54 protein-coding genes and 1 pseudogene (2 of these 55 only partly in view) are annotated in these 55,565 nt (G+C 64.4%); 26 read left to right on the top strand and 29 right to left on the bottom strand.

Translation table 11 applies throughout. The features are described 5' to 3' along the window. The 9 genes and pseudogenes from DEA8626_RS06050 to DEA8626_RS06010 all read right to left on the bottom strand — a co-directional run. A protein-coding gene (locus tag DEA8626_RS06050) for a heme lyase CcmF/NrfE family subunit (protein ID WP_108853341.1) crosses the window boundary here: on the bottom strand, window positions 1-1,260 show its 5' portion. 699 nt of this gene lie to the left of the window's left edge; only the first 1,260 of its 1,959 coding nucleotides appear in the window; it begins with the start codon at window positions 1,258-1,260; its stop codon lies off the left edge, out of view. A 148-nt stretch (window positions 1,261-1,408) separates the two neighbouring features. Beyond that, complete coding sequence (locus DEA8626_RS06045) at window positions 1,409-1,897, bottom strand: holin family protein (RefSeq protein WP_108852118.1); 489 nt, start codon at window positions 1,895-1,897, stop codon at window positions 1,409-1,411. Continuing rightward, complete coding sequence (locus tag DEA8626_RS06040) at window positions 1,888-2,499, bottom strand: holin-associated N-acetylmuramidase (RefSeq protein ID WP_108852117.1); 612 nt, start codon at window positions 2,497-2,499, stop codon at window positions 1,888-1,890. Before DEA8626_RS06040 ends, DEA8626_RS06045 begins: the two co-directional genes overlap by 10 nt. A 45-nt stretch (window positions 2,500-2,544) precedes the next feature. Next, the gene (gene ccmE, locus DEA8626_RS06035; protein WP_108852116.1) at window positions 2,545-3,003 is read right to left on the bottom strand and encodes a cytochrome c maturation protein CcmE; all 459 of its coding nucleotides are present in this window, start codon (window positions 3,001-3,003) and stop codon (window positions 2,545-2,547) included. 7 nt (window positions 3,004-3,010) lie between these two features. Further along, window positions 3,011-4,039 (bottom strand): N-acetyl-gamma-glutamyl-phosphate reductase, encoded by a 1,029-nt coding sequence (gene argC, locus DEA8626_RS06030; protein WP_108852115.1) that lies wholly within the window; start codon window positions 4,037-4,039, stop codon window positions 3,011-3,013. Between the two features lie 91 nt (window positions 4,040-4,130). Beyond that, entirely contained in the window at window positions 4,131-4,712 is a 582-nt protein-coding gene (locus DEA8626_RS06025) for a c-type cytochrome (protein WP_108852114.1), read from the bottom strand. A gap of 155 nt (window positions 4,713-4,867) precedes the next feature. Continuing rightward, window positions 4,868-5,683: a glutamate racemase gene (locus DEA8626_RS06020; RefSeq protein WP_108852113.1), complete on the bottom strand. Its 816-nt coding sequence runs from the start codon at window positions 5,681-5,683 to the stop codon at window positions 4,868-4,870. A 50-nt stretch (window positions 5,684-5,733) separates the two neighbouring features. Beyond that, window positions 5,734-5,823, bottom strand: a pseudogene (locus DEA8626_RS21300) (lysophospholipid acyltransferase family protein); the annotation flags it as partial. A 69-nt stretch (window positions 5,824-5,892) separates the two neighbouring features. Then, the gene (locus DEA8626_RS06010) at window positions 5,893-9,306 is read right to left on the bottom strand and encodes an indolepyruvate ferredoxin oxidoreductase family protein (RefSeq protein ID WP_108852112.1); all 3,414 of its coding nucleotides are present in this window, start codon (window positions 9,304-9,306) and stop codon (window positions 5,893-5,895) included. A gap of 172 nt (window positions 9,307-9,478) precedes the next feature. Here DEA8626_RS06010 and DEA8626_RS06005 point away from each other — a divergent pair, with 172 nt between their 5' ends. The 5 genes from DEA8626_RS06005 (at window position 9,479) to grxD (ending at window position 14,705) form a co-directional block, all read left to right on the top strand. Then, window positions 9,479-10,390, top strand: coding sequence for a LysR family transcriptional regulator (locus DEA8626_RS06005; RefSeq protein ID WP_108852111.1), 912 nt, complete (start codon window positions 9,479-9,481; stop codon window positions 10,388-10,390). 478 nt (window positions 10,391-10,868) lie between these two features. Continuing rightward, window positions 10,869-11,666: a hypothetical protein gene (locus DEA8626_RS21000; protein WP_181366369.1), complete on the top strand. Its 798-nt coding sequence runs from the start codon at window positions 10,869-10,871 to the stop codon at window positions 11,664-11,666. 149 nt (window positions 11,667-11,815) lie between these two features. Next, a complete protein-coding gene (purL, locus tag DEA8626_RS05995; RefSeq protein ID WP_108852110.1) occupies window positions 11,816-13,978 on the top strand; it encodes a phosphoribosylformylglycinamidine synthase subunit PurL in 2,163 nt (720 codons plus the stop codon). 110 nt (window positions 13,979-14,088) lie between these two features. Beyond that, complete coding sequence (locus DEA8626_RS05990) at window positions 14,089-14,331, top strand: BolA/IbaG family iron-sulfur metabolism protein (protein ID WP_108852109.1); 243 nt, start codon at window positions 14,089-14,091, stop codon at window positions 14,329-14,331. Window positions 14,332-14,336: 5 nt separating this feature from the next. Further along, window positions 14,337-14,705: a Grx4 family monothiol glutaredoxin gene (grxD, locus tag DEA8626_RS05985; RefSeq protein WP_108852108.1), complete on the top strand. Its 369-nt coding sequence runs from the start codon at window positions 14,337-14,339 to the stop codon at window positions 14,703-14,705. An 87-nt stretch (window positions 14,706-14,792) separates the two neighbouring features. Here grxD and DEA8626_RS05980 read toward each other — a convergent pair whose 3' ends face one another. Further along, entirely contained in the window at window positions 14,793-15,173 is a 381-nt protein-coding gene (locus tag DEA8626_RS05980) for a cell division protein ZapA (RefSeq protein ID WP_108852107.1), read from the bottom strand. Beyond that, entirely contained in the window at window positions 15,173-15,664 is a 492-nt protein-coding gene (locus tag DEA8626_RS05975; protein ID WP_108852106.1) for a hypothetical protein, read from the bottom strand. The genes DEA8626_RS05980 and DEA8626_RS05975 overlap by 1 nt, the downstream gene beginning before the upstream one ends. A gap of 241 nt (window positions 15,665-15,905) precedes the next feature. On the opposite strand from DEA8626_RS05975, the gene tkt reads away from it, so the two are divergent. Further along, a complete protein-coding gene (tkt, locus tag DEA8626_RS05970) occupies window positions 15,906-17,924 on the top strand; it encodes a transketolase (protein ID WP_108852105.1) in 2,019 nt (672 codons plus the stop codon). Window positions 17,925-17,927: 3 nt separating this feature from the next. On the opposite strand, the gene DEA8626_RS05965 is transcribed toward tkt, so the two are convergent. Then, a complete protein-coding gene (locus tag DEA8626_RS05965; protein ID WP_181366368.1) occupies window positions 17,928-18,359 on the bottom strand; it encodes a DUF2267 domain-containing protein in 432 nt (143 codons plus the stop codon). 156 nt (window positions 18,360-18,515) lie between these two features. Between DEA8626_RS05965 and DEA8626_RS05960 the strand changes: the two genes are divergently transcribed. Next, entirely contained in the window at window positions 18,516-19,067 is a 552-nt protein-coding gene (locus DEA8626_RS05960) for an HPF/RaiA family ribosome-associated protein (RefSeq protein WP_108852103.1), read from the top strand. Window positions 19,068-19,115: 48 nt separating this feature from the next. Here DEA8626_RS05960 and DEA8626_RS05955 read toward each other — a convergent pair whose 3' ends face one another. Beyond that, complete coding sequence (locus tag DEA8626_RS05955; RefSeq protein WP_108852102.1) at window positions 19,116-20,090, bottom strand: DUF808 domain-containing protein; 975 nt, start codon at window positions 20,088-20,090, stop codon at window positions 19,116-19,118. 239 nt (window positions 20,091-20,329) lie between these two features. Between DEA8626_RS05955 and gap (DEA8626_RS05950) the strand changes: the two genes are divergently transcribed. From gap (DEA8626_RS05950) to DEA8626_RS05940, 4 genes are all read left to right on the top strand, one after another. After that, window positions 20,330-21,334 carry a type I glyceraldehyde-3-phosphate dehydrogenase gene (gene gap / locus DEA8626_RS05950; RefSeq protein WP_108852101.1) on the top strand — a complete coding sequence of 335 codons (1,005 nt, stop codon included), beginning with the start codon at window positions 20,330-20,332 and terminating at the stop codon, window positions 21,332-21,334. A 28-nt stretch (window positions 21,335-21,362) separates the two neighbouring features. Further along, window positions 21,363-21,506 (top strand): hypothetical protein, encoded by a 144-nt coding sequence (locus DEA8626_RS20995; protein WP_181366367.1) that lies wholly within the window; start codon window positions 21,363-21,365, stop codon window positions 21,504-21,506. 97 nt (window positions 21,507-21,603) lie between these two features. Next, window positions 21,604-22,605, top strand: coding sequence for a type I glyceraldehyde-3-phosphate dehydrogenase (gene gap, locus DEA8626_RS05945; protein ID WP_108852100.1), 1,002 nt, complete (start codon window positions 21,604-21,606; stop codon window positions 22,603-22,605). A gap of 81 nt (window positions 22,606-22,686) precedes the next feature. Further along, the gene (locus tag DEA8626_RS05940) at window positions 22,687-23,598 is read left to right on the top strand and encodes an endonuclease/exonuclease/phosphatase family protein (protein ID WP_108853340.1); all 912 of its coding nucleotides are present in this window, start codon (window positions 22,687-22,689) and stop codon (window positions 23,596-23,598) included. A 25-nt stretch (window positions 23,599-23,623) separates the two neighbouring features. Here the strand turns inward: DEA8626_RS05940 and coaD are convergent, their stop codons facing one another. The 3 genes from coaD to DEA8626_RS05925 form a co-directional block, all read right to left on the bottom strand. Further along, entirely contained in the window at window positions 23,624-24,115 is a 492-nt protein-coding gene (gene coaD, locus DEA8626_RS05935; protein ID WP_108852099.1) for a pantetheine-phosphate adenylyltransferase, read from the bottom strand. 88 nt (window positions 24,116-24,203) lie between these two features. Then, window positions 24,204-24,638, bottom strand: a complete 435-nt coding sequence (locus tag DEA8626_RS05930) for a CBS domain-containing protein (RefSeq protein ID WP_108852098.1) — start codon at window positions 24,636-24,638, stop codon at window positions 24,204-24,206. A gap of 57 nt (window positions 24,639-24,695) precedes the next feature. Next, entirely contained in the window at window positions 24,696-25,589 is an 894-nt protein-coding gene (locus tag DEA8626_RS05925) for a LysR family transcriptional regulator (RefSeq protein ID WP_108852097.1), read from the bottom strand. Window positions 25,590-25,689: 100 nt separating this feature from the next. On the opposite strand from DEA8626_RS05925, the gene DEA8626_RS05920 reads away from it, so the two are divergent. Then, a complete protein-coding gene (locus DEA8626_RS05920) occupies window positions 25,690-27,189 on the top strand; it encodes a CoA-acylating methylmalonate-semialdehyde dehydrogenase (protein WP_108852096.1) in 1,500 nt (499 codons plus the stop codon). A gap of 173 nt (window positions 27,190-27,362) precedes the next feature. Further along, window positions 27,363-28,490 (top strand): carboxylate-amine ligase, encoded by a 1,128-nt coding sequence (locus DEA8626_RS05915; RefSeq protein ID WP_108852095.1) that lies wholly within the window; start codon window positions 27,363-27,365, stop codon window positions 28,488-28,490. A 61-nt stretch (window positions 28,491-28,551) separates the two neighbouring features. On the opposite strand, the gene DEA8626_RS05910 is transcribed toward DEA8626_RS05915, so the two are convergent. Next, window positions 28,552-29,130, bottom strand: coding sequence for a VPLPA-CTERM sorting domain-containing protein (locus DEA8626_RS05910; protein ID WP_146188837.1), 579 nt, complete (start codon window positions 29,128-29,130; stop codon window positions 28,552-28,554). A gap of 232 nt (window positions 29,131-29,362) precedes the next feature. Further along, the gene (locus tag DEA8626_RS05905) at window positions 29,363-29,947 is read right to left on the bottom strand and encodes a VPLPA-CTERM sorting domain-containing protein (protein ID WP_181366366.1); all 585 of its coding nucleotides are present in this window, start codon (window positions 29,945-29,947) and stop codon (window positions 29,363-29,365) included. A gap of 361 nt (window positions 29,948-30,308) precedes the next feature. Between DEA8626_RS05905 and DEA8626_RS05900 the strand changes: the two genes are divergently transcribed. The 6 genes from DEA8626_RS05900 (at window position 30,309) to DEA8626_RS05875 (ending at window position 34,952) form a co-directional block, all read left to right on the top strand. Next, window positions 30,309-31,454: an acyl-CoA dehydrogenase family protein gene (locus tag DEA8626_RS05900; RefSeq protein ID WP_108852092.1), complete on the top strand. Its 1,146-nt coding sequence runs from the start codon at window positions 30,309-30,311 to the stop codon at window positions 31,452-31,454. A gap of 40 nt (window positions 31,455-31,494) precedes the next feature. After that, entirely contained in the window at window positions 31,495-31,863 is a 369-nt protein-coding gene (locus DEA8626_RS05895) for a SpoIIAA family protein (RefSeq protein WP_219929167.1), read from the top strand. Window positions 31,864-31,898: 35 nt separating this feature from the next. Then, on the top strand, window positions 31,899-32,945 hold the full coding sequence (locus DEA8626_RS05890; RefSeq protein WP_108852091.1) for an enoyl-CoA hydratase/isomerase family protein: 1,047 nt from the start codon (window positions 31,899-31,901) through the stop codon (window positions 32,943-32,945). Then, a complete protein-coding gene (gene mmsB / locus DEA8626_RS05885) occupies window positions 32,942-33,814 on the top strand; it encodes a 3-hydroxyisobutyrate dehydrogenase (RefSeq protein WP_108852090.1) in 873 nt (290 codons plus the stop codon). The genes DEA8626_RS05890 and mmsB overlap by 4 nt, the downstream gene beginning before the upstream one ends. Before the next feature lie 418 nt (window positions 33,815-34,232). Next, complete coding sequence (locus DEA8626_RS05880; protein ID WP_108852089.1) at window positions 34,233-34,442, top strand: YgaP family membrane protein; 210 nt, start codon at window positions 34,233-34,235, stop codon at window positions 34,440-34,442. A gap of 189 nt (window positions 34,443-34,631) precedes the next feature. Then, complete coding sequence (locus DEA8626_RS05875) at window positions 34,632-34,952, top strand: hypothetical protein (protein ID WP_108852088.1); 321 nt, start codon at window positions 34,632-34,634, stop codon at window positions 34,950-34,952. Window positions 34,953-34,991: 39 nt separating this feature from the next. On the opposite strand, the gene DEA8626_RS05870 is transcribed toward DEA8626_RS05875, so the two are convergent. Together DEA8626_RS05870 and uvrA are read right to left on the bottom strand one after the other, a co-directional pair. Continuing rightward, a complete protein-coding gene (locus DEA8626_RS05870; RefSeq protein WP_181366365.1) occupies window positions 34,992-35,561 on the bottom strand; it encodes a GNAT family N-acetyltransferase in 570 nt (189 codons plus the stop codon). 98 nt (window positions 35,562-35,659) lie between these two features. Continuing rightward, a complete protein-coding gene (gene uvrA / locus DEA8626_RS05865; RefSeq protein WP_108852086.1) occupies window positions 35,660-38,518 on the bottom strand; it encodes an excinuclease ABC subunit UvrA in 2,859 nt (952 codons plus the stop codon). Window positions 38,519-38,757: 239 nt separating this feature from the next. Here uvrA and DEA8626_RS05860 point away from each other — a divergent pair, with 239 nt between their 5' ends. After that, window positions 38,758-39,123 (top strand): DUF6152 family protein, encoded by a 366-nt coding sequence (locus tag DEA8626_RS05860; protein ID WP_108852085.1) that lies wholly within the window; start codon window positions 38,758-38,760, stop codon window positions 39,121-39,123. Then, window positions 39,120-39,569 (top strand): hypothetical protein, encoded by a 450-nt coding sequence (locus DEA8626_RS05855; RefSeq protein WP_108852084.1) that lies wholly within the window; start codon window positions 39,120-39,122, stop codon window positions 39,567-39,569. Before DEA8626_RS05860 ends, DEA8626_RS05855 begins: the two co-directional genes overlap by 4 nt. Before the next feature lie 4 nt (window positions 39,570-39,573). On the opposite strand, the gene DEA8626_RS05850 is transcribed toward DEA8626_RS05855, so the two are convergent. From DEA8626_RS05850 to DEA8626_RS05825, 6 genes are all read right to left on the bottom strand, one after another. After that, window positions 39,574-40,359, bottom strand: coding sequence for a dioxygenase family protein (locus DEA8626_RS05850; RefSeq protein WP_108852083.1), 786 nt, complete (start codon window positions 40,357-40,359; stop codon window positions 39,574-39,576). Window positions 40,360-40,438: 79 nt separating this feature from the next. Further along, window positions 40,439-41,833 carry a dihydrolipoyl dehydrogenase gene (lpdA, locus tag DEA8626_RS05845; RefSeq protein ID WP_108852082.1) on the bottom strand — a complete coding sequence of 465 codons (1,395 nt, stop codon included), beginning with the start codon at window positions 41,831-41,833 and terminating at the stop codon, window positions 40,439-40,441. Between the two features lie 101 nt (window positions 41,834-41,934). After that, entirely contained in the window at window positions 41,935-42,510 is a 576-nt protein-coding gene (locus tag DEA8626_RS05840) for a DUF924 family protein (RefSeq protein WP_108852081.1), read from the bottom strand. A 75-nt stretch (window positions 42,511-42,585) separates the two neighbouring features. Then, window positions 42,586-43,839, bottom strand: a complete 1,254-nt coding sequence (locus tag DEA8626_RS05835; protein ID WP_108852080.1) for an MFS transporter — start codon at window positions 43,837-43,839, stop codon at window positions 42,586-42,588. A gap of 55 nt (window positions 43,840-43,894) precedes the next feature. Beyond that, window positions 43,895-44,983: a tRNA preQ1(34) S-adenosylmethionine ribosyltransferase-isomerase QueA gene (queA, locus tag DEA8626_RS05830; protein WP_108852079.1), complete on the bottom strand. Its 1,089-nt coding sequence runs from the start codon at window positions 44,981-44,983 to the stop codon at window positions 43,895-43,897. Then, window positions 44,980-48,258, bottom strand: coding sequence for an AsmA-like C-terminal region-containing protein (locus DEA8626_RS05825; protein ID WP_108852078.1), 3,279 nt, complete (start codon window positions 48,256-48,258; stop codon window positions 44,980-44,982). The genes queA and DEA8626_RS05825 overlap by 4 nt, the downstream gene beginning before the upstream one ends. Before the next feature lie 118 nt (window positions 48,259-48,376). Here DEA8626_RS05825 and DEA8626_RS05820 point away from each other — a divergent pair, with 118 nt between their 5' ends. From DEA8626_RS05820 to DEA8626_RS05805, 4 genes are all read left to right on the top strand, one after another. Further along, window positions 48,377-48,838 (top strand): peroxiredoxin, encoded by a 462-nt coding sequence (locus tag DEA8626_RS05820; RefSeq protein WP_108852077.1) that lies wholly within the window; start codon window positions 48,377-48,379, stop codon window positions 48,836-48,838. A gap of 17 nt (window positions 48,839-48,855) precedes the next feature. After that, window positions 48,856-49,677 (top strand): ferritin-like domain-containing protein, encoded by an 822-nt coding sequence (locus tag DEA8626_RS05815; protein ID WP_108853338.1) that lies wholly within the window; start codon window positions 48,856-48,858, stop codon window positions 49,675-49,677. A gap of 202 nt (window positions 49,678-49,879) precedes the next feature. Continuing rightward, on the top strand, window positions 49,880-51,199 hold the full coding sequence (locus DEA8626_RS05810) for a M23 family metallopeptidase (protein ID WP_245890779.1): 1,320 nt from the start codon (window positions 49,880-49,882) through the stop codon (window positions 51,197-51,199). Then, entirely contained in the window at window positions 51,189-51,692 is a 504-nt protein-coding gene (locus tag DEA8626_RS05805; protein WP_108852075.1) for a bactofilin family protein, read from the top strand. Before DEA8626_RS05810 ends, DEA8626_RS05805 begins: the two co-directional genes overlap by 11 nt. 131 nt (window positions 51,693-51,823) lie before the next feature. Here the strand turns inward: DEA8626_RS05805 and DEA8626_RS05800 are convergent, their stop codons facing one another. Further along, the gene (locus DEA8626_RS05800; protein ID WP_108852074.1) at window positions 51,824-53,068 is read right to left on the bottom strand and encodes an N-acetylmuramoyl-L-alanine amidase; all 1,245 of its coding nucleotides are present in this window, start codon (window positions 53,066-53,068) and stop codon (window positions 51,824-51,826) included. Window positions 53,069-53,088: 20 nt separating this feature from the next. After that, the gene (locus tag DEA8626_RS05795) at window positions 53,089-54,264 is read right to left on the bottom strand and encodes a pyridoxal phosphate-dependent aminotransferase (RefSeq protein WP_108852073.1); all 1,176 of its coding nucleotides are present in this window, start codon (window positions 54,262-54,264) and stop codon (window positions 53,089-53,091) included. Window positions 54,265-54,405: 141 nt separating this feature from the next. Between DEA8626_RS05795 and DEA8626_RS05790 the strand changes: the two genes are divergently transcribed. Continuing rightward, window positions 54,406-55,146: a DsbA family protein gene (locus DEA8626_RS05790; protein ID WP_108852072.1), complete on the top strand. Its 741-nt coding sequence runs from the start codon at window positions 54,406-54,408 to the stop codon at window positions 55,144-55,146. 168 nt (window positions 55,147-55,314) lie between these two features. Here DEA8626_RS05790 and DEA8626_RS05785 read toward each other — a convergent pair whose 3' ends face one another. Beyond that, on the bottom strand, window positions 55,315-55,565 hold the 3' end of the coding sequence (locus DEA8626_RS05785; RefSeq protein WP_108852071.1) for a cytochrome P460 family protein. It continues 301 nt past the right edge of the window; 251 of the gene's 552 nt are visible here — the last part of the coding sequence; its start codon lies off the right edge, out of view — the gene reads right to left on this strand; it ends in the stop codon at window positions 55,315-55,317.

Genomic DNA, 55,565 nt, shown 5'->3' with positions numbered 1-55,565 from the left:
CCGCCCGACCCGCGCCCGCTTCCACGGGATGATCGCACCCAAGGGCAGGATCGCCGCGAGGATCACCATGAAGGGGGTGAAGGCCTGGTTGAAGAACGGCGCGCCGACCGAGAGCTTGCGGTCGAGGGCGAGCTCGGCGATCAGCGGCCAGAGCGTGCCCACAAAGACGACGAAGGCCGCGACCGCGAGCAGCACGTTATTCAAGACCAGCGCCGATTCACGGCTGACGACCGCGAAGACCCCCTTGGCCTCCATCGAACCGGCGCGGGCGGCGAAAAGCGTGAGCGCCCCGCCGATGAAAACGCCGAGGATGGCGAGGATGAAGATCCCCCGTTCGGGATCGTTTGCGAAGGCGTGTACAGAGGTGATCACTCCCGAGCGAACAATGAACGTGCCGATGAGCGAGAAACCGAACGCGAGAATCGCCAAGAGGATGGTCCAGCTTTTCAGCGCCTCGCGCTTTTCCACGACAATCGCGGAGTGAAGGAGCGCGGCGGCGATGAGCCAGGGCATAAAGGACGCGTTCTCGACCGGGTCCCAGAACCAGAACCCGCCCCAGCCAAGCTCGTAATAGGCCCACCAGGATCCGAGCGCGATTCCGACGGTCAGGAACATCCAGGCGGCGAGCGTCCAAGGCCGCACCCAGCGCGCCCAGGCGGCGTCGACCCGGCCCTCGATCAGCGCGGCTACGGCGAAAGAGAAGGCCATCGAGAGCCCGACATAGCCGAGATAGAGGAACGGCGGATGGAAGGCGAGACCGGGATCCTGCAGGAGCGGATTGAGATCCTGCCCGTCGAAAGGCGGCACCCCGAGGCGCAGGAACGGGTTCGAGGTGAAGAGGATGAAGGCGAGGAACGCAACGCCGATCATCGCCTGCACGCTCAGCACCCGTGCCCTCAAGCGCTCTGGCAAGCCCTGGCCGAACCAGTGCGCCGAGGCCCCGAAGAGCGCGAGGATCAGCACCCAGAGAAGCATCGACCCCTCGTGGTTCCCCCAAACGCCCGAGATCTTGTACAGCATCGGCTTTGCCGTGTGCGAGTTGAGCGTGACGAGCCTGAGCGAGAAGTCCGAGGTGACGAAGGCGTAGGTCAGCGCGGCGAACGAGGCCGCGACACAGAGGAATTGCGCCGTTGCGGCAGGTCCGGCGAGCGCCATCCAGCCGCGCCAGCCCTTGTGCGCGCCGACAAGCGGAATGACCGCCTGCACGGAGGCGATCATGAGGGCAAGGATCAGGGCGAAGTGGCCAAGCTCGACGATCATGCGCGCGAGCATAGCGGCCCGCGCGGTCGGGGCCAATGGGCTGCGCGCCGATGTCGCGGAGTATTGAGGGGGCGGCCTGCCCCCTCTGCCCCGGATCAGGTCCGGGGCATTCACCCCCGGAGGTATTTCGGAACAGAAGAAGGGAGGGTCAGCGATCCGCGCGCTGCCGCCATTCGGCCAAGGCGGGATTGCCGTATCCTGGCGCGGGCGTCGCGGCGGCCGGCGGCGGCGCGTTGACGGGCCGCGTGCGGAAATGATGCGCCTCTCGCGCGCCGAAATAGAAGCCGACGATGGCGGCGAGCAGCCACCAGAGAGGCTCCGGCACGTAGTTCAGCCCAACCATGCGGCGCGTGAAGCTGTCTGGATCGGCCATCGCGTAGACGAATAGACCGAGAGTGCCGAGCGCCAGCAGCGGCCGCGGCAAACGGTTGAGCCCGTTCACGAACCGGTCGAAAAGGCCCGGGCGCGCATGTTGGAACTCCGCCCCGAATTCCCCGAGCGCGGCGAGATAGGCGTCATGTGCCGCCTGCATCTTCTTCGTGGCGTTCGGGGTGAAGACCTCGGCCACCTCGGTCGCGGCGCGGCCGAGGGCCTCGGTGGCGGCGGGCGCGCCGAGAATGCGTCCGATCATGCCCATGCGGCGGTCCTTTCGCGGTGCTGCCCCTCGGTCAGATGGAAGCGGGGCGAGATGAACTCCTCGGCCCGCGCGATCCAGCCGCCCTTGCCGCCGTCGCGGCGGCGGGCGTACTTGCGGGAGGCGGGGCGGGCGTCGGCGAGCGCGTAGTAGTAGTTCCGCCGCGCGATGCCGTAGGCGTCGGCGACCAGGTCGGCGGCACCTCCAGCGGCGCGATGGGCCGCGGCGATGGTCATCGGGCCTATCGCGCCATCCGCGACAAGGTCGTGGCCCATCTCGTTCAGGAGCCGCTGGAGGATCTTCACCGCGTTCGCGCCGGCATTGACATACATGTCGAAGACCGAGGGCTGAAGTTGATCGGGCAACTCGGCGATCCGCGGACGGCGGAAATAGTGCTCGACGAAAATCTCTACAGCCTGCTCGCGACTGAGCTTGCGTACATCGGCCGCATTCACGCGCCCATCGCCCGTGAGGTCGAGCCCGAGGCGGCGTATCGTGTGGACCGTGACCCCGTATTTCGTCGCGCCCCCGGGATCGTCGGGATCGTTCACGTAGCCGCCCTCGCGGGCGACGATGTCCTTGGCGATGTCGGTGACCGTCTGCATGAGCCTTCCCCCCGTGAAACCGGGAAGAAGGCTCCGCCGAATTGGTTAATTCGTCGCTGGACCAGCGTTCGGATCGACGTAGACGCCCTGTTCCTTCAGGGCGTCGATCACTTCCTTCGGCATGTAGGTCTCGTCGTGCTTGGCGAGAATCTCGGACGCCTCGAAAGTGCCGTCGACGAGCTTTCCGGTCGCGACCACGCCCTCGCCCTCGCCGAAGAGATCGGGCAGGACGCCTTCGTAGCGAACGGGCACCGTCGCGCCCCCGTCGGTAACGCTGAAGGTGATCGCCGCCCCTTGGCCCCGGACGAGGCTCCCCTCCTCCACGAGACCGCCGATGCGGAAGGTCTCGTTCGGGCCCGGCGCCGTCTCGGCTACCTCCGAGGGCGAGCGGAAGAACTGGAGCGCGTCGCCAGAGGCGAAGTAGAAAGCCGCAAAGCTCGCCACCAGAGCGAAGGCGGCGAGTACGATAACCTGGATGCGGCGCTGTTTCTTCAGTCCTTTCATCCGACCCTCACGGGAAGACCGGCGCGAGCATCAGCCCGGCCGTTTCCTCGATGCCCAGCATCAGGTTCGCGTTCTGGATCGCCTGCCCCGACGAGCCCTTGGCGAGATTGTCGAGCGCGGCGACGACGATCGCGCGACCGGCGATCCGGTCCCCTGACACACCGATATGGACGAAATTGGATCCCGCGACGGAGCGTGTCGAGGGGAGTGCGCCAAAAGGTAGCACTTCGAGGAAGACCTCGGCCGCGTAACGGTCAGCGAGCGCCTTGTGAACGGCCTGCGGGTCGCCTTTCACGTAGACGGTGGCGAGGATGCCCCGGTTGAAGGGCATCAGATGCGGCGTGAACTGGATGCGGACCGGCCGGTCGGCGAGCTTCGAGAATTCCTGGTCGAACTCGCCGAGATGCCTGTGGGTGCCGCCCGCCGAATAGGGATGCGTGCCGCCCGATAGCTCGGCGTGCAAGAGGTTCTCCTTCAACGACCGCCCTGCCCCGCTGACGCCCGCCTTGAGGTCGAGAATGATGTCGTCGAGGTCGATCACGCTCGCCTCGATCAAGGGCCTGATCGCGTATTGCCCGGTCGCGGCGTTGCAACCCGTCCCGGCGACAAGCCGGGCGGCGCGGATTTCGTCTCGATAGAACTCGGTCAGGCCGTAGACCGCCTCCTTCTGAAGCTCGACGGCGGCGTGGGGCTTGCCGTACCACTTCTCGTATTCCGCCGGATCCCGGAGCCGGAAATCGGCCGAGAGATCGACGACCTTCAGGTTGCGCGGCAGATCGCGGATCACGGCCTGCGAGGTCGCATGCGGCAGCGCGCAGAAGGCAAGCTCGACTCCCGAGAAATCCATATCCTCGATCTTTTCGAGCGCGGGCAGCGTCAGGTGGCGCAGGTGCGGAAAGACCTCGGCCATTTCCATGCCGGCCTTGCGGTCGCCGGAGAGCCCCACGATCTCCATGGCCGGATGCGTGGCAATGATCCGGACAAGCTCGGCCCCGGTGTAGCCGGACGCACCGAGGATGGCGATCTTGTGAGGCATGGTCTCGCTCCGGTCGTTCGGCGCGATTGATGGGCCAGTCCGGCGACGCTTTCAACCGTTTTCTACCGAGCGGCGTCGCCGCCGGGACCGGCTACCGGACGATCATCGACCGGAAGCGTTCGGGAATGTCCGCAGCGGTCAGTTGCTCTTGGAGCGCCTCGTCGTGAACGAAGGCCACGATATCAGCCAGCTCTTCGCCATTTAGCGCTATCGCCTCGCCGAAGAGCTCCTCCTGCATCTGAACCATCGCAGGGGCGCCACGCCACATACGGGCGGCGAATTCGAAGGCGTTCATCGGGACGGGCATGTCTGTAGCGTTGAGCGGCGGTCCGATCGCGCCGCCGACGCCGTTTATCGAATGGCAAACGATACAGCCCTTTTCCATGAATGCCGTCTTGCCGCGCTCGCTGTCCATCGGCGGCAGGACGAGCCCGATATCGACCATGAAATCCATCGTGCGGTGCATGTCCTCGGGCGAAATGTCTTCCATAGCCTCGAAATCATGGTGATGCGCATGCCCCGCATGCATGTCGCGCATTGCCTCGAGCATCTCGGTGTGCTCATCATCGGCGTGCGTATGGCCGGCATCGGCCCGTGCCGTGCTCTTGCCATCGAAGATGGCCACGGCCGCAAGAACGACCGCGAATACGATGAACTTTGCGTTCGTGCTCAAAGAAGCCTCCCCTCATTTCTCTGTTCCACCGGTTGCGCAAGGCTCGGCACAGCGTCTGCGACGCGTCCGCAGCTTACGGCAATGGGCCGACGGGGGCCACGATTAGTCCGTCCTCGGCCAGCACTGGCGACTATGCAGAAATCAGGGATGGACGCTCAGGCTTGTTCAAACGCGATCCGGCGGCGCAGGAACTGCGTGGCCTTGTTCGAGACGCGCGCAGGGTCACCGGTGGTCAGAAGCTTCGCTTCGGTCCCCGAGCCGACAAAGTTCGGGTGGCGAGCGAGGTAGTCGGCAAGGCTCGCGGCCACGAGATCGGCCTGTGAGTAAACCGTCACGCCGGGCCCCAGCGCAGCCTGGAACGTCGCCGTCATCAGCGGATAATGCGTGCAGCCGAGAACCGCCGCCTCGGGTTTTGGCATGCGCCTCAGCAGCGCCTCGACATGGGACCGTACCAGCGCCTCGGCGAGGATCTCGTCGCCTTCCTCGATCGCGTCGACCACGCCGCCGCAGGGCTGCGCCTCCACGTCCACGCCGATCGCGCGATAGGCAAGCTCGCGCTGAAAGGCACGACTCGCGACGGTCGCGGGTGTGGCAAAGAGCGCCACATGCTTCACCGCGACCTCGCGCGGAGGCGAGTTGTCGCCCCACTGCCGTTCGGTCAACGCCTCGATCATCGGCACGAAGACGCCAAGCACCCGCTTCGTCTCGACCGGCACCCAGCTCTCCTGCATCCGCTTCAGCGCGACGGCCGAAGCCGTGTTGCAGGCCAGGATGACGAGGTCGCAGCCCTCCTCCCACAGCCGCTCGACACCTCGGCAGGTCAGGTCAAAGACGTCTTCCGCGTCGCGCACGCCGTAGGGCGCATGGGCATTGTCGCCAAAGTACGAAAAGGCTGTATCCGGCATCGCCTTCGACACCGCATCGTAGACCGTGAGCCCCCCGAGACCTGAATCGAAAATACCAACCGCCATGCGCCCGCCTTTCAACCGGCCGGGCGCGGAGCGACTCAGACGCGGTATTTCTATTTGAATTCAAAGCCGTAATCGTAGGAGCGCTCGGGCCCCGGTGCCAAGTCATACGTCGCCCGGCGGAGGAAATCCATCATCTGTCGCGGGTTGGCGCGATGCCCCCCGCTATTTGGCCGCGTTCCGAGAAGACGATGCGCGCCCGAGCGAGCGGCCTACTCCGCCGCCTCCTTCAGCGGCGCCCCGCCCGCGCGGATATGCGCCAGAAGCTCCTCGCGGCGCTTGGCCGCCACGCGCTCGGCGGCCTCCTTGACGGGGCCAAAGCCTCTGATCGTCAGCGGCAGACACGCGAGTTCGCGCACCGCGTCCATTGTCTCAGGCGCGGCCTTCGGCAGGATCTCGGCCATGTCAGCCTCATACTGCATGATGAGCGCACGTTCCATCTTGCGTTCGGCCGAGCGTCCAAAGGGGTCGAACGCGGTGCCGCGCAGCCGCTTCATGCCCGCGAGCATGCGGAAGACGGAGACGATCCAGGGTCCGAACGCACGCTTTTCCGGCCGGCCATTCGGGCCGGTCTTCGACAGGATCGGCGGCGCGAGGTGGAAGGTCATCCGCAGGTCGCCGTCGAACTCGGCCGCGGCCTTGTCGGCGGTCTCGAGGTGCAGCCGCGCGACCTCGTATTCGTCCTTGTAGGCGAGGAGCTTGTGATAGCCCTCCGCCACGCCTTCGCGCAGCTCCTCGGGTGCAGAGGCCACGAGGCGGCGGTAGCGTTCAGCGTAGGTCTCGTCCTGGTAGGTCACGAGATGCGCCGCGCGCATGTCAATTTTTTGCTTGAGCGACAAGGGTATGGCCGCCGGGTCTTCGAGCAGTTTCTGAGCCTCGTCCGTATGCGCCATCGCCCAACGACCGATCTCGAACGCGCGCAGGTTGCCTTCGACCGCCGCGCCGTTCATCTCGATCGCCTGCCGGATCGCATCGGCCGACAAGGGCACGAGGCCCTTCTGCCAGGCGGCACCGAGGATGAGCATGTTGGAAAAAATCGAGTCGCCAAGCAGGCGCGTTGCCAGCTTCGACGCGTCGAAGAAGCTCACCCGATCCTTCAGCCGCGCCTCAAGAGACAGCCGCAAGCCCTCAACCGGCAAATGAAAATCCCGGTCGCGGGTGAACTGGCCCGTCATGATCTCATGCGCGTTGACCACCGCGCCGGTGCGCCCCGCCTTCATCAGCCCGAGCGTCTTTGCGCCGCCCGTCACCACCAGATCGCCGCCGATCACGCAGTCGGCCTCGCCGGTCGCCACGCGGATCGCGTTGATGTCCTCGGGTTTCTCGGCGAGCCGAAGATGGATGTTGACCGCGCCGCCCTTCTGCGCGAGGCCGGCCATCTCCATCATCCCCGCGCCCTTGCCGTCGAGATGGGCGGCCTGCGCGAGCACCGCGCCGATGGTCACGACGCCGGTGCCGCCGACCCCGGTGATCAGCACGTTGTAGGTGCCCTTGATCGCCGGCAGCTCCGGCGCGGGCAGGTCCGGCAAGTCGATCTCGGCCGTCGCGCCCTTGCGGATCTTCGCGCCTTCGAGCGTCACGAAGGACGGGCAGAACCCGTCGAGGCAGGAATAGTCCTTGTTGCACGACGACTGGTCGATGGCGCGCTTGCGGCCGAACTCGGTCTCGACCGGCACGATCGAGACGCAGTTCGACTGCACGCCGCAATCGCCGCAGCCCTCGCAGACGTCGGTGTTGATGAAGACCCGGCGGTCGGGATCGGGGAACGTGCCGCGTTTACGGCGACGGCGCTTCTCGGCGGCGCAGGTCTGGACGTAAAGAATGACCGACACGCCCTTAATATCCTTGAACCTTTCCTGAACTTCCGGCATGGCGTGGCGCTCGTGCTTCTCGATGCCCGAGGGGAAGGCCGAGAGGTCGACATCCTCCTTCTCGTCGTAGACGAGCGCGACATGTTCGACGCCCATCGCCAGCACCTCCCGCGCGATCCGCTCGGCACTGAGGTCGCCCTCGTTGGGCTGGCCGCCGGTCATCGCGACCGCGTCGTTGAAGAGGATCTTGAAGGTGATGTTGGTCTTCGCCGCCAAGGCCGCGCGGATGGCGAGGATGCCCGAGTGGTTGTAGGTGCCGTCGCCGAGATTCTGGAAGACGTGGCTCCGGGTCGAGAACGGCGCCTGGCCGACCCAGTTCACGCCCTCGCCGCCCATCTGCGTCGCCCAGCGGGTGTCGCGGTCCATCCAGACCGCCATGAAATGGCAGCCGATGCCGGAATAGGAGACCGAGCCGTCGGGGAGTTTGGTCGAGGTGTTGTGCGGGCAGCCCGAGCAGAAGTAGGGCGTCCGCTGCGCCAGTTCCGGGACGTTGTCGGCGCGCCGCGCCTCGCTCACCTCGCTCAGGCGGGCGCGCATGTGGTCGGTGCCGCGCCCCTCCTCGATCAGGATATTGCCGATCTTCTCTGCGATCATTGCGGGATCGAGCGCGTAGCAGGTCGGGAACAGCTCCTCCCGGTGCATCCCGCCCGCGCCGCCCTTGTACCAGCCGTAGACGCGCCGGCCCTGGCGGTCGTCGAAGATCGCCTCCTTGATCTGGACCTCGATCAGCTTGCGCTTTTCCTCGACGACGACGATCAGGTCGAGCCCTTCGGCCCAGTCGTGGAACCCGACCATGTCCAAGGGGAAGGTCTGGCCGACCTTGTAGGTCGTGATGCCGAGCCGTTCGGCTTCCTTAGCGTCGATGCCGAGCATCTCGAAGGCATGGCAGAGGTCGAGCCAGTTCTTGCCCGCCGAGACGAAGCCGATCTTGGCCCCCGGCTTGCCCCAGACGCGCCGGTCGATCTTGTTCGCCCGCGCGAAGGCTTCCGCCGCATGGCGCTTGTAGTCGATCATTCGGGTTTCCTGGATGACCGGCGTGTCGCCAAGCTGGATGTTGAGCCCGCCCTTCGGCATCTGGAATTCCGGCGCGACGAAGGACATGCGGAACGGGTCGCCATCGACCACGGCGGTCGCTTCGGCCGTGTCCTTCATCGTCTTCAGGCCCACCCAGACGCCCGCGAAGCGCGACAGCGCCCAGCCGTAGACGCCGTAATCCAGCACCTCCTGCACGCCCGCCGGGCTCACCACCGGCATGTAGACATCGACGAGCGCCCAGTCCGACTGGTGCAGCGTGAGGGAGCTTTCGCCGGTATGGTCGTCGCCCATCGCCATCAGGACGCCACCGTGCTTCGACGATCCGGCAAGGTTTGCGTGGCGCATCACGTCGCCGGTGCGGTCGACCCCCGGCCCCTTGCCGTACCAGAGCGAGAACACGCCGTCATACTTGCCCTCGCCGTACATCTCGGCCTGCTGGGTGCCCCAGATCGCGGTCGCGGCGAGGTCCTCGTTCAGCCCCGGCTCGAAACGGATGTCGTTGGCCTCCAGAAGCTTCTTCGCGCGGCTCATGTTCAGATCGACCCCGCCGAGGGGCGATCCGCGATAGCCCGAGACGTATCCGGCCGTGTTCAGCCCCGCCTTCCGGTCGCGCTCCTTCTGCATGAGCATCAGCCGGACGAGCGCCTGCGTGCCATTCAGAAGCACGGGCGACTGCGTCAGGTCGTAGCGATCGTTCAAAGAAATCTTCGTCTTGCTCATCTGGACCTCCCGCTCCGGAGCCCGCCCATTATAGGTCAAAATCGCTGACCTAACAAGCGCATGTTTTTCCGACCGCCCGGTCGGCAGTGGCCGAATGTCTTTTGCGTTTCGTGTTTGTCGCCTATGTAGCATGTCCAAACGCAGCGGCGGAAAAACGACAGAAAGCGGCACGATGGATTGGGACAAGCTAAGAATATTTCACGCGGTCGCCGATGCCGGCTCGCTCACGCATGCGGGCGAGGCGCTGCATCTGTCCCAATCCGCCGTCAGCCGGCAGATCCGGGCGCTCGAGGAAAGCCTCGACACCACACTTTTCCACCGCCATGCGCGGGGCCTGATTCTCACCGAGCAGGGAGAGCTTCTGTTCGAAGCGACCTCGGCCATGAATACGCGGCTGGAGACGGCCACGGCGCGCATCCGCGACAGCGAGGATGAGGTATTCGGCGAGTTGAAGGTCACAACCACCTTCGCGTTCGGCACGCTGTGGCTCGCCCCGCGGCTCGGCACGCTCTATGACAAATATCCCGACCTGAAGATCGATCTGATGCTCGAAGAGCGCGTTCTGGACCTGCCGATGCGCGAGGCCGACGTCGCAATCCGCATGAAGGAGCCGAGTCAGGCCGATCTGATCCGTCGGCGATTGATGAACATCCGAATGCGGCTTTATGCCTCGCCCGACTACCTCGCCCAGTTCGGCAGGCCCGAGACACTCGCCGACCTCGCCTCGCACCGGCTGATCAGTCAAAGCCCCTCGGCACCGCAGGTCCTGGCGGGCGCGTTGCTCATCCAGCAGCTTCTCGCGCAGAATGTCCGGTCGACCCTGACCGTGAACAACTACTACGGTGTTCTGCAGGCGGTGCTATTCAACCTCGGAATCGGCGTGTTGCCAGACTACCTGAGCGAGGACTTTCCCAACATGGAGCGCGTCCTCCCAGAGGTCGAATCCGTCGAGGTTCCCGTCTTTCTCGCCTATCCAGAGGAGCTGCGGCATTCCAAGCGCATCGCCGCGTTCCGCGACTTTGTGTTGGAGGAAGTTATCGCCTATCGCAAGAGGCGCGCCGAGGAACGCACAGCCATAGGTTGAAGTGAGGCTTGATGGCAACGCATAGCGGATATGTCGCAGGTGCGGCGTAAATTCACTTGAACCGTTTGCGTGCTGCTCTTAAATCAAGCGTGAAGGCGGTGTTCGAGGAAACTCTCAACGTCTTCTACCTCCCTGTTGGACTTGGGCCGAGCTTGTCTCGGCCTCTTTTTTTGGGCCCTGTCTTGCAGGCGGGTTGACCCGCATCAAGCCGGGATCGCGCTTGCGCCTGTGAGAAACCCCGACTGCGGCTTACGGCGCATGGGCGGAGGTGACCCGCTCCTCAGGACACCGTGCGGGCATTAAGTGTCGAGGTGCGAACATACGCGAGGCCTCCGAAAGCCGTCTATCACGGCGCAGAGCCCTAGTTTTGCCCTCGTTCGCCCGCTTTTCACCCAATTTAGGGCAATTTATCCGCAACATCTCGCGCAAAGATTGAGTTCCAGGGAGCGCTTTCTCCCACCATTCGATGGAGGCAACCATGAAGCTTACCTCGTTTCTTCGCAGTGCCAGTCCAGTCGTTGCCGCAATCCTATTGAGCAACGCCTCTTACGCAATCGATATTGATGCTGGAGGCGCGTCGGCCGGTATCGGCGGCGGGATCGGTGGAGGCGGCGCAGGCGTCGGTGCGGGCGCCGATGTCGGAGGCACTTCCGCAGGTGCCGGTGCAGGCATAGGCGGCTCAGGCGCGGGCGCCGGGGCGGGCATTGGCGGTGGCGGCGTAGGCGCAGGCGCTGGTGCCGGTATCGGCGGCAGCGGTGCAGGTGCAGGTGCTGGTGTCGGCGGCAGCGGCACGGGCGCAGGCGCGGGAGCGGGCATTGGCGGCGGCAGCACGGGCACAGGTGCCGGTGCTGGTGTCGGCGGCAGCGGCGCGGGCGCCGGCGCCGGAGCAGGAATTGGCGGGATCGGTGCGGGCGCCGGAGCGGGCCTTGGCAGCACGCCGCGCGCATCAGGCGCGCTGGCGACAGGGAAAGCTGCGCCGTCCGCGACATCCGGCGCGGTGGCCACCGCACGCACCCAAGGCGGGCCGGCAGCTGTCATGCTCATGCTCGGCTATGATATCGTCGGCAAAATCCTTATGTCGGCCGACAACCAGCCGATCGGAATCATCAATGACGCCGACCTAGATTCCAAAGGACGAGTTGTCGTCAGCGTGGTCATGGTCGACCCCGAAAACGGTGAGCAACAGACGGTTCGCGTCGCCTTCTCGAAGGCGCCACGGAACGGGAAATTCATACGCTTGGGTATGCGGATGGATCGGTTCGTGAAAAAGTTCTGAGACAGCCGGCCCGGCAGCGAGCGCGATTGCCGGGCCAGCCGTAGAAAACGGCCGACCACCTGCGCCGCGCTGGCAGCGCGCATTCGGCCTTTCCTCTCGCCTGCTTCCCCCCTAAAAGACGCCGCAACTGCGAAAGCCCGGGGGATGGAATGCAGGAACCTGAGATCACAGAGGATCTGATCGCCGCGCACGGGCTGAAGCCTGACGAGTACCAGCGCATCCTCGAGATCATCGGACGCGAACCCACTTTCACCGAACTCGGCATCTTCTCGGCGATGTGGAACGAGCACTGTTCCTACAAGTCGTCGAAGAAATGGCTGCGCACGCTGCCGACGACCGGCCCCCAGGTCATCTGCGGCCCCGGCGAGAATGCGGGCGTCGTCGATATCGGCGACGGCCAGGCGGTGGTCTTCAAGATGGAGAGCCACAACCACCCCTCCTATATCGAGCCGCATCAGGGCGCGGCGACGGGCGTCGGCGGCATCCTGCGCGACGTATTCACAATGGGCGCGCGACCCATCGCGGCGATGGATTCGCTCTCGTTCGGCCTGCCCTCGCACCCGAAGACCGCGCATCTCGTGAAGGGGGTCGTGGAGGGGATCGGCTCCTACGGCAACTGCTTCGGCGTGCCGAACGTGGGCGGCGAGGTCCGCTTCCACGCCGCTTACAACGGCAACTGCCTCGTCAACGCATTCGCGGCGGGGCTCGCGGATACCGACAAGATCTTCTATTCGGCCGCCTCGGGCGTCGGCATGCCGGTCGTCTATCTCGGCGCGAAGACCGGACGCGACGGCGTCGGCGGCGCGACGATGGCAAGCGCGGAATTCGACGACGCGATCGAGGAAAAGCGCCCCACCGTGCAGGTCGGCGACCCCTTTACCGAGAAGCGGCTGCTCGAAGCCTGCCTGGAACTGATGGCCTCGGACAGCGTCATCTCGATCCAGGACATGGGCGCAGCGGGCCTCACCTGCTCCGCCGTCGAGATGGGCGACAAGGGCGGCCTCGGCATCAAGCTGACCCTCGACCACGTGCCGCAGCGCGAGGCGCACATGACGGCCTACGAGATGATGCTCTCGGAAAGCCAGGAGCGGATGCTCATGGTCCTGAAGCCCGAGAAGGAGGCCGAGGCGCGGGCGATCTTCGAGAAATGGGATCTCGACTTCGCCATCGTCGGCGAGACCATCGCCGAAGACCGGTTCCTGATCCTGCATGGCAACGAGGTGAAGGCCGACCTGCCCCTGTCGAAGCTCTCCTCCTCTGCGCCGGAATACGACCGGCCGTGGGTCGAAACGCCGACGCCTGCCATACGTTTTGCCGACGATCTGCAGATCGACCCGATCGAGGGTCTGAAGGCGCTCATCGGGTCGCCCAACCACTCCCACAAGTGCTGGGTCTGGGAGCAGTACGACACGATGGTCATGGCCGACACCGTCCGCCTCCCCGGTCTAGGCGCGGGCGTGGTCAGGGTTCACGGGACGAAGAAGGCGCTTGCCTTCACCTCCGACGTGACGCCGCGCTACGTCAAGGCGAACCCCTACGAGGGCGGCAAGCAGGCCGTGGCCGAGGCCTACCGGAACCTGACCGCCGTCGGTGCGACGCCCCTCGCCTCGACCGACAACCTCAACTTCGGAAATCCCGAGAAGCCCGAGATCATGGGCCAGTTCGTCGGTGCGGTCAAAGGCATCGGCGAGGCCTGCGCCGCGCTCGACATGCCGATCGTTTCGGGCAACGTCTCGCTCTACAACGAGACCGACGGTGCAGGCATCCTGCCGACGCCCACGATCGGCGCGGTGGGGCTTCTGAATTCGCTCGACGAGTTGATCGCAGGTCTGCCGCAGGACGGCGACACGGCCATCGTGATCGGACGGTCGGCCGGCCATCTCGGCCAATCCGCGCTGCTTTGCGAGGCCTTCGGCCGTGAAGACGGCGACGCTCCGCAGGTTGACCTCGCGGCCGAGCGCCGGAATGGCGAGTTCCTGCGCGCCAACCGCAAGGCGCTCCGCGCCGCCACCGACCTGTCCGACGGCGGCCTCGCGCTCGCCGCATTCGAGATAGCCGAGGCGGCCGGTACCGGCGTCACGCTCGACGATGGCGCGTCGGGCGCGCTTTTCGGTGAAGACCAGGCGCGCTACCTCGTGGCCGTTGCAAGCGACGTGGCGGACAGCCTGCTTGCCCGGGCCCGCGCCGCAGGCGTCGACGCCGTCGTCGTCGGCCGATTTGGCGGTGCGAGCGTCAGATACGGCGCCTCGGAGGCGCCGCTTGCCGAGCTTTCGAAGATCTACCGGACGGCCTTCGCCGCGGCGGTTGCCTGACCAGCCTATCCTCTGGGGCTCCGGCCCGCCCGGGTCAGCGCCTGTGCGGCCTTGCGGCGATTTTCGGGCAGGCTTACATAGTGATCAAGGGAAGAACGGAAGGACGCCGCATGGCGATGGAAGCGCAGGACATCGAGAATCTCATCCGGGAAGCGTTCCCGAATGCCGAGATCACGATCACCGATCTCGCCGGCGACGGGAACCACTACGCTGCTGAGGTAATCGATGAAAGCTTCCGCGGCATGAACCGCGTCCAGCAGCAGCGCGCGGTCTATGCCGCGCTCAAGGGAAAAATGGATGGCGCGCACGGCGAACTGCACGCGCTCGCGCTGACCACCAAGGCACCGGAGTAGACCAGATGACCACCACGACCGCGCAGGACCAGATCCGCGACACCGTCACGAAGAACGACGTCGTCCTTTACATGAAGGGCACGAAGATGATGCCGCAATGCGGCTTCTCCTCCCGCGTGGCGGGTGTGCTGAACTTCATGGGCGTCGACTATGTCGACGTGAACGTGCTGGAGGACGCCGAGATCCGCCAGGGGATCAAGGACTTTTCCGACTGGCCGACGATCCCGCAGCTCTACGTGAAGGGCGAATTCGTCGGCGGCTGCGACATTATCACCGAGATGACGCTCTCGGGCGAACTCGATCAGCTCTTCGAGCAAAGGGGCGTGGTGTACAATAAGGACGCCGCCGACCAGATCCGCGCGGCCAATAACTGACGGCAGGACGCGCTACCCGCGCGCGCAGCGCGTCCCGTCTGCCCTGATTATCACCAGCGACCGGCCGCGCCCGCAGGCAGGGCTCTGCTACTGCAGCCGCTCCTCGATCCGGTCGGCCAGGGCCTCGGCACGCGCCGCGATCTCAGCGAAGGTGTCGCTCACGATCTCGGGGATCACGGGCACCTCGACACGTTCGGGATTTGCGCGGGCATTGGCTGCCACGCGTTCAGCCACCCCGGCGCGCTCTTCGGCCGTCCGCAGCTGATCTTCCAGACCGGCCGTCTTGTCCGCCAGCATGAGCCCCGCCATCAGAAGCATGCGTGCCTCCGGCATGCGCCCGATCTGGCTGACGAGCGTCGTTGCCTCGTTGTCGAGCATCTTGGCCGCCGTCCTGAGGAATTGCTCCTCGCCCTCTTGGCAGGCCACTTCGAAATCGCGTCCGCCTATGGAAATCGTCATCTCTGGCATTAGGCCACCTCACCGATGAGCGGCTTCAGTTCGGACAGGATCTCATCCATCTCCATCACTTCCGCGGCGCGGGCCGCCCTTAGAGCCTCAAGTTCGGTCAACATCGACCGGTTGATGAGATCCGGCTCCGACACGCCCTTCCGCGCGGCTTCGCTCAACTCGCGGTTCGCCTCGGTCAGATCGGCGTTCAGCTGCCGCTGACGCTGCAGTTCCACATCGGCGGCGTTGAGCTGCTCGGTCAGCTGAGCGACCTTCTTTTCAAGCGTAGCGACAGTGGTTTCCTGCTTCTCCTTGATCGATCGCACGCGTTCGGTGAGCTGGGCATTGGCCTCCCGCTCGGCCTCGAGAGCCTCGCGCAGTTCGGCATCGCCGTCCTGCCCGCCATCCACTGCAACCGCACCGCCAGCGCCGGCCCCGAGCGCATCCAGCCCCTTGCCGATCCGTTCCAGGGCCGCGGTTATCCGCCGCTCCAACTCGGTTATTTCGGTCATTCCTCTAAGCCCCCTACCCGAATAAGTCCGTCGCCCGCACCCGCACCTTCGGGTACGCCTCTGCTCGGTCCCTTGTCACGCCCGGCAGGGCGAATCGGACACGTCCGCAGAGTGGCCAAGTGTAGACCAAACCGGCGCGCGATTTCTCCCCCCTTTGATGCCAGATGGTTAGGAGCTGAGCTTGAACTTGCCGGTCGGCCTGTTATCAAGCCCGCCAGCCGACATCAGAAGGAACCGCCCATTGGACATCGCCACGCTCCGCTCCGCCCACCCCGACCACTGGATGCGCGCCGCCGCGATCCGCACGCTTGCCATGGATGCGGTGCAAGCCGCGAATTCCGGACATCCGGGCATGCCAATGGGTATGGCCGATGTCGCCACCGTGCTGTTTGAGAAGCACCTGAAATTCGACGCCTCGGCACCTGACTGGGCCGACCGGGACCGGTTCATCCTGTCGGCCGGGCATGGCTCGATGCTGCTTTACGCGCTTCTCCATCTGACCGGGTACGCGAGCATGACGCTCGAACAGATCCGGAATTTTCGCCAGTGGGGGTCGGTCACAGCCGGCCATCCGGAAAACTTTCTCGCCAAGGGCATCGAGACGACGACCGGCCCGCTCGGCCAAGGCCTCGCAAATGCGGTGGGCTTCGCGATCGCCGAGGAGTCGCTCCGCGCCCAGTTCGGGCCCAAGATCGTCGATCACCGGACCTGGGTCATCGCTGGCGACGGCTGCCTCATGGAAGGTATCAGCCACGAGGCGATCGGGCTTGCGGGCATGCAGAAGCTTTCGAAGCTCATCGTGCTCTGGGACAACAACAACATCTCGATCGACGGCAAGATCAGCCTCTCCGACGTGACCGACCAGCGCGCGCGGTTCGCTGCGGCCGGCTGGCGCGTCTTGTCGTGCAACGGGCATGACCCGGCCGATATCGACCGCGCGCTGACCGAGGCGAAGACATCGGACCGTCCCGTCTTCGTTGACTGCAAGACTCATATCGGTTTCGGCAGTCCGAAGAAGCAGGACACGGCAGGCGCGCATGGCTCCCCGCTCGGGCCGGACGAGATCGAGGTGACGAAGGAGATCTATGGCTGGCCGCATCCGGCATTTGAGATTCCCGCCACTATCCGCGAAGCCTGGGCGGCGATCGGCGCACGCGGCGGCAAGGCGCGGGCGGAGTGGGGCGCACGGGTCGCGGAGCTCTCGGGCGCCAAGCGGGCCGAATTCGAACGCCGCATGTCGGGCGAGGCACCGAAAAAACTCGCCGCGACGATCCGGGCGCTGAAGAAGCAGAACGCCGAGGCTCAGCCCAAGGTCGCAACACGCAAGGCCAGCGAGATGGTGCTTGAAGTCGTCAACCCGGTCATGCCGGAGACGATCGGCGGTTCGGCGGACCTCACGGGATCGAACAACACCAAGACGGGCGATCTCGGCGTCTTCGACCCCGAGAACCGCAAGGGCCGCTACATCCATTTCGGCATTCGCGAACACGGCATGGCGGGGGCGATGAACGGCATGGCGCTGCATGGCGGCATCCGGCCCTATGGCGGGACCTTCCTGTGCTTCACCGATTACGCGCGCGGCGCGATGCGGCTGTCGGCGCTCATGGGTGTGCCTGCCGTCTATGTGATGACGCACGACTCGATCGGCCTCGGCGAGGACGGGCCGACGCACCAGCCGGTCGAGCACCTGGCGATCTGCCGGGCGACACCGAATACGCTGACTTTCCGGCCCGCCGACCTGATCGAGACGGCGGAGGCGTGGGAGCTGGCGCTGACCTCGGACAAGACGCCTTCGGTTCTGGCGCTTTCCCGCCAGAACCTGCCAACGGTCCGAACGAAGCACGCGACAAAGAACCTTTCGGCCCAGGGCGCTTACATACTGCGCGAAGCGGAGGCGAAGCGCCGGGTAATCCTTCTTGCCACCGGATCGGAAGTCGAGATTGCGTTGGCCGCGCGCGATATCCTTGAAGCCGAAGACATCGGAACGCGGGTCGTCTCGATGCCCTGCATGGAGCTTTTCGCCGCGCAGCCTGACGGTTATCGCAAGCGCGTCCTGCCTGGCGGACCGGTCCGTGTGGCAGTCGAGGCGGCGGTGCGACAGCCCTGGGACCGTTGGCTCCTGGGCGAGCGCGGCCGCGAGGCCAAGTCGGGCTTCGTCGGCATGGACAGCTTTGGCGCCTCGGCCCCGGCCGGGCGGCTTTACGAGGAATTCGGCATCACGGCGGATGCCGTGGCGGAAAAGGTCAGATCGCTGCTCTGAGCGTCAGGAAACGCCGAATAGCGACCGGATTTCCTTCGTGAAAGCGCCGCGAATGTCCTTCATCTCGCCGGCAGATACGTGGCTGTCGAACAGATCGAACACCGCCCGGAGCGCCCGGTCGGCGTCCTCGAACGTATCGGGCGCGAATTCCTTCTGGACCGCCGCGACGAAATCGTCGGCATGACGCATGCGTACGGGATTTCGCGAACTGTTCCAGCCCTCGTAGTAAACGCCGCGGATCAAAGTCGGCAACTGCGCGCCGAGATCGGTCGCCTCGTTCACCGTCAGGTGGTCCCGGACTGCGTGCAGCACCGCGCGAAGCAGGCGGTAGCTGCGCTGCTTGTTGTCCCAGCCGGTGCGGCTGTCCACCTCGTTCACCCAGATGTTCGCGGCTTGCACCGCCTCGTCGATGACCTTGAGTCCGTACGCACTCATCTTCGCCTCTCCTCGATTGCGATGGCTTTCGGGCACACAAACATGAACCGGGCGGGATCGCATTGACCGACGTCAGCGGGCACGACTTGACCAGAATCAGTGACTGATCGCGCCGGTGCGCCGAAACTCCCGGATAGCTTTCGCAAAGGACGCGACATGGAAACCGAACCTCAGATCATCTTTCACGGCATGGACGCCTCGCCCGCAGTCACCTCCGAAATCCGTGGCAAGATTGGAAAGCTCGAACAGGTTTTCCAGCGCATCACCTCTTGCCGGGTGATCGTCGAGAAGCGCACCGCGCGCGGCCACAAGGGCCATCTCTACCAAGTCGCCGTCGAAGCCGAGGTGCCGGGCGGCGTGATCGTGGTCAACAAGAAGCCCGGCGACCTGGCCGCGCACGAGGATCTGCACGTCGCGATACGCGACAGCTTCAACGCCGCGCGGCGGCAGCTGGACGACTACGTGCGCAAGATGAAGGGCGTGCAGGTCAAGAGCCATCCCGAGAAGCATCACGGCCAGGTCGTGCGGCTATTCACCGTCGAGGGTTATGGCTTCATCCGCTCAAGCGGCGGGCTCGAAGTCTACTTCCAGCGCGACAGCGTGATCGGCAGCGATTGGGAGCGGCTCGATCTTGGAACCGATCTGGAGTTCAGTCTGATGGACGGCGAAAAGGGGCCGTTTGCGGTGAACGTGTCCTTGCGGTCCTAACGGCGCGGGGTACCGAAGGCGTGTCGGCGGGGTCAGTGCAGGCAGTCGCTAGTGCGCCTCGGGCGACTTGCCTGTGACGCGCGACACGAGCGGTCCGATCACGCGCGTTCCGAGCGGAATCAGGATCATCCCGAGCGCGAGGCCAAGCAGCCCGTCGAGCCCCGCGACGATCAACCATTCGAGAAAGCCTATGGCGGGACCGGAAATGCCATGCACCGCGGCCTCGGCCACGTGGTGGATCCAGTCGTAGAGCACCGGCCAGCCCAGTACGTCGAGACCGTGAATGATGATCGAGCCGCCGACCCAGAGCATCGCGGCGGTACCGATCGTGGACAAAAGCGCCATGAGCTTCGGCATCCCCTTCACGAGACCTTTCCCCAGCGCCCGTCCGACGCCCGTCCGCGCCGCCGCCGCCAGGTAGAGCCCGATATCGTCCATCTTCACGATGAGTGCGACCGAGCCGTACACCACGACGGTAACGCCAATGGCGACGACGGCAAGCGTCGCGGCCTCCATCCACAGGATGCCGTCGGGAATGGCTGCCAGCGCGATGGTCATGATCTCGGCAGACAGGATGAAATCAGTCTTGATCGCGCCCTTGACGCGCTCTTCTTCCAAATGAGCCGGATCGCGCACGTCCAGATCCGCCTCGATCTTAGGATCGCCGTGCGGAAAGAGCAGATGAAACACCTTCTCGGCGCCCTCGAAACAGAGATAGGCCCCACCAAGCATCAGCAAAGGCGTGATCAGCCAGGGCGCGAAGGCGTTCATCAGCATCGCCGCAGGCAGGAGGATCACCAACTTGTTGAAAAGAGAGCCCTTGGTGATCTTCCAGATGATCGGAAGCTCGCGCTTGGCCTCGAAGCCGTGGACGTATTTCGGCGTTACCGCCGCATCGTCTATGATGATACCCGCTGTCTTCGACCCCGCCTTGGCCGCCATGCCTGCGACGTCGTCGACGCTTGCCGCCGCGACCTTGGCGATGGCCGCCACGTCGTCGAGAAGTGCCAGAAGTCCACTCATACCCGTTCCTGCCCGCGCGTTTCCCAAACCCTAACCGATCACCGCGCAGAGGCAACCGGTTGACGGTTCCGCGCATAGTCGCGTCGGCTTCGGCCGATTGTGGAATCTGTTTTCGCTAACAGGTTGGTGTTTTCGCTAACATGTTGATAGCGTGGGTTTTCCCGCCGGTCAGCATTTGCTATTGCGGCCCAAAGGCGGCGCGGCCCTGTCCGTTCCCCGAGCGGACAGGAGATGAGCACATGACCGTCACAATCGGCATCAACGGATTCGGGCGGATCGGGCGCTGCACACTCGCCCATATCGCGGAAGCCTCCCGGAACGACGTGCAGGTCGTGAAGATCAACGCGACCGGTCCCATCGAAACGAACGCACATCTTCTTAAATACGATTCCGTCCACGGCCGCTTTTCCGGACCCGTAAAGGTCGCGGGCAGCACGCTCGACCTTGGCCGCGGGCCGATCGAGGTGATGTCGACCTATGACCCGGAAGAGCTCGACTGGGACGGTGTCGACGTGGTGCTCGAATGCACCGGCAAGTTCAACGACCGCGCCAGGGCGGCCATGCATCTCGACCGGGGCGCGCGGCGGGTACTCGTCTCGGCGCCGGCGAAGAACGCGGACAAAACGGTCGTCTACGGGGTGAACCACCGGCAGCTCTCGGCCGACCACCACGTCGTCTCGAACGGCTCCTGCACGACGAACTGTCTCGCGCCGCTCGCCAAGGTCCTGAACGATGCGATCGGGATCGAGTCGGGCATCATGACGACGATCCATTCCTATACCGGCGATCAGCCGACGCTTGACCGCCGCCACAGCGATCTCTACCGCGCCCGCGCCGCCGCGATGGCGATGATCCCGACCTCGACCGGGGCTGCGAAGGCCTTGGGCGAGGTGCTGCCGGAACTTTCGGGCAGGCTCGACGGCACGGCGATCCGGGTTCCCACGCCCAATGTCTCGGCCGTTGACCTGACCTTTCAGGCGGGCAAGGATGTAACAGTTGCCGATGTCAACGAAATCGTAAGAGAAGCCGCGGCAGGCTACATGGGCATGGTTCTTTCCTATGACCCCGAGCCGAAGGTCTCGATCGACTTCAACCACACCCCCTATTCCTCTATCTTCGCGCCCGACCAGACCAAGGTTGTCGGCGGCCGCACCGTCCGGGTGCTGGCCTGGTACGACAACGAATGGGGCTTCTCCTGCCGGATGGCCGACGTGGCCGGTGCGATGGGGCGGCTCCTTCAATAAGGAGCATCGGGGGCCTTTCCCCCCACCCATGACCAACCGGATCGCCATCGCCCTTGTGGCTTTGACCACGGCTTTTTTCCTGGCCGACTATCTCTGGCTCGGTCTCGGCGCGCCCGTCTTCCTGGGCCGTAAACTCATCGAGTTCATCGAATTTCTCGCCTTCTGGCGCTGACACCGCTAGTCTTCGGTTGACGTTTCCGCCCGAATTTGATGTTAGCGGTAACAGAGAGGCCCGGAGGCCGTCGCGCGAAAGCATGAGGAGGATTGGGATGGCAGTGAAGGTTGCGATCAACGGGTTCGGCCGCATCGGACGGAACGTGCTTCGGGCGATCATCGAATCCGGCCGCAAAGATATTGAGGTCGTGGCGATCAACGACCTCGGCCCAGTGGAGACCAACGCCCACCTGCTGCGCTTCGACAGCGTTCACGGCCGATTCCCGGCCGAGGTCAAGACGACGGAGACGACGATCGATGTCGGGCGCGGCCCGATCGAGGTCAGCGCGATCCGCAATCCTGCCGAGCTGCCCTGGAAACACATCGATGTCGTGATGGAATGCACCGGCATATTCACCTCCAAGGAGGCTTGTCAGGCGCATCTGGCAAACGGCTCATCCCGTGTCCTTATCTCGGCGCCCGGCAAGGACGCCGACAAGACGATCGTCTTCGGCGTCAACCACGACAAGCTGACCAAGAATGACATCGTCGTGTCGAACGCCTCCTGCACGACGAACTGTCTGAGCCCGGTTGCCAAGGTACTGAACGACGCGATCGGTATCCAGAAGGGCTTCATGACGACGATCCATTCCTACACCGGCGACCAGCCGACCCTGGATACGATGCACAAGGATCTCTACCGCGCTCGTGCGGCCGCCTTGTCGATGATCCCGACCTCCACGGGAGCGGCGAAGGCGGTGGGCCTCGTTCTGCCGGAACTCAACGGCAAGCTCGACGGCGTGGCGATCCGGGTCCCGACTCCCAACGTCTCGGTCGTGGACCTTGTCTTTGAGGCCAAGCGCGACACGACCGTGGAGGAGATCAACGGCGCGATCCGCGACGCCGCGCAAGGGCATCTGAGAGGCATCCTCGGCTTCACAGAGCATCCGAACGTCTCGGTCGACTTCAATCACGACCCGCATTCCTCGGTCTTCCACATGGACCAGACCAAGGTCATGGAGGGCCGGATGTGCCGGATCCTGTCGTGGTACGACAACGAATGGGGTTTCTCAAACCGGATGGCGGACACGGCGGTCGCGATGGGCAAGCTTATCTGACGCCGTCATCGCGCTGTCGATACTGGCGAAGCCCCTAGAATCGGGATGCGCGCGAAGCGCCTCTGCGCTATGCTTCGACTGATGAAAGCCGTTCTTAGATTGACCGGCACGCTCGTTCTTGCGCTCGTGCTTCTGGCGTCCGCACTGCACATCTCGAACTCGGGCCAGAACCCCGCACCGCCGAAGGCACCCGGCACGGTCAGGGTCGCCACACACAATGTCCACTACATCGTCCTGCGGCGTGACGAAGGGGCTTGGTCGGTCGGCGACTGGAACCGCCGGAAGGGCCCCCTCGACGACATGTTCAAGGCGATAGAAGCCGACATCTTCGCCTTTCAGGAAATGGAAAGCTTCGCGGGCGGCAGCGGCGGCGAAGTCAACCTGACGCTCGATCACCTGCTCGGCGAGAATTCCGGCTACGCGGCGGCCGCGGTCGGCGACTGGCGCGAGTTTCCGTCGACCCAGCCCATCCTCTTCCGGAAGGACCGCTTTCGCGTGCTCGATCAGGGCTGGTTCTTCTTCTCTGAGACGCCCGAGGTGATCTACTCTCGTACCTTCGACGGCTCCTATCCCGCCTTCGCGAGCTGGGCGCGCTTCGCGCCGCGCGGCGAGGGACGGCCGTTCTACGTGTTCAACGTGCATTTCGAGTACAAGAGCCGTTCCAACCGCACGCGGTCGGCCGAGCTCGTGCGCGAGCGGATCGCTGCGCTGAACGCAGCCGATGAGCCCGTCTTTTTGTTGGGCGACGTGAATGACCGAGTCGGATCGCGAACAGTCGGGATTCTGGAACGGGCGGGGCTGACCTTCAGCCCGGTCGCGGGCGCGACCTATCACTTCAACCGCGGAATCAATCTTTTCGGCGCAATCGACCATCTGGCCATCACGTCGAACATCGCGCTCGCCGTGGCGCCAGTGGTACTTAGACAGCGCTTCCGGGGCGAATGGCCTTCGGATCATTATCCCGTCTTCGCGGATTTCCGGCTGCCGGACTAGCCCTCGCCGGCCGGCGAAATCGCCGTCAGGAAAAGCGCGCCTTAAGGGCCTCGCGCACTGCCGGCGTCACGAATTTCGACACGTCCCCGCCAAGCCGCGCGATCTCCTTCACGAGCTTCGACGCGATGGCCTGGCGCCGCGCATCGGCCATCAGGAACACCGTTTCGATCGAGGCGTCCATAGCACGGTTCATGCCGACCATCTGGAACTCGTACTCAAAATCTGCGACGGCGCGGAGCCCCCGCACGATCACCGTCGCGCCTACATCGCGGGCGCAGCCGATCAGAAGGTTGTCGAACGGATGAACGACGATCTCGCCGCCTGTCTCGGCGGCAATCGGCTTGCACTCGGCCTCGACCATCGCCACGCGGTCCTCGAGCCCGAAAAGCGGCCCCTTGTCGCGGTTGATCGCAACGCCGATGACCAGACGGTCGACGAGCGCCATCGCGCGCTGAATGATGTCGGTATGGCCGAGCGTGATCGGGTCGAAAGTACCCGGATACAGGCCGATGCGCATGGGTCTCTGTCCCCCTTGGACCTCTGCTTCGGTCACGCAATCTTACCGCGCGCCGGATTGTAGGCTCATCCGGCCTGTGCGCCGCAAGTCAGTTGCCCATGATCATGCCTTCGAGTGCGTCCTTCTCCATCGCAAGCTCGGAGATGCGCGCGGCCACCACATCGCCGATCGAGATGATGCCGACCATCTTGCCCTCTTCCATAACCGGCATGTGACGGAAGCGGCCCGTGGTCATCTTCTCGAGCACGCTGTCGGCGACGTCCTTGGGGCCGCAGGAAATCAGGTTGCGGGTCATCAGCGAATCCACCGTGTCGGTCAGGCAGCCCGAGCCGCGGCGCCCGAGATCGCGCACGATGTCACGCTCGGACAGAATGCCGAGCGGCACCTTTCCATCCTCGGAAACGACGACCGCGCCGATCCGTCGTTCCGCAAGAAGCCGCGCGGCGTCCGCGACACTCGTGCCCGGCGCGACGGTGATGATGTCGGTTTTGGGCTTGGCGCGCAGAATCTGGTGAACCTGCATGGCAACCTCCTGAGGATGCGGAACTTTCGATCAGCGTTGACTCTTGCTCCGCGTCTGTCAAGCCAAGGCTTCCAGCCGGGCGACCTCGCGACGCACACCATGGGCCAAAAGCTCAGCAAAGCGGTTGAGCCTTTCGACCCTTCTGTCGTCCGGGTGGCGGATCAAGTAGAATGAACGGGTGAGCGAGACCTGATCAGGCAGAACTTTCACGAGACCCGGCGCCGCAGGCAGAGCGAAGTCGTGCACGACAGCGATCCCAGCTCCTGTCCGGACCCAGTTGAACTGCACCGAGACAGAGTTCGAGGCGAGCGCGACCGCCTCCATTCCGGCTTCGGTCTGGTAGTCGAGTTCCTTGTCGAAGATCAGGTCATCGATGTAACCGATCGTCCGGTGGTGCTTCAGATCGGCGATGCGGGCAATCGGCGGATGGCGGTCGAGATAGGCCTGCGACGCCGCGAGGTGGAGCTTGTAATCCGTGAGCTTTTGAACCGTGAGATGCCCCGTTGCGGGCGGACTGACCGCAATGGCCATGTCGGCCTCGCGCTTCGAAAGGTTAACGACGCGTGGCTGAGCAACGATCTGGACTTCGAGCCCCGGATGGTCATCGCAGATTCCGGCCACGATTTGAGGCAGAAGGTAATTGGCGCTTCCGTCAGGAGCCCCGAGACGGACCTGCCCGATCAAGCCGGGCCCCTCGGTCCCCACCTCTTCCATCGCCTCGGCGACGGCCTGTTCCGCGCGAAGGGCATGCGACATGAGCCTCTGGCCCTCGCCCGACAGCGCGTAGCCCTGCGGCGAGCGGGCAAACAGCCGCGCCGCCATCGTCTCTTCGAGCTTGGCGATGCGGCGGCCGACAGTCGCGGGGTCAAGTTTCAGGAGCCTGCCCGCGCCTGACAGGCTCTCCGCCCGCGCGACGGCAAGGAAAATGCGCAAATCATCCCAGTCGGCCATGAGACATCCTTTGCGAAAATGCAAAATGCATTTGGGAAACTGCCCCTTTTCCGCGCAATTTTGCAAGGCTATTCTCTGTGCAAATTATCGGGAGGCTGCCATGAAAGAACTTACCCACTGGATCAACGGCAAGCATGTGAAGGGGAAGTCGGGCCGCTTCGCGGATGTCTACAACCCTGCGACGGGCGAAGTGCAAGCCAGGGTGCCGCTCGCATCGAAGGACGAACTCGACGCGGCGGTCGCATCCGCCGCGGAGGCCCAGCCGAAGTGGGCTGCGACGAACCCGCAGCGCCGCGCGCGCGTGATCATGGAGTTCGTGCGGCTTCTCAACCGCGATATGGAAAAGCTGGCCGAGGCGCTCTCGCGCGAGCATGGCAAGACCATCCCCGACGCCAAGGGCGACGTGCAGCGCGGTCTGGAAGTCATGGAATACTGCATCGGCGCGCCGCAACTCCTGAAGGGCGAGTTCACCGACTCGGCCGGTCCGGGCATCGACATGTATTCGATGCGTCAGGCTCTGGGCGTTGTCGCGGGCATCACGCCGTTCAACTTCCCCGCAATGATCCCGATGTGGAAGATGGGCCCTGCCCTTTCCTGCGGCAACGCCTTCATCCTGAAGCCGTCGGAGCGCGATCCCTCGGTGCCGCTGATGCTCGCCGAACTGATGCAGGAAGCGGGCCTGCCGGACGGCGTGCTGCAGGTCATCAACGGCGACAAGGAAAGCGTCGACGCGATCCTCGACAACCCGACCGTTCAGGCGATCGGCTTCGTCGGCTCGACGCCGATTGCCGAATACATCTATGGGCGCGGCTGCTCGAACGGAAAGCGCGTGCAGTGCTTCGGCGGCGCCAAGAACCACATGATCGTCATGCCGGACGCCGACATGGACCAGGCGGCGGATGCGCTGGTCGGTGCTGGCTACGGTGCCGCTGGCGAACGCTGCATGGCGATCTCGGTCGCGGTTCCGGTGGGCGACGAGACGGCCGACCGGCTGATCGACAAGCTCGTGCCGCGCATCGAGAAGCTGAAAGTCGCCCCCTACACCGCCGGCAACGACGTGGACTACGGCCCGGTCGTGACGGCCCAGGCCCGCGACCGTATCGTCAGCCTCGTGAATTCCGGCCTGGAACAGGGCGCGAAGCTCGTCGTGGATGGCCGCGACTTCAAGCTTCAGGGCTACGAGAGCGGCTATTTCGTCGGCCCGCACCTCTTCGACCATGTCACGCGCGACATGGACATCTACAGGCAGGAGATCTTCGGCCCGGTCCTCTCGACCGTGCGCGCCAAGTCCTACGAAGAGGCGCTTGGCCTCGCCATGGACCACGAATACGGCAACGGTACCGCGATCTTCACCCGCGACGGCGACACGGCGCGCGATTTCGCGAGCCGGATCAACATCGGCATGGTGGGCATCAACGTGCCGATCCCGGTGCCCTTGGCCTACCACACCTTTGGCGGCTGGAAGAAGTCGGGCTTCGGCGACCTCAACCAGCACGGACCGGACGCGTTCCGCTTCTACACGCGGACGAAGACCGTGACCTCCCGCTGGCCTTCGGGCCTTAAGGAAGGCGGCGAGTTCCATTTCAAGGCGATGGACTGAGCGCCGCCGCGATACACCTGCGAGCGAATGACCAAGGCCGGGGCGGATCAGCTCCGGCCTTTTCGCATTTCGGATCAGCATCGCGAATGCCCGGCGAAGTAGCTGCGCGGCGGCTCATCGACGCTTGCCCGCCTAACCGGCCTCTGTTCAACTGGCCGGGAAGGGAGACATCCATGACCGCACCGGATTTCACCATCGGCATCGAGGAAGAGTACCTTCTGGTCGACAGGGAATCCCTCGCTCTCGCGGTCGCACCGGAAGAGCTGATGGCCCGCTGCAAGGCGGAGTTCGAAGACCAGGTCAGTCCGGAGTTCCTGCAGTGCCAGATCGAGATCGGCACGCGCGTCTGCAAGGACATCGCCGAGGCGCGCGACGACCTCAGGCGGCTTCGCGCCTGCGTCTCACGCCACGCGGCAGAGCATGGTCTCGCGCCGATCGCGGCGTCCTGCCATCCGTTCTCAGATTGGAAGGATCAGCACCACACCGACAAGGAGCGCTATAACGAGCTTCGCCGCGATCTTGGCGGTGTCGCGCGGCGGATGCTGATTTGTGGGATGCATGTCCATGTCGGCGTGCCGGCCGAGGACATGCGCATCGACATCGCCAACCAGCTTTCCTACTTCCTTCCGCACCTTCTGGCGATGTCGGCATCCTCGCCGTTCTGGCAGGGCGAGGATACGGGGCTCGCGAGCTACCGGCTCACGGTCTTCGACAACCTCCCCCGCACGGGACTGCCGCCGCACTTCGACAGCTGGGCGGAGTATCAGCGGACGGTCCATGCGCTCGTTCACATGAACCTGATCGAGGATTCGACGAAGATCTGGTGGGACCTCCGCCCCTCGGCGCGGTTTCCCACAATCGAAAGCCGGATCTGCGATGTCCAGCCGCGGCTCGAGATGACGCTGTCGCTCGCCGCCGTCACCCAGTGCCTGACGCGCATGCTGTGGCGGCTTCAGCGGAAAAATCAGCGCTGGCGGCACTACGACAACTTCCTGATCGCGGAGAACCGCTGGCGCGCGCAGCGCTATGGAATTTCGGGCGGGCTGATCGATTTCGGCCGGCTCGAGGTCATCGACTTCGCGGTTCTTATCGAAGAACTGATCGAGCTTCTGACCCAGGACGCAGAGGCGCTCCGCTGCCTTGACGAACTGGAGGCGCTGCGCGGCCTTCTCGACACAGGGACGAGTGCCGACAGGCAGCGCAGCGTGCACGTCGAAGCGCGCACGAGTGGGCGGGACGAGGCGGATGCGATGCGCGCCGTGGTTGAAAGCCTCATCGAGGAGTATCACGCCGATCTCTGACGGCGTTTCGGGGCGGATGCTCGTTGAAGGGCGGTCGCTCCGCGATCAGCGGGCGGTTAACTCAGGCGGCGTCGCGCATCCGGCGCCGCCGAACGAGCGCCAGTCCACCAAGTCCGGCCAGCAGGCCAAGCCCCGCCGCGGGCAGCGGCACGGGTGCCGCGATGAGGGTCGCCGTGGCTTGCACGGTTGCGCCATTCGCCTGGCCCGCGCTCAGTCCGAAGACCCCGAAGTTGAAGATCTCGTTGCTGAGCGAAATCTGCATAAGTCCGCCATTACCAAAGGCCAGCATCAGAGGCGCCTGCCAATTCACGCTGCCGTACTGGAAGATGAACGCGGTGTTTCCCTGCGTGGTGCCGTTGAGCGCACCCACGCCGCCTGACCGGCCGATATCGAAATCCACGAAGATCGATTGCGGCGTCGTATCTGAGCCATTGATGAGCGGGTCGTTTGTCCAGATGTCGAACAGGTCGAAGGTCACACTCTGGCCAACGGTGAGATTCAGGTTCAGCGGCCCGCTTGTCGGGCTGGCATTGACAACCAGGCCCGGCGAACTGAACGCGTTGCCGCCGATCGTGAAACTGCCGTTGAACGTGGCGGCAAGCGCCGCGAACGCGGAGCCGGTAACGATGACGGCCGCCATCGCGCAAGTCTTGATACCGGACGCAATGCCCATTCCCGTTACTCCCACAACTTCATCCCCTACCGGCACACAGAGGCCGGATAAGAGGGGAGTATCGAAGGCTTGAGGCAATTTTAAGGCGAAAGTTCGCCAATGAGGGGAACGTACCGCCGAGATTTGTCTTTGCAGGCTTCGCGCCCCAAGTCGAAAAGAGGGGCCGCGCCCCTCCTTCAAAGCGGTATCGGCGCTGGGTTCAGGCCCTGCGGCGCCGGCGGACCGCCGCAAATGCGCCCAAGGCGCCGACCATCAGGACGCCAGCCGCTGGCAGTGGCACCGCTGCGGGCGCGAGTTGGCCGTAGAGGTTGGCGTGCGACAGCGACTGTTGTCCCGAGATAGACCACAATCCGCTGCTGGCGCCGGAGGGCAGAAGGAAGGCCGCCCAGTCGGGCCCTGTGACTTTGGGCTTGGAACCACCACCGCCCTGCCCGCTCTTGAACGCGAGTACAAGGTTCGTCCAGATCATGCCCGCGGGCGCTGCCGGCAGAATGAATGACCACAGCCCCGACGTGCCGGACACGCCGGACACATTCAGCACCGCCGGCCCACTGTCGGACTTGTCAATGAGCTGGTAGCCCGCGCCAAGGACGCCGAAGATTGGGTCCGGGCGTGCGCCATTCGCGTTACCGCTGATATTGCCCAACCCAGTTGCGACGCAGGTCGCGCCCGGCGCGATCGTGGTTACGGAAAACTGCCGCGTCGTCGCCGAGGCTGCTCCCGGACAGAACGTCTTTACTGTCGCGGCTCCTGCCGCGCCAGCCATCGACACAAAAATAGCCAAAACGACCGCCCCAAGGCGACCAGAAACACTATGCATGATGGAACCCTTCCCACCCATCAAGATACCCTGCCTTATTTTTACCACATTCCCAGCGGTTTAACAGCGGCAACTTAACGGCCGGTCAAAATACATCCGACGATTGAAGGTCCATGTACTGCAATGGATAATCCTCGCTCGAGGACCGGACTTTCCTCGTGGCGGCAACCAATTTTTCATCTGGAATCGATCAAGCGTACGTCGCAGCGCGCCGAATCGCTCACGGCACAGTCCGGCTTGAACGATCCGCGTTTGGGCCTTGCAAAACTCCTGCAACAGTTGGAATTTAACACTCGTTCAATTCAGGCCGCCTGGGAGGGATGTGATGGAGTTCGCGATGAGCGAGGAACAGCAGGCCATCTTCGACATGGCGCGCGCCTTCGCCATCGACGAGATCGCGCCGCACGCCCGCGATTGGGAACGCGCGGGGACGATCCCGAAAGACCTTTGGCAAAAGGTGGCCGGGCTCGGCCTAGGTGGCATTTACGTAAGTGAGGCGCACGGCGGTTCAGGGCTGTCGCGGCTCGACGCGACGCTCGTCTTCGAGGCCTTGGCGATGGCCTGCCCGGCGGTCGGGTCGTTCCTGTCGATCCACAACATGTGCGGCGGGATGATCGACAAGTTCGGCTCGGATGACACCAGGTCGAAGTGGCTTCCCGCGCTCTGCTCGATGGAGAAGTTCTTCGCCTACTGCCTAACCGAACCCGGCTCGGGTTCGGACGCTGCGGCGCTGAGGACACGGGCCGAGCGGACGAATGAGGGCTGGAAGTTGAACGGAACCAAAGCCTTCATATCGGGCGGCGGCTACGCGGATGCCTATGTCGTGATGTGCCGCACGGGCGGTGAAGGGCCGAAGGGCATCTCGGCGATGATTGTCGAGGACGGCGCGAACGGGCTGTCCTTCGGCGGGCTCGAGGACAAGATGGGCTGGCGCGCGCAGCCGACCGCGCAGGTGCAGTTCGACGACTGCGTGGTGCCGGCCGAGAATCTGCTTGGCGAAGAGGGCAAGGGGTTCAGCTACGCGATGGCGGGACTCGACGGCGGGCGGCTGAACATCGCCGCCTCGGCACTCGGCGGGGCGCAGGCGGCCCTCGACACGACGCTCGCCTATGTGGGAGAGCGCAAGGCCTTCGGAAAGACGCTCGACCAGTTCCAGGCACTCCAGTTCCGACTGGCGGAATTGGAGGTGAGGCTGCAATCGGCGCGCACGTTCCTGCGCCAGGCGGCGTGGAAGCTCGATAAGGGCGCACCGGACGCGACGAAGTTCTGCGCCATGGCCAAGCTTTACGTCACCGACAACGCATTCGAGGTCGCCAACCAGTGCCTGCAACTCCACGGCGGCTACGGTTATCTCGCCGACTACGGCATCGAGAAGATCGTCCGCGACCTGCGCGTTCACCAGATTCTCGAAGGCACGAACGAGATCATGCGTCTCATCGTGGCCCGCGCCATGCTCTCGGAACGGGGGTGAGCGATGCACGTTGACTCTGCAGAAGCAGAGGAGAGACGATATGCTGAATGTGACCGTGGACCAGGGGCTTGTCTGGGTGACAGCCGGCGAGCAGCTGACGGAGGCCGACTATGACCGGTTCGAGCCCATCTTCGAGAAGATCGCCGAACGTACACCGGGAACGGTGCCGATGGTCATCGAACTTAAGCCTGACTTCGACGGCTGGGATCTGCGCGCGCTGTGGCGGGAGGTGAAGTTCGGCATGCGCCACCACGACAGCTATTCGCTGATCGCCGTTGTCGGCGACAAGAAGTTGAAGGGATGGGGTACAAAGCTTTCAGACCCGCTCTTTCCCAGCGCCCGGATACAGTTCTATTCGCCCGAGGACCGCGCCAAAGCGGAACATTGGGCACGCCAAGACGAAGAGTAATCCATGCACAGAACCGGCACGAGGGACAGCCACTGATGGCGGATATCGCGATTCGCAAAGAGGGCCGCGCCGGGCGGATCACACTAATGCGCCCCAGGGCGCTCAACGCACTGACCTACGAAATGTGCCTGGCGATCGACGCCTGTCTCAAGGACTGGGCGCTGGATGAAGCGGTCGCGCTTGTGCTGATAGACGCCGAGGGCGAGCGCGCCTTTTCGGCCGGAGGTGACATCGCCGAGATGTATACGACCGGCACCAGAGGTGACTACTCCTACGGGCGCAGGTTCTGGCGGGACGAGTACCGGATGAACGCGCGGATCGCGGACTTTGCCAAGCCCGTTGTGAGCTTCCTGCAAGGCTTCACGATGGGCGGAGGAGTCGGCGTCGGTTGCCATGGCAGCCACCGGATCGTCGGCGAAAATTCCCAGATCGCGATGCCGGAATGCGGCATCGGGCTGGTGCCGGATGTGGGCGGGTCCTACCTTTTGGCGCGCGCGCCCGGGCGGATCGGGGAATATCTAGGAACGACCGGTGCGCGAATGGGTCCGGCGGATGCCGTGCTCGCGGGCTTCGCCGATCTCTACATCCAAGAGGCGGGCTGGGCGGACCTCAAGGCCGAACTCGTCGAGACCGGCGATGCAAAGCGGATCGAAGAGCGCGCGACCCGTGCCCCGGAGGGGCGCCTTGGCGCGCTGCGGCCCGAGATCGACGCGCTCTTCGCAGGCGAGACGGCGGGCGATATCCTGCGCGCGCTGGGCCATGCCGGGACCGAGTTTGCGGGCGAGGCCGAAAAGGCGCTTACTCGCGCCGCGCCGCTCTCGGCCGCTTGCACGATCGAGATGCTCCACCGGCTTCGTGACCGACCGACGATGCGCCGCGCGCTCGATCTGGAATACCGGTTCACCTGGCGCGCGATGGAGCACGGCGATTTCCTCGAAGGAATCCGTGCCGCGATCATCGACAAGGACCACAGCCCGCGGTGGCGGCACGGCAGCGTCGGGGACGTTCCGGGAGTGGAGGTGGCAAGGATGCTCATGCCGCTCGGGGAAGACGCGCTGACATTCGAGGAGGAGACAGCATGAAGATCGGATTCATCGGGCTTGGCAACATGGGTGCGCCGATGGCCAAGAACCTCGTCGCCGCAGGCCACGAGGTGACGGGCTTCGACGTTCAGGCGCCAGTGCCGGAGGGCACCGAGCGCGCGGCAAGCGCGGCCGAGGCGGCGACAGGCGCAGACGTCGTAATCACGATGCTGCCGAATGGCGAAATCCTCCGCAAGGTGGCGGCCGAGGTGATTCCGGCGATGACGAAAGGCGCGGTCTTTTGCGACTGCTCGACCGTTGATGTCGAAAGCGCCCGCGCCGTCGCCGATCAGGCCGCGAAGGCAGGCGTGCTGGCAGTGGACGCCCCGGTTTCGGGTGGTGTCGGCGGAGCGGCGGCCGGCACACTAACCTTCATGGCCGGTGGCTCGGACGACGCCTTCGCGATCGTGAAGCTGCTCTTCGACATCATGGGACAGAAGGCGGTGCATTGCGGGGCATCCGGTGCCGGACAGGCCGCCAAGATCTGCAACAACATGATCCTCGGCGTGACCATGATCGCGACCTGCGAAGCCTTCGCGCTGGCCGACAAGCTTGGCCTCGACAGGCAGAAGATGTTTGACGTCGTCTCCACCTCGTCCGGCTACAGCTGGACGATGAATGCCTATTGTCCCGCCCCCGGCGTCGGGCCGAAGTCTCCCTCGGACAACGAGTACAGGCCGGGTTTCGCCTCCGAACTCATGTTGAAGGATCTCCGCCTCAGCCAGCTTGCCGCCCAAGCGGTCGATGCGGACACGCCGATGGGCCAGCTCGCCGCGAGCCTTTACGAGACCTTCGTCGAGAAGGAAGACGGCAAAGGAATGGACTTCTCGGCGATGCTTCCAAGGTTCGAGAAACGAAAACGTGCGTGAATGGCTGTTGCTAGCAGCAACGGACGGAACATCTGCGCGTGTCGATCGTTGGTCCTCTGAGTTACAGAGGAGAGCAACGATGCAAGTCACGAGGCACCCGACCGGGACCAGGAATTCTCAGTCGAACCGGCTTTGCCTGCCAGCCGTTCTCGCAGCGGCAATGTTCGCAACTGACACCCGTATTGGAGGCGGCCGCTGGAAGCCCGGATTTTCGAAGAGTGAACCGCACGCCAGATGACGCCGCGTCTTGCCTTAGGGCGCCGCTTTCCGGTGGGCGTTGGGGGCAAACGGCGTATCGCTCGTCGCGGCGGACTGATGCGGATGTGTGACAAGGTCACCGACGAATGCGTGGCGTCCACGGTAATGTTGTCCTTCGATCAACGGGTCGTGCCTTGGCCCATTTCGAAGGAGAAAGACCATGTTGAAGACCAATGTCGGTACGACAGACCGCGTCATTCGCATCATCCTCGGCATCGTCCTTCTGGCCGCGTTCTTCATGCTGCCGGGTATGGGATACCGATGGATCCTGGCGCTTCTCGGCGTGATCGCTCTTGGCACCGGGCTGATGTCATCCTGTCCACTCTACACGCTTCTGGGCCTCAGCACCTGCCCTGTGAAAGGGACTTGAAAGGCGAGGCGGCACGAGCCGGTGGATCTCCATTTCGATGCCGCAATGAATGGGCCAGAAATTCGTGCGCCGATCACGCGGCAGCGGCCATTGCGGCGACCACCGAAACGCCCGGCGCGCTCCCAGCTTCGGCAACCGGGAACTTTCTGCTAAACTGATGGTTGGTAATCAGTGAAGCGGGGGGGTCCCATGAGAACACAAGGTATTTGCGCGGCCATTGCCGCGACAGCCCTTTCAAGCATCCATCCGGCCGAAGCGCAGAATTGTCGCATCCACGTCGACACGGGAAAGTGCATTTTCATTCCCGCAGATCAGCGCGTGAAGCCAGATTTCGCAGTCGGCGACACGTTCCCGGTCTATGAGCACAGCATGCTGATCAATCTCGACCGGTACAAGCTTCCACCGGTCAATGGCGCATGGCGCTACTATAAGTCGGGCTACGACATCTACAGGGTCGATGCGAACGACTATACGGTGCTCGAGATCATCCGGAATGCGCGCAGCCGCTGACATTCGCTTGCCGCCGCCTCAGAACACCTGACACCAGGATCAGGACTTGACCATCAGTAGCCACTCCTCCGCCGGAGTGTCCCAATTCCCCTTGACGATGGGGCGTCTCCCCGCCACGCGATAGCCGTGTCGGCGGTAGAGCCTCTGTGCGCCGACATTCTCATCGGACACCGTCAGGCACATGCCGTTCGGCCCCCGGTTCCGTTCGGAAAAGTGCAAGAGCGCCGACCCGACACCGCGGCCGCGCATCTCGGGCAAGGTCGACAAGAGGTTGATCAACCCCGTCCCCGGCGCCTCGCGCTCGAGTTCGGTCAACGCTCGGAACATGGCCGGCTCGTCTTCGGGGATCGGGCCCGGATCGAGCGGCACGGTGTCAATTGCGAGGTAGCCCGCGATCTCGCCGTCGACTTCCGCAACCCATGATTTGGTGTGCGACAGACCCGAATCTTCGCTCCGGATCCGCGACCTTGTGAACTCACTTACGTCCTGGCCCGGAGGCGTGGCCCCGCCGAAGAGGTGCATCACAAACCCGTGGCTCGCGATGTCGATGAGCTCGAGCAGAATATCCCCGTCCTCTGGCCGAACTGGGCGGATAGAGGGTGCTGACACTCTCCTGAACTCCACGAAAATCATGCAGCAGGCGAAGCCTAGGCTTCAACGGAAGCTCGGCAAAGCAAAATCGGCAAGCCAGCCGGCGGGCGCAGCTGCTATTCCGCCGCGACGCGGCTCGATTTCAACATGTGCCGCAGATAGCGGCCGGTATGGCTGCGCTCGACCGCCGCCACGTCCTCGGGTGTGCCCGTGGCCACGATCTTTCCGCCGCCGTCGCCGCCTTCCGGGCCGATGTCGATGATCCAGTCGGCGGTCTTGATGACGTCGAGGTTGTGCTCGATCACGACGACCGTGTTGCCCTGGTCGACGAGCTCATGCAGCACGTCGAGGAGCTTGCGGACGTCCTCGAAATGCAGGCCGGTCGTCGGCTCGTCGAGGATATAGAGCGTCCGGCCCGTGGATCGCTTCGACAGCTCCTTCGAGAGCTTCACCCGCTGCGCCTCGCCGCCCGAAAGCGTCGTCGCCTGCTGGCCGACCTTGATGTAACCCAGGCCCACGCGACAGAGCGCCTCCATCTTCTCGCGGATCGCGGGGACCGCCTTGAAGAACTCGCGCGCCTCCTCGCAGGTCATCTCGAGCACGTCGGCGATCGACTTGCCCTTGAACTTGATCTCCAAGGTCTCGCGGTTATAGCGATGGCCCTTGCAGGTCTCGCAGGTGACGTAGACGTCGGGCAGGAAATGCATCTCGATCTTGATGACGCCGTCACCCTGGCAGGCCTCGCAGCGCCCGCCCTTCACGTTGAAGCTGAAGCGGCCCGGCTGATAGCCTCGCGCCTTTGACTCGGGCAGACCGGCGAACCAGTCGCGGATCGGCGTGAAGGCGCCGGTATAGGTCGCGGGGTTCGAGCGCGGCGTGCGCCCGATCGGACGCTGGTCGATGTCGATCACCTTGTCGAGATATTCGAACCCCTTGATCGTCTCGCAGGGCGCGGGCGTTTCGCGCGCACCGTTTAGACGCAGGGCGGCGTTCTTGTAGAGCGTCTCGACCGTCAGCGTCGACTTGCCGCCACCCGAAACACCCGTCACGCAGATGAAACGCCCAAGCGGAAACTCGGCCGTCATTTCCTTGAGGTTGTTGCCGGTGGCTTTCACGACCGTCAGCGTCTTGCCATTGCCTTCGCGGCGCAAGCTTGGCACCCCGATCTCGCGCTGACCCGATAGGTACTGCCCGGTGATCGAGGCGGGATCAGCCGCAATCTCCTCCGGTGTTCCCGCAGCGACAAGCTGGCCGCCATGCACGCCCGCACCGGGGCCAATGTCAAAGACGTAGTCGGCCGAGCGGATCGCCTCTTCATCATGTTCGACGACGAGGACGGTATTGCCTTGATCACGGAGGTTCTTGAGAGTTTCGAGAAGCCGTCCGTTGTCGCGCTGGTGAAGCCCGATCGACGGCTCATCGAGCACATAGAGAACGCCCGTCAGCCCCGAACCGATCTGCGAGGCAAGTCGGATCCGCTGGCTTTCGCCGCCCGACAGCGTTCCGGAGTTTCGCGACAATGTCAGGTATTCCAGGCCGACGTTGTTGAGAAATCCCAAGCGCTCGCGGATTTCCTTGAGGATCAGCTTTGCAATCTCATTTTTCTGTTTCGTGAGCTTTGCGGGCACGGTGCCAATCCAGGCATAAGCCTCCTTGATCGACATCTGGACGACTTCGCCGACATGGAGGCCTGCGATCTTGACCGCAAGCGCCTCGGGCCGCAGCCGATGACCGCCGCATGTGCCGCAGGGGCGGTTGTTCTGATAGCGCTCGAATTCCTCGCGCACCCAGGCGCTGTCGGTCTCGCGATATCGGCGCTCCATGTTCGGGATGACGCCTTCGAAGGTGCGGGTGACCTCGTAGACGCGCCCGCCCTCGTCGAAGCGGAAGGGGATTTCCTCCTCGCCCGAGCCGTAGAGGAACAGATTTTGTACCTTCTCCGGCAGGTCTTTCCATTGCTTGCGAGCGTCAAAGCCGTAGTGTTTGGCCAACGCGTCGATGGTCTGGATGAAGTAGGGTGACTTGCCCTTGTTCCAGGGCGCGAGCGCGCCGTCCTTGAGCTTCAGCGTGACATCCGGCACGATGAGCCGCTCGTCGAAGAACAGTTCCACCCCTAGACCGTCGCACGACGGACATGCGCCAAAGGGCGCGTTGAACGAGAAGAGACGCGGCTCGATCTCGGGGATCGTGAACCCGCTGACCGGGCAGGCGAAGTTCTCAGAAAAGGTGATGCGCTCGGGCTCGCCCTCGCTCGGCGCAGTCTCAAGCACCGCAATGCCGTCGGCGAGGTTGAGCGCCGTACGGAAGCTGTCTGCCAACCGGGTTTCCAGCCCCTCGCGGACGACGATCCGGTCGACGACGACGTCGATGTCGTGACGAAACTTCTTGTCGAGCGTGGGCGGCTCCTCGAGCTCGTGGAATTCGCCGTTCACCTTCACGCGCTGAAAGCCCTGCTTGCGCAGTTCGAGGAACTCCTTGCGGTACTCGCCCTTCCGGTCGCGTACGATCGGCGCCATCAGATAGCCGCGCGTCCCCTGCTCCATCGCCATGACGGCATCGACCATATCCTGCACCTGCTGCGCCTCGATCGGCTTGCCCGTCGCGGGACTGTAGGGTGTGCCCACGCGGGCGAAGAGAAGCCGCAGGTAGTCGTAGATCTCCGTCACCGTGCCGACCGTGGAGCGCGGGTTCTTGGAGGTCGTCTTCTGCTCGATGGAGATTGCGGGCGACAGGCCCGAGATGTGATCGACATCGGGCTTGCCCATCATGTCGAGGAACTGGCGGGCATAGGCCGACAGCGATTCCACGTAGCGCCGCTGGCCCTCGGCATAGATCGTGTCGAACGCGAGCGAGGACTTGCCGGACCCCGACAATCCGGTGATCACCGTCAGCTGGTCGCGCGGAATATCCACGTCTATGTTCTTCAGATTGTGCTCGCGCGCGCCGCGGACTTCGATGAACTTCTGCTCGGCCATGCTGCCCCCCGGGGATCAGAGGTTAACAGATAGTGCATCCGGCCCGAGTCTCCAACTGGAAAATGAGAACATTATAAGAACTTGTGGCGCTTTCACGCCGGAGGGCTGCGGGGGCCCAGCCCCCGGACATCCGCCGTTGCGGGCGCAAGAAATCGCCGCCTGCCGGCGTTCACGCAGACTTCACTCCATCAACCCGCGGCCACGCGCTATGCTCAGGTCCGCTAGCGATGGAGGACGACATGCAGATCACCAGACGCGGCATCCTGGCCCTTGTGGCGGCACTGGCGGCGACACCCGTTGCCGCGCATCACGGGTGGCGCTGGACGAATACCGGAGAATTCGAGTTAACCGGGCTTATCACGAAGGCAAAACTCGGCAATCCCCACGGGGTTCTAACGATAGACGCCGATGGTGAGATCTGGACGGCAGAGATCGGCCAGCCCTGGCGGAACGAGCGTGCCGGACTGTCCGACGACATGTTTGAGCCCGGCACCGAAATTACGCTTCTTGGCCACCGCTCCGCCGACCAGGATGAGCTCGTAATGAAGGCCGAGCGGGTCATCATCGCCGGCAAGCGCTACGACCTCTACCCCGATCGCTCGTGAACGAGATCGCGGCTTCGCTCGAGGCGACTGAACTTGCGCATTTCCTCAAGGCGTCGCGCTGGGTCTATCCGCTAGTGAATGCCGGCCACATCCTCGGCATCGCGCTCCTGGTCGGGGCCGTCGTGCCGATGGACCTCAGGATTCTCGCAATCATTCGCCGGCCGGCCCTGCCCGAAACGATTGCGCTGCTGAGACCGGTCGCAGTCGCGGGGCTCGTGCTGGCCGCAACCTGCGGCGGGCTACTCTTCATCACCCAGGCGACGGACTATGTCGGCAACGACTGGTTCTGGGCCAAGATCACCCTCGTCGCGCTGGCGACGGCGAATGCGCTGGTCCACCGCCCGCTATTGCGGCTTTCCGAGTTCCGTCGGGTAACCGCGGCGACGATCTCGCTGACGTTCTGGCCCGCCGCCCTGATTTGTGGGCGAATGATCGGCTATTCCTGAGGCCCTATCCGAGCGGCACGGTGACGTCGCATAGGTAACCCTGCTCAGGCGCGCCGGTGAGGGTCAGCATCATCGCCTCCATCTCACCGTCCGAATTGTCGCGAAAGACCACGTCGCGTGCGAAGCTTGTCCGTTCGAGGTTGGAAACGCTTCGAGAGTAGGCGCGACTGGCGCGGTAGGTTTTCTTGATCGGTGCTTCCGGAAGCGCGAACTGCGACGTCAGCCGGGCGGCTCGGCCGTTCGTTGCGGCGGCCGCATCCGCGAAGACCTCGAAGTGGAAATGCGGCCAGCGGCCCGCATAGCAGCCGGGCACGATCGTGGTGAAGCGCAGCTTGCCCGCAGCGTCCGCTATGCCGAGGCCGCGCAGGTAGTTCCGGTCCGGCAGATCATAGAGCGAGTAGCGCCCAGCGGCGTCGCAATGCCAAATATAGAGCGCCGCACCAGGAAGCGGCGTGCAGCCATCGGCGGAAACGATCGCGACCGTCAGGCGCATCGGCACGCCGTCGGCGGTTCCGCCTTGCCCGGCGAAGCTCGGCCGCAGATCTTCCCGCACGACTCCGCCTTCGGTCAGCACGTTGATGACCTGGCCGGACCGCCGGTTGGTGCCGTCTCCCGGGAACGGGCCAGGCGTTTCCATCGCCGGCATCGGACAGACCACCTGTGCGGCTGCGGACGATCCGAGAACCGAGGCACCGGCCGCACCTATGAGGCTCAACACCTGACGGCGCGGCAGCAGTCTGGGCATGTCGAGAGCGAAACCGCCATCCGGGGCGTGGTCGGGTTGGTCCATCTGCGCAGCCTCTCTGAGTTTCCGCCCCGGAAACCGTCCAGCTCCAGGTTGAAGCCCCAAAGCCGTGGCTTTCCGTCGTTCAGATATGGAGCGCGCGGCCGTAGGCATCGAGAACCGCTTCGTGCATCATCTCCGAAAGCGTCGGGTGCGGAAAGACACTTTCCATCAATTCCCCTTCAGTCGTCTCCAGCGTGCGGCCGACGACGTAGCCTTGAATGAGTTCGGTCACTTCCGCGCCGACCATATGGGCGCCAAGAAGCTCGCCGGTCTTCGTGTCGAATACGGTCTTGATCAAACCTTCCGGCTCTCCAAGCGCAATCGCCTTGCCGTTGCCGATGAAGGGGAAGCGGCCGACCTTGACCTCGTGGCCAGCCTCCTTGGCCCTGGCTTCCGTCAGACCGACCGAGGCCACCTGCGGGTGGCAGTAGGTGCAGCCGGCGATGGAATTGGGCTTGATCGGGTGGGCTTTCTTCCCGGCAATCAGCTCGGCCACCATGACGCCCTCGTGGCTGGCCTTGTGTGCGAGCCAGGGCGCGCCCGCCACGTCGCCGATCGCGTAGAGGCCGTCCACGCCGGTGCGGCAGTATTCATCGGTGATGACATGGGTGCGGTCGACCTTTACGCCGAGCGCCTCGAGCCCGAGATTTTCGACGTTGCCGACGATGCCGACAGCCGAGATCACGGTGTCGAAGTCCATGGTCTCGGTCTTGCCGCCGGTCTCGATATGGGCGGTCACCTTGCCCTTGGCGCGGTCGAGCTTCTTGACCGTGGACTTCTCCATGATCTTCATGCCCTGCTTGGTGAACTGCTTCTTGGCGAAGGCGGAAATTTCGGCATCCTCGATCGGCAGAACGCGGTCCAAGACCTCGACCACGGTCGTTTCAGCCCCAAGCGTGTTGAAAAACGAAGCGAACTCGATGCCGATCGCGCCCGAACCGATGACGAGCAGTTTCTTTGGCATCCGCTTGGGCACCAGCGCGTGCTTATAGGTCCAGACAAGATCGCCGTCGGCCTCGAGCCCCGGCAGTTCGCGTGCCCGTGCGCCAGTGGCGACGATGATGGCTTTGGAAGCAAGTTCCTCTGTCCCCTTGTCGGTCTTGACGCTGACTTTGCCCTTGGCGGGGATCGCCGCCTCGCCCATGAAGGTGGTGATCTTGTTCTTCTTCATCAGATGCCCGATGCCGCCCGAAAGCTGATTGGCTACCGCGCGCGACCGCTTGACGACGGCGTCGAGGTCGTAGCCGATCCCGTCGGCTTTCAGCCCGAATTCCTTGGCGCGGTGCATTAGATGAAAGACCTCTGCCGAGCGCAAAAGCGCCTTCGTCGGGATGCAACCCCAGTTGAGGCAGATGCCACCCATGTGCTCGCGCTCCACGATGGCGACGTTAAGCCCGAGTTGGGCGCCGCGTATCGCGGCGACATAGCCGCCCGGCCCCGCGCCGATGACAATCATGTCGAAGGTTTTGGCAGCCATGTCTCTCTCCTCAAGCAAAGTAGTTTGCCACTAAACTATTTTTTGCATTCACACAACGCGAGCAGGCGGATTGGCGCCATGCGTGCCATGCATGGCGCCAGTCAGGTGTCGTCGAGCGCATTCAGCACGCCGCGGTACCCACCCTTTTCGATGAACTCCGTCTCTTCCGGCGTCATCTTGCGGCCTAGCGCCTCGTTGCGGAACGGGAACCGGCCAAAGCGCCGGATGATTTCGCGATGGGCGCGCGCATGCCGCAGATATTCATCGCGTGATTGAATCATGTTGCGCTGAACCAGATCGACGGCAAAATCCTGGTCCTCCAACTTCTCCGAATGCTCGAAAGGCATGTAGAAGAAGATCCGCTCGGGTTCGCGCACAGACAGGTCGAATTCCTTCCCGACTGCCTTGCGCGCGGCCTCTCTTGCGCGTTCATCCGTCGCGAATGCGTCGCCGGTGCCTCGGAACATGTTGCGCGGGAACTGGTCGGTCAGGATCAGAAAGGCGAGGGTTCCGCGCGGGCCGTTGCACCAATAGTCCCGCTCACCCGCCCGCGCCGCTGCCCACTCTGCGCCGAACCTGGAGCGGATTTCTTCATCGACCTCCGCGGCCTCGACGTACCAACCGGATGGTCCAATTTCGTGCAACCAGAAATCCACGACGGCTTCAGGCTCTGACATGGCATCCTCCCCCGTTCAGGACTCTCCGCAGACAAGACTTGCAGGAAGCGGGAGGAAATTCCAGCGTTTGATGTCTCAGTTGCCGGACTCGCTTTGCTGATCCTGCTGCTGCGCCTCGATCGCGGCTTCGAGAGCGACCACACCGGCGGTGGGGGCGAGAGCGGTATAGGCCCCGGTCTGGTCGGTCGTGGGCGCGCGACGCCGGGTCATCCGCCACGCGGCGTAGCCCGCCATCATCCCGAAGAGCACGCAAATGAACAGGAAGAAGCCGCTTGGTCCGATCTGCGCCATGATCCAGCCGGTCAGGATCGGGCCACCGATCGCGCCGACGCCGTTGATGAAGATAAGCCCCGCGGAAGCCGCCGCCATGTCCTCGCTCGAAAGGAAATCGTTCGTGTAGGCGACGAGCAGGGAATAGAGCGGGTTCGACACGCCGCCCATCAGCGCCCCGACCACGACGAGCAGGAGGAAGCTCGGCTCGACCAGAACCGGAATGATGGTCGACATCGCACCCACCACGGCAAGCGCAAGCACGAGTGTGCGCCGGTCCATCCGGTCCGACAGCCAGCCGATCGGGTATTGCAGGACGAGGCCGCCGGTGTAGATGGAGGCGATGAAGATCGACAGGTCGCGCACGCTGAGGCCCACGGTCGCGCCCCAGACCGACGCCATGCCGAACTGCGCCGAGAAGATGCCGCCAAGCAGGAAGATGCCCACGCAGCCCAGCGGAGATATCTCAAAGAGGCGCACGAAATTCAGCGGCTTCGTCAACTCGAAGGCGGGCGCGGGGCTCGCGGTCAGCAGGATCGGCGTGAAGGCGATCGACACGAGGATCGACGGTACGACGAACAGAAAGTAGCCCGACGGGTCGCCCATGTTCAAAAGCGCCTGGGCCGAGATGATGCCGAGCATCTGCATGATCATGTAGAGCGACAGCGCCTGGCCCCGCGTCTCGTTCGTCGACGCGTTGTTGAGCCAGCTCTCGGCGGTAATGTAGACGCCCGAGAAGGAAAACCCGATCAGCACGCGCATCAGCGACCAGGCGATCCAGTCGGGCGCGGCGGCATAGGCGACGAGCACCGCCGAGATCATCGAGCCGAGCGCGGCGAAGACCCGCACGTGACCCACCCGCCGGATCATGTCCGGCGTCATCCGGGACCCGAAGAGGAAGCCGAGGAAATAGGCCGACATGACGAACGACATCTGGGTCGTCGAGAAGCCCTCGATCGCACCCCGGATGCCGAGCAGCGTGCCCTGCACGCCGTTGCCGATCATGAGGAGCATCATGCCGATCAGGAGGGGCCAGGAGTTTCTCAGGACGGTCAGCATAAGGTCGGGCTTTCGGTTTCGGGTCGGCGCAAGTTTGCAGGGCGAAGGGGAATATTCAGTCCCGCCTGCGACTCGGCGCAGCAGGATTACGGCCTTTCGGCAGAAGAAGCGAGGCGTCGCCGTAGGAAAAGAACCGATAGCTTTCGGCGACCGCGTGGGCGTATACGCGCCGCATCCGAACGACGCCCATGAACGCGGAGACAAGCATTAGGAGAGTCGACTTCGGCAGGTGAAAATTGGTCATCAGCCCGTCGGTCGCGCGAAACTCGTAGCCCGGATAGATGAAGATGTCGGTCGCGCCCCGCCAGGCCCGCATCCGGCCCGCGCTGTCCACAGCGCTTTCGAGCAGCCTGAGCGCCGTGGTGCCGACCGGAATGACGCGGCCGCCTGCGTCGCGAGTCGCGTTGATCTCCGCCGCAGCCTCATCGGTCACCTCGCCCCATTCGGGATGCATCCTGTGGGTCGTCACGTCCTCGACCTTCACGGGGAGGAAGGTGCCGGCGCCGACATGGAGCGTGACATGCGTGAACGCCACGCCCCTGTCGGCGAGGCGCTGAAGAAGCGCATCGTCGAAATGCAAGGACGCAGTCGGCGCGGCCACGGCGCCCGAGCGGCGCGCGAAGACCGTCTGGTAGTCCTCGCGATCGCGCGAGTCCGGCGGACGCAGCGCGGCGATGTAGGGCGGAAGGGGCATGTCGCCCGCCTCGGCGAGCGCTTCGTCGAATTCAGTGCCTGTGAGATTGAAGAACAACTCCGCCTGTCCTTCAGCGATGCGGACGACATCGGCCGAGAGCCGCTCGGAAAAGCGGATCGTCTCGCCTTCTTTTAGCTTTTTCAGTGGCTTGACGAGCGCAGCCCATCGCCCTTCGGGCCTCGGTTCGAGAAGCGTGACCTCGATCCGCGCCACCACCTCTCCCTGCCCGGTCTCGCGCCGCCGCGTGCCCGAGAGCCGCGCGGGGATTACTTTGGTGTCATTGAGGACGAGCCGGTCACCGGGGCCAAGGAGATCCGGCAGGTCGCGGACATGGAGGTCATGGATTGCGTCGCCCTCTGCCACGAGCAGCCGCGCAGCGCTTCTCGGGCGTGCGGGACGCGTGGCGATCAACCCTTCGGGCAGGTCGAAATCGAAGTCGCTAAGCTTCATTGTGTGAGCTTCGGGGGACTGGCGCGGAAGATCTCTCGGAACATGCCGGGTGTCAGGATCGAGAGGGGATTGACGGAGATGCCCGGATTGTCGACCGGTCCGCTCATGCGGTAGTTGAATCCGAATAGCCCCTCGCCGCGGCGGGAGAATATCTGGCCCACCGCATTGAGTGCGTAGATCGGCGAGATGGTGCCCTGAATATCGATAAGGCGCGGACCGCTTCGGTAAACGCCCTGCGCCGAAACGCCGAGCGAAGGGCCCGTGGCCGCCGCGCTCCGGATTTCGACAGCGTCCGGGGTCAGCCGGAAGTCTGCGTTCACCGCGCTGAAGAGGATTCCCGGCCCCTCGAGCTGAGTGAGAAGTCCGACGACCGAGATTGCGTTCAAAAGCTCTGCCAGCGCTGAGGCGTTTGTGACTCGAATCCCTTCGATCCGGCCCGTTCCGTCGTAGTTGCCCGGCGCGCCGAGCGGTCTGAGCGCAAGGTCGAGCGCGCCGCCAACGCCGTTTTCGTAGATCCCGGCTGCACGCAGGGTCGCGCCCGCATCGCCCGACTGGACGCGGAAGGCCGAGCGGCCGCCTTGCGGCGAGATCCGTCCCCGAACCAGCGCGGCGCCATTGACAAGCCCTGTGAAGTCGCCCGTGAGCCCGCCCACGGTCGAGAACGTACCGCGAAAGCCCGTAAGCGCGATCGCTTCGGAAATCCTGAGCCGGTCGAGCGCGACCGACAGAGGACCGCCACCCTGCCCGCCCCCGCCGAGATTGGCGCGGCGAAGATCGACGCTGCCGCGTTCAACGACGATGGCCGGCGCCTGTCCGCGCCCGCGTCCTCTCAGCTCGGCCGCTCCCTCGAACCACGGCTCGATCCGCGCCGTGCCCAGCCGGATCGAGTCGAGCGCGCCGTCCGGCCGCAGGCGGACATTGCCCGCGATCGATAGCCCGGATGCTTCGAGTTCCAGCCGCTCGATGGAGACCGGCTTGCCGAGCGCGCCGCGAACGAGAAGACGCCCGGCCGTCCCGCTCGGCTTCGACCAGCCGATCTGTGGCAGCGCGAGGCGCAGCCCGTCGAGCCCGGAGGTCAGTGTGAAGCGGGGCGGCGAGCCTTTCTCCAGCTCCAGCGTAAGGTCGCCCTGCCCCCTGCCCTGGACCGATCCCGATGGCAGACCAATGCCGAACGTGTCGAGAAAGCGTGGCGAAAGTTCCACCTTCGCCTCGACGCGGCTTTTGCCCTTGTCCACGGGACGCAATCCCTGGCTCCATACCGCCTCGACCGGGAGACCGTCAAAGACCGCCGGCCCGAAGATCCGAAGCAACTCATTGTCGGCCTTGAGTTGCAGCGCGCCCGCGCTCAGCACACGGCCGGGCACGATCCGGTCCGAATTCACGTCAGTGAGTCGCGCGGTGACGTCAAAGTCGACATCGCCGGGCAGTATTTTCGCCTTCAGCGCAAGATTCAGGACCGCCTCGATTTCGGCCCGCCCTTCGGCAATATCGGTTGGACGTCCCGCCTTGGAGAGGAATTCGAACGGCGGCTGGTCGAGCAGCGACAGCGCGGCCGGGATCGTGCTTTCCGCACGAAGCGTGAACTCCGCCGGCGCGGGCTTGAGCGTGAGATCGGGGATGCGCATAACGCTGCCAGACATGTCGATCTGCCCGCCCGCCGGTGCGATGACATGACCGCGATCGACAACGAGCGTATAGGCGTTGTCGCTGATCGTGGCGTAGCCGACGCCGTCCTGGATTGGCGGAAGCGTGCGGATCACCCGGACTTCGGTATCGCGGTATTCATAGCCGAGCGAAAAGCGCGGCTCTTCGCTTGGCCGCGCCCGGAAGGCCGCCTTGACGTCGTAAAGTTCAGAGGTCGCGACATTCTGGGTGAGCCACGCGCGGGTCTTGGGCACTGCCGTGACTGGCCAGAGTGCGAAAAGCCGTGCGCTCTCGATCTTGTTGACGGCGGCGTCGATCGCCACAGCCCAGCCTTCCGGTTCGACATCAACTGTCCCTCTTGCGCTGATCCGACCGTCCACTCCGTCGACAAGAACGAGTTGGCCAAGATCAAGTCCGAAGGGATCGAAGCGCAAGCGGAAATCGATGGCCCCCTGCTCGACTGCCACGGGATCGGCAAAGACCCCTTCAGGATCGATCTTGAGATCCGTAATCTCGATCTGCCCAATGAGCGCGGTTGGAAATCCCGCCTCGATTCCCTTCAACCACGCTTTCGCCCGGGCAACCACGTGCAAGGCAGCACTGTCCACGGCAATATTGTCGAAGCCGATCTGACCGGTTTCGGGGTCATAGTCCATCTCAAGGCGCGCCTGTTCGAACCGCACCGGCCGCGTGTCGGGCGTCGGCTGCAATGCGCCTGCACCGATTTCGAGCGTCGCAGTCAGTTCGCCAAACCGGCCCGAGGCGTCGACCGACGACTGGATCGCCCCCGAGATCGGTGCATTGACCGCGCCGAGCACGGCGAGCGCGGGCGACTGCGCGGCGAGATCACGCGCCGAGACATCGGTGACGCGCGCGGTCAATGTCGCCTCGGGCGACCCCTTGACCGAGGCGAAGGACAATTCTGCCTGGGCTGGCGCGCGCCCTTCCTCGGCGAGCGTCATGGCGATATGAATGCCGATCCGACCGGCGTCCTGGCTGAGCGTCAGATCGCCCTGTGTCGCCGTCCAGGTCCGGCCGAGGCGAAGATCCTCGAAGCTGAGTTCCAGCCCGTCGACGACGATGGACTCGATGCCATTGAGGACTGGCAGCGCAAACGCTTCATCAACGGCGTTCAGTGCCTCGGCCGGGCTGAGTACCTGCTCCATCCCGGCCGCGTCGGACCCCATGTCGAAATCGAGACTGCCATCCTCGAGCCGCCTGAGGGCGATCCGCGCACCTGCGATCGTCAGGCGGCGCGGTTCCACCCTCCCGGACAGAACGGGGCGCGCCTTGAGCGTTGTCGTCAGCTCTGGCAGGACCGCGATCCGCGCACCCTTCGGGGAGAAAAGCTCCACCCCGCTAAGCCGCACATGCGGCACGAACATGTCGTCCACCAGCAAGTCGACGGAAAGGATCTGCGCCGACGCGGCGCCGGAAAGCACCTGGTTGGCGCGCACCTCGATCCGGTCCACGACCCAACCGGGCAACGAGATCACCCGACCGGTCAGCACCAGCATGAGAGCCAAGAATACGGCAGCCACCAGTACGAGAATGGCCACGGTGCGCTTGATAGCGCGCCCTTTCCGGCCACCGCGTGGCGGCAATTCCGTGCTCTCGCTGGCCTCTTCCATACGGTTGCCCTTCGCCGCGGACCCGAACAGTTCGGCACCTGCGCAGGCTATCCCTTTACCTTTGCGTCGCGCGAATTAAAACACCAAGCGCAATGCAGCGACAAAAGGAAGGCGGCACATGCTTGAGGCCGGAAATGAAGCCCCAGATTTCACTCTCCCGCGCGACGGCGGCGGAAGCGTCACTCTCTCGGCGCTTCGTCCGTCGAAAGTTGTGCTCTACTTCTACCCCAAGGACGACACCTCCGGATGCACGACCGAGGCGCTGGATTTCACGCGGCTCGCCGAAGCGTTCAACGCGGCGGACACCGTGGTCGTGGGGCTGTCAAGGGACAGCGTCAAGGCGCACGATCGGTTCACAGCAAAGCACGGCCTCTCCGTGGTGCTCGCGTCGGATGAGCTCGGCGACACCTGCGAGCGCTACGGGACCTGGGCCGAAAAAAGCATGTACGGCCGCAAATACATGGGGATCGAACGCACGACATTCCTGATCGACGGCGAGGGCCGGATCGCGCGCGCCTGGCGCAAGGTGAAGGTCAAGGGCCACGCCGAAGAGGTGCTCGACGCGGCGCGGTCGCTGTGAGCCCGTCTCTCGCCGAGATGGCGGTGGAGGTGCTGACCACCGCTGACGGGCGCGCCAAGACGGCGCTGTCGCATGCCCACGCCACGCGTTGGCAGGACGCGCGAGCTGCAGGCGAGCCTTTGGCCGTCGGCGCGGCGAGCCCGCCGCTGCGCCCCGCCCGGCCCGAAAAGCCCGAGCTTCTGCCGCCGCGCGATGTGCCGCGCCGCCGGACCGGGAGCCCACAGGGCAGGATCGCACTTCTCCACGCGCTGGCTCATATCGAGCTTAACGCCGTCGACCTCCATTGGGACATCATTGCCCGCTTCACGCATGTGCAGATGCCCATGGGCTTCTACGACGACTGGGTGAAGTCGGCCGACGAGGAGTCTAAGCATTTCAACTTGCTATGTGACTGCCTTGAAGCGGCCGGAAGCTTCTACGGCGCGCTTCCCGCACACGCTTTCATGTGGCGCGCGGCAGAAGACACGGCAGAGGACCTGCTTGGCCGGCTCGCGGTGGTGCCCATGGTGCTCGAAGCGCGCGGCCTGGATGTGACGCCGGGCATGATGGCGATCTTCGAGAAGGCCGGCGAGAAACTGGCGACCGACGCCCTGCGCGTGATCTATGCCGAGGAGGTCGGTCATGTCGCCTATGGCGTGAAATGGTTCAACTGGCTCTGCGGTCGGGACGGGCACGACCCGAAGGACGTCTTTCACGGCCTCGTCCGGCGCTACTTCCGCGGCGCGCTAAAGCCGCCCTTCAACGAAGAAAAGCGCGCCGAAGCTGGGTTGCCGCCAGACTTCTACTGGCCGCTCGCCGAAGTTCTTGCCGAAGCGCCGGGCACTGCCGGTTTCCGCTGAAGCGCCGGAAATCGCTTAACATTCACCGCCGGGTGGCACAAATATCGGCGGGATTTCGCCGATCGTGGCGGGTTCTGGCCCGCGTCGACGGGACGCGGCCCAAATCAGTTGCGACAGCGATGTGCGGTTGCTAATGCGTTTGCCAAGGGGCGCCTCGGGGATGGGGCCTTCCGCTCACAGGAACAAATTCCGCGGGGACAGCTTGCCGGGACGCCTTATCAACCGTTTTCACGACACTCTCGAACGCAAACTGCCGGAACAGCGTTTGTTCCTGCGCTCAGATAGCGAAACCCGCTTCATCCGCCTCAAACCCGCAACCCAGGCTACCGTGCTCGCCGGCACGGCCCTTGTTCTTGCCTGGTCGATCGTGGCCACGGCGGTCGTCATGATGGATTCCATCGGCTCGGGCAGCGCGCGCGAGCAAGCTCGGCTCGAGCAGGCAACATACGAGGCGCGGATCGAGGCGTTGTCGCAGGAACGCGACACACGCGCAACCGAGGCCGCCGCGGCACAGGAACGCTTTGCGCTCGCCCTTGAACAGGTATCGCGCATGCAGTCGGCGCTTCTCGCATCCGAAGAACGCCGCAAGGAACTCGAGACCGGGATCGGCGTTATCCAATCGACACTGCGCCGCACGATGACGGACCGCGACAAGACGCGCGCTCAGCTTGTCGAACTTGCTTCCGAGGTCACGCAGGGCCCGGGTCTCACCGCCACCCCGGGCAATCACGGCGAAGACACGGCCGAGACGCTTGAATTTGTGACCGCAGCCTTGGGCAGGACCGCCGCCGAACGCGACGAGATGGCGGACAAGGCCCTCGACGCCACCACTGCGGCCGACGAGATTGCCTACGAAATGCGTCTGCTTGAAGAGCGGCACGACGAAATCTTCACGAGTCTCGAGGAAGCGGTGACGATCTCGATGGCGCCGCTCGATAAGATGTTTGCCTCTGCCGGACTCGATCCGGAGGATCTGATCGCGCAGGTGAGGCGCGGATATTCCGGAATGGGTGGTCCGCTCGGGCCGCTGATGCCCGCGACCGGGACCGAGGCGGATCCCGATGCGGCTCGCGCCGCGCGGATCCTCGAGGGGCTGGACCGGATGAACCTCTACCGAATGGCGGCCGAGAAGGCGCCCTTCGCGATTCCCCTGCAAACCTCGTTCCGATTCACATCGGGCTTCGGTCGGCGGTGGGGCCGGATGCACGAGGGCACGGACTTCGCCGGCGCCCACGGCTCGCCCATCCATGCGACGGCTGACGGCACCGTGGTTCATGCCGGCTGGCAGTCGGGCTACGGCAACCTCGTCCGCATCCGCCACGACTTCGGGATCGAGACCCGCTACGCCCATCTGTCGAAAGTCAGGGTTGAAGTCGGGCAAAAGGTCTCGCGCGCCGACAGGATCGGTGATATGGGGAATACTGGCCGTTCGACGGGAACCCATCTGCACTACGAGGTTCGCGTGAACGGCAAGTCAGTCAACCCGATGACCTTCATCAAGGCAGCGAATAATGTTTTCTAAAAGCAAGATCAACGAGCCCGGACCGAAAGCCGGTGCCGAAAGCGATCAGCCCAAGGCGGCTGCCGAGCAGGCCCCGGCCAAGCCGGCCTTCGAGCTCGGCTCGACCACGCCCAAGGCGAAACCCCCCGCATCGGTGCTGTCCTCCGATCTCACGATCACCGGTAATCTCAAGACGACCGGCGACATCCAGGTCGAAGGCACGGTCGAAGGCGACATCCGCGCCCATCTCCTGACCGTCGGCGAAAGCGCGACGATCAAGGGAGAGGTCGTGGCCGACGACGTCGTTGTGAATGGCCGCGTCGTGGGTCGTGTCCGCGGGCTCAAGGTGCGGCTCACCTCGACCGCGCGGGTCGAGGGCGACATCATCCACAAGACGATAGCCATTGAATCGGGCGCCCATTTCGAGGGCTCCGTGCAGCGCCAGGAAGATCCGCTTTCCCAGCAGGGCGGAACGCCCCAGCCCAAGGCGGTCGCGGCGGCGTCCTCGGCCTGATAGGATCGGACTGGGCCGAACGGCATGTGGTGGGGCACCCGGGCGGGTGCCCTTCGCATTTGACGCGGCGGGCAACACAGCCGGCATGGTGTCTCATGGTTCGGTCAGGCTATTGCTTGCGCCCGCGAGGCCTACTGCCGCAGGAGCCGCGCCTCGGCCGCATCTGCGATGGCCCATGCCTTGAGCGCCACGAGAACCGCCTCCTGCAGCGTCTTGCGCCAGTCGGGGTCGGAGAGCCTCTCGCGATCAGCCTCGGAAGACAGAAACCCCACTTCGAGTAGCACCGAGGGAATATCTGGCGATTTGAGGACCGAGAATGCCGCCTCTTGGATCGGATGGCGATGCATCCGTCCCCCCGTTCCACTGATCGCGGCAACCAGCGCCTCGGCAAGCCGGTCGGTGCGCGGCCGCGTTTCGGTCCGCGCGAGGTCCATCATCACCGCGGCCACAAGATCGTCCTGCCCCGAAAGATCCACGCCAGCCAGAAGGTCGGCGCGGTCGTGACGCTCCGCCAGCCGCGCCGAGGCCGTATCGCTTGCGGCATCGGCCAGCTTGTAGACGGTGGCACCGGTCGCCTCGCCTTCGGCCAGCGCGTCGGCGTGCAGCGACAGAAAGACGTCCGCCCCGGAAGCGCGGGCGATGCTGATCCGCGTCTCTAGCGGCACGAAGACATCCTCTTGCCGGGTTAGCACAACTTCCATGCCGCCTCGCCTTAGCACCTCGGCAAGCTCGCGCGCGAAGGTCAGCATCACGTCCGCTTCGACCATCTCCTCGGATTCCGCTCCCGGGTCGATGCCCCCGTGCCCAGGGTCGAGCACGACGATGAGCGGATTTTCTCCGGTCTGGCGATGGCGCGGCGGCGCTGTCTCGGCGGCGTCTGGCAGCGCCCAGCGCGCGACTTCGGGCACGCCGCCCGCGGTCGCGGTCGCGAAGGTCGCCGCCGTCGAGGGCATCAGCGTAACGCGGATGTCGGCCGCGCCGGTCTCGGCCACCTGCTGTTCGGCGCTTGCGATCCGGTAGGGCCCGTCGAGTATTGCGACAAGCCGCGACCATCCCGGCTGTATGGGGCCCCAGCCGAGTTCGGCGACACCTTCTGACCGGTCGAGCGCTGCGGGGCGCGACGGGCCGAAATCAAGTTCCGAGAAATCGAGAACCAGCCGCGGCGGATCGGACAGGAGAAAAGCGCGGTAGGGAACTGCCTTGCTGATGGCGAGGTCGAGCGCGATGCCCTCGCCGTCATCGACGAGTGCAGACGCCGCCGCATCGAGCCGCGCCAACGCGGTCAAGTCGCCGGTCCCTGCCGCAGGCGCTGCGCGACCAATCACGGCAGCCAGGGCGACGGCCCAGGTCAGTACGACAATCCGCGAATACTGCATCCTGCCTGCCTTTTCGCCCCTTATAGCGCGCTCCCGATCCTCTTGGAACGCCCTGCCCCGCGCGTCTCCATGAACGCTGAAAGCCGACTGAGCCCTTCGCGGATGTCCTCGGTCGAGCGGGCGTAGGAGAACCGCAGCGTTCGCGATCCGCGCTCCGGGTCGAAATCCAGACCCGGCGTCACGGCCACGCCAGCCTCGTGCAGGATCTCACGCGCGAAGGCCAGGCTGTCATCAGTGTGTTCGGAGACATCGGCGTAGATGTAAAATGCACCGTCGGGCGGCGCGATCCTGTCGAACCCTGCCTTGGGAAGCTCTTCGAGCATGAGACGGCGGTTCTCGGAGTAAACGGCGCGGTTCGCCTCCAGTTCGTCGACGCAGTCGAGCGCGGCGAGCGCGGCCACCTGACTGGCATGCGGCGGGCAGATGAACATGTTCTGCGCCAGCCGCTCGACGGGGCGGACGAGCGCTTCGGGCACTACCATCCACCCGATGCGCCAGCCCGTCATCGAGAAATACTTGGAGAAGGAATTGATCACGCAGACCTCGCCCGTGATCTCGAGCGCCGAGACGGCGCGGTCGCCGTAGTGAAGCCCATGGTAGATCTCATCCGAAATGAGGGCGATGCCGCGTTCGGCAGTGGCCCCGGTAATGGCGGACAAGGCCGAGTGATCAAGCATCGTACCCGAGGGATTGGCCGGCGAAGCGACAATCAGGCCACGTACGCCCGGCGGGATGTCTTCGGGCCGTGGCTGATAACGGTCTTCGGGGCGGGTGGGAAAGCCAATGGGTACGAGCGACAGCGCCTTAAGGATCTGCCTGTAGGACGGATAGCCCGGTTCGCCCAGCGCAACGCGATCGCCCGCTTCGAACAATGCAGTAAAGGCGAGAAGAAAGGCTGCCGACGAGCCCGAGGTCACGATGACACGGCCGGGGTCGAGATCGACGCCGTACCATCGCCGGTAGAGCCCGGCGATGCCTGCCCGCAGCTCCGGCAGACCGAGCGCGACCGTGTAGCCGAGCGGTGCGCTGTCGAGCGCCGCTGAAAGCGCACGCCGTGCGCCGGCTGGCGCGGGCGTTGCGGGCTGGCCCACTTCCATGTGGATGACATGGCGTCCGGCCGCCTCGGCGGCGCGCGCGGCCTCCATCACGTCCATCACAATGAAGGGATCGACGATCCCGCGGCTTGAAATGCGCAAGCTTGCCTCTCTATGTTGGCCCGCGAACCGGGTTCGTTCATCCCAGCCCCAAGGCGTGGCGTCAATGCCCGTCACCGGTGTGGACGGGTCCACGGCACAACAAAGGGCGGCCATCCGCCCGCCATCTGACAGGAAACTCGAATGAAACTCGCCCCGTTCGCGCTCGCCGCGGCTCTCGCCACGCCCGCGGGCGCCTTCGACATCTCGGCGATGTCCGACGCCGAGCGCGAAGCTTTCCGCGCCGAGATCCGGTCCTATCTTCTGGAAAATCCCGAAGTTCTGGCCGAGGCGATCGATGTCCTGCAGGAACGTCAGGCCCAGGCGGCGGAGGCAGAGGATGCAACGCTCGTCGCGGCCAATGCCGGCGATCTATTCGAGGACACGCACAGCTTCGTCGGCGGAAATCCCGATGGCGATCTTACGGTCGTTGAGTTCATCGACTACCGCTGCGGCTATTGCCGCAAGGCTCATGCCGAGGTGGCACAGCTGATCGAATCGGATGGCGACATCCGTTACATCGTCAAGGAATTCCCGATCCTCGGCGATGAGTCGGTAATCGCGGCCCGCTTCGCGATCGCGACGCTACAGACGGCAGGAGCGGAGGCGTATCAGAAGATCAATGCGGGCTTTTACGAAAGCTTCCGCGGCGACGTGACGCCCGAGACGCTTACGGCATTCGCTACCAGCCTCGGAATCGACGCAGAGCCGATCCTCGCCGCGATGGACGCACCGGAAGTCACGAAAGCGATCGAGGAGAACCATCTTCTGGCGCAGCGGATGAGTATTTCCGGAACACCGACCTTCGTTATTGGAGGACAAATGCTGCGCGGCTACGCCCCCCTCGACACGATGCAGGCCATCGTCGAGGACGAACGCGGCTAACACGGTTGTCCAGGCGCGCTCTACGCGTCTCGAACTTGCCAAAGCGCAAACAGCTGCGGATTTCGTCTTCGCTCATGCGACCATATCGCCCTGCGCCTTGCTTCGGCTGGCTGTCACGGGAAACACGGCAGCGGGCATGTTACCGCACGCTGCCATTTCAGTCTCAGATCACTTCATCATCGCCACGTCGGCGTCGGTTGTGAAAATGAAGTCCTCGCCGCCCGCGCCTTGGTGGCAGGCAATGCAACCGGCGTCGGCGCCCTTGCCGACGAGACCTGCAAGCTGCATTCCGGCCGGGTTCTTGTCGAGCGAGCCGTCGGGCAGGTACTTCACCCAGAACCAGTTTTGCGTCTCGTCGTCGAAGCCAGCTTCGCGCTGGAACATTATCGTGACCGCGCCAAGATGGCCGGCCGGATCGC

It is taken from the genome of Defluviimonas aquaemixtae (genome assembly GCF_900302475.1).
In the GTDB taxonomy this organism is placed as follows: Bacteria; Pseudomonadota; Alphaproteobacteria; order Rhodobacterales; family Rhodobacteraceae; genus Albidovulum; species Albidovulum aquaemixtae.
The sequence above is the reverse complement of the archived record's forward strand: the minus strand, read 5'-3'. Positions and strand labels throughout refer to the sequence as shown.

Excerpts from the sequence above, each read along its gene's own strand:
- DEA8626_RS06045 (WP_108852118.1), bottom strand. The coding sequence starts at position 1,897 with ATGGGCATGATCGGACGCATTCTCGGCGCGCCCGCCGCCACCGAGGCC.
- DEA8626_RS06040 (WP_108852117.1), bottom strand. The coding sequence starts at position 2,499 with ATGCAGACGGTCACCGACATCGCCAAGGACATCGTCGCCCGCGAGGGC.
- ccmE (WP_108852116.1), bottom strand. The coding sequence starts at position 3,003 with ATGAAAGGACTGAAGAAACAGCGCCGCATCCAGGTTATCGTACTCGCC.
- argC (WP_108852115.1), bottom strand. The coding sequence starts at position 4,039 with ATGCCTCACAAGATCGCCATCCTCGGTGCGTCCGGCTACACCGGGGCC.
- DEA8626_RS06020 (WP_108852113.1), bottom strand. The coding sequence starts at position 5,683 with ATGGCGGTTGGTATTTTCGATTCAGGTCTCGGGGGGCTCACGGTCTAC.
- DEA8626_RS06010 (WP_108852112.1), bottom strand. The coding sequence starts at position 9,306 with ATGAGCAAGACGAAGATTTCTTTGAACGATCGCTACGACCTGACGCAG.
- DEA8626_RS06005 (WP_108852111.1), top strand. The coding sequence starts at position 9,479 with ATGGATTGGGACAAGCTAAGAATATTTCACGCGGTCGCCGATGCCGGC.
- DEA8626_RS21000 (WP_181366369.1), top strand. The coding sequence starts at position 10,869 with ATGAAGCTTACCTCGTTTCTTCGCAGTGCCAGTCCAGTCGTTGCCGCA.
- purL (WP_108852110.1), top strand. The coding sequence starts at position 11,816 with ATGCAGGAACCTGAGATCACAGAGGATCTGATCGCCGCGCACGGGCTG.
- DEA8626_RS05990 (WP_108852109.1), top strand. The coding sequence starts at position 14,089 with ATGGCGATGGAAGCGCAGGACATCGAGAATCTCATCCGGGAAGCGTTC.
- grxD (WP_108852108.1), top strand. The coding sequence starts at position 14,337 with ATGACCACCACGACCGCGCAGGACCAGATCCGCGACACCGTCACGAAG.
- DEA8626_RS05980 (WP_108852107.1), bottom strand. The coding sequence starts at position 15,173 with ATGCCAGAGATGACGATTTCCATAGGCGGACGCGATTTCGAAGTGGCC.
- DEA8626_RS05975 (WP_108852106.1), bottom strand. The coding sequence starts at position 15,664 with ATGACCGAAATAACCGAGTTGGAGCGGCGGATAACCGCGGCCCTGGAA.
- DEA8626_RS05965 (WP_181366368.1), bottom strand. The coding sequence starts at position 18,359 with ATGAGTGCGTACGGACTCAAGGTCATCGACGAGGCGGTGCAAGCCGCG.
- DEA8626_RS05960 (WP_108852103.1), top strand. The coding sequence starts at position 18,516 with ATGGAAACCGAACCTCAGATCATCTTTCACGGCATGGACGCCTCGCCC.
- DEA8626_RS05955 (WP_108852102.1), bottom strand. The coding sequence starts at position 20,090 with ATGAGTGGACTTCTGGCACTTCTCGACGACGTGGCGGCCATCGCCAAG.
- gap (WP_108852101.1), top strand. The coding sequence starts at position 20,330 with ATGACCGTCACAATCGGCATCAACGGATTCGGGCGGATCGGGCGCTGC.
- DEA8626_RS20995 (WP_181366367.1), top strand. The coding sequence starts at position 21,363 with ATGACCAACCGGATCGCCATCGCCCTTGTGGCTTTGACCACGGCTTTT.
- gap (WP_108852100.1), top strand. The coding sequence starts at position 21,604 with ATGGCAGTGAAGGTTGCGATCAACGGGTTCGGCCGCATCGGACGGAAC.
- DEA8626_RS05940 (WP_108853340.1), top strand. The coding sequence starts at position 22,687 with ATGAAAGCCGTTCTTAGATTGACCGGCACGCTCGTTCTTGCGCTCGTG.
- coaD (WP_108852099.1), bottom strand. The coding sequence starts at position 24,115 with ATGCGCATCGGCCTGTATCCGGGTACTTTCGACCCGATCACGCTCGGC.
- DEA8626_RS05930 (WP_108852098.1), bottom strand. The coding sequence starts at position 24,638 with ATGCAGGTTCACCAGATTCTGCGCGCCAAGCCCAAAACCGACATCATC.
- DEA8626_RS05925 (WP_108852097.1), bottom strand. The coding sequence starts at position 25,589 with ATGGCCGACTGGGATGATTTGCGCATTTTCCTTGCCGTCGCGCGGGCG.
- DEA8626_RS05920 (WP_108852096.1), top strand. The coding sequence starts at position 25,690 with ATGAAAGAACTTACCCACTGGATCAACGGCAAGCATGTGAAGGGGAAG.
- DEA8626_RS05915 (WP_108852095.1), top strand. The coding sequence starts at position 27,363 with ATGACCGCACCGGATTTCACCATCGGCATCGAGGAAGAGTACCTTCTG.
- DEA8626_RS05910 (WP_146188837.1), bottom strand. The coding sequence starts at position 29,130 with ATGGCGGCCGTCATCGTTACCGGCTCCGCGTTCGCGGCGCTTGCCGCC.
- DEA8626_RS05900 (WP_108852092.1), top strand. The coding sequence starts at position 30,309 with ATGGAGTTCGCGATGAGCGAGGAACAGCAGGCCATCTTCGACATGGCG.
- DEA8626_RS05895 (WP_219929167.1), top strand. The coding sequence starts at position 31,495 with ATGCTGAATGTGACCGTGGACCAGGGGCTTGTCTGGGTGACAGCCGGC.
- DEA8626_RS05890 (WP_108852091.1), top strand. The coding sequence starts at position 31,899 with ATGGCGGATATCGCGATTCGCAAAGAGGGCCGCGCCGGGCGGATCACA.
- mmsB (WP_108852090.1), top strand. The coding sequence starts at position 32,942 with ATGAAGATCGGATTCATCGGGCTTGGCAACATGGGTGCGCCGATGGCC.
- DEA8626_RS05880 (WP_108852089.1), top strand. The coding sequence starts at position 34,233 with ATGTTGAAGACCAATGTCGGTACGACAGACCGCGTCATTCGCATCATC.
- DEA8626_RS05875 (WP_108852088.1), top strand. The coding sequence starts at position 34,632 with ATGAGAACACAAGGTATTTGCGCGGCCATTGCCGCGACAGCCCTTTCA.
- uvrA (WP_108852086.1), bottom strand. The coding sequence starts at position 38,518 with ATGGCCGAGCAGAAGTTCATCGAAGTCCGCGGCGCGCGCGAGCACAAT.
- DEA8626_RS05860 (WP_108852085.1), top strand. The coding sequence starts at position 38,758 with ATGCAGATCACCAGACGCGGCATCCTGGCCCTTGTGGCGGCACTGGCG.
- DEA8626_RS05850 (WP_108852083.1), bottom strand. The coding sequence starts at position 40,359 with ATGGACCAACCCGACCACGCCCCGGATGGCGGTTTCGCTCTCGACATG.
- lpdA (WP_108852082.1), bottom strand. The coding sequence starts at position 41,833 with ATGGCTGCCAAAACCTTCGACATGATTGTCATCGGCGCGGGGCCGGGC.
- DEA8626_RS05840 (WP_108852081.1), bottom strand. The coding sequence starts at position 42,510 with ATGTCAGAGCCTGAAGCCGTCGTGGATTTCTGGTTGCACGAAATTGGA.
- DEA8626_RS05835 (WP_108852080.1), bottom strand. The coding sequence starts at position 43,839 with ATGCTGACCGTCCTGAGAAACTCCTGGCCCCTCCTGATCGGCATGATG.
- queA (WP_108852079.1), bottom strand. The coding sequence starts at position 44,983 with ATGAAGCTTAGCGACTTCGATTTCGACCTGCCCGAAGGGTTGATCGCC.
- DEA8626_RS05825 (WP_108852078.1), bottom strand. The coding sequence starts at position 48,258 with ATGGAAGAGGCCAGCGAGAGCACGGAATTGCCGCCACGCGGTGGCCGG.
- DEA8626_RS05820 (WP_108852077.1), top strand. The coding sequence starts at position 48,377 with ATGCTTGAGGCCGGAAATGAAGCCCCAGATTTCACTCTCCCGCGCGAC.
- DEA8626_RS05815 (WP_108853338.1), top strand. The coding sequence starts at position 48,856 with ATGGCGGTGGAGGTGCTGACCACCGCTGACGGGCGCGCCAAGACGGCG.
- DEA8626_RS05805 (WP_108852075.1), top strand. The coding sequence starts at position 51,189 with ATGTTTTCTAAAAGCAAGATCAACGAGCCCGGACCGAAAGCCGGTGCC.
- DEA8626_RS05800 (WP_108852074.1), bottom strand. The coding sequence starts at position 53,068 with ATGCAGTATTCGCGGATTGTCGTACTGACCTGGGCCGTCGCCCTGGCT.
- DEA8626_RS05790 (WP_108852072.1), top strand. The coding sequence starts at position 54,406 with ATGAAACTCGCCCCGTTCGCGCTCGCCGCGGCTCTCGCCACGCCCGCG.